Here is a 57,671-nt window from a genome sequence, read left to right on the forward strand (position 1 = left end):
AAATGGAGCTCAACGAAATCCGAAGATTTCATTGAACTCCATTCTTTATAAGAGACTTATGTCACAGCCCCTTTTTTAGTTTTGATCATTATCGGAATGTTTATGACCCGGTCTTTGATCACCGTTTTGGTTCCGATTATTCTTTAAAATATAACGTTGAATCAAATCTAAGACCTCAGTATTTTGTGGTAATGATGAATGTTGGGCTAATTTCCCAGTCACGGTAACTTGAGTATAATGCTCAACCGCGCCTTGATAAACATATTTACCTGCCAGGACACTACTTAACGGGACAATTCCATCTTCAATGTAATTTTCTGATCCCGCAACTGAATACACATCTAAGTCTTTTGGTAATTGGTCACGATATTTAACAAAGTCCTGCAACATTTCCGTTCGGCGACTGGTTGGTTCGGAGAAGTTATACGGCGATCCAATCGTCATGAGACGTTTGATCGTAATTTGATCTTCATCAAAATAGTGCTCTAAAAAGTAGGTATAAACTAGTCCCCCATTCGAGTGACCAATCCCTTTGAAATTATTAAAATCATAACGATTTTTCAACTGATTAAAAGCCTTATTAAACATTCTCGCCTGTTTTTTAATATTACTGTAGCCATCATGATTATTTTCAAAGCCAACCACTAAAAATGGCTCGTTATCGCCACGGCGAACCCGTCCGGAATAAGTAATATCACCATTATTGTAGACCTTTACCTTTAAAAGACTATGGCGTTTATGATCCATACTATTAATCTTTTTAACCATCCCATCAAACCGGTTAACCGTGGCACTACTACCGGGGATCATGATTACAGGTGACATCTTAGACTGTTGACGAGTCCGCAGCTGATGAATATTTTGGCACGACCATGCATAGGAAAGGCCAGTCAAAATTACGATTAAGATCACTAAGTAAATTAATAAGCGGCGGTGTTTTTTAGTGATTTTCATGTTGACTGTCCTCCCCTAGTTGTTGACGAGCACGCGCTTCAACCTTTTCAACCAGCTTGACAAATGGAATGTAAAGGATGACATCAACGATTAATAAAACCATCGTTACCGCAAATGCAACCCAATTACCGCCAGTCGCAATAAACGGTGTCAAAATCCCTGGCGTACCATTGGGTACTGGATAAACCAGTGGCGGAATCGCATGAATAAAAATGAAGCAGCTGCCCAGAATAATATTGACCACTGGTAAAACAACAAATGGCAATAAGTAAACCGGATTACAAAAGACCTGGGCACCAAATAAAATTGGCAAACCAATATTAAAAATGCCAGGAGCCATGCTCCACCGAGCAATTTGTCGATAATAGTGCGACCGACTACTCCAAAGGACTCCCAAAATTAACGCTAGTGTTAGGCCAACGCCACCAAAAACGGCAAATCCCATGTAAAGTGAAGACGGAGTAAATGGATATGGAATCCCCCATGGTGTTTTGTGGGTTAATGCATAACCCAGGTTAGCCGCCATCTCATTATTATAGACCTGTGAGGTAGCCGTTAATGGTTCCGCAAACCCGCACCACACTAAGACAGTATTAACCACTGATAAAATAATGTTTAAGAAGTAGTTGCTATTCCGATCCAGTGCTGAACTAATCCACTGGCTAACCATCCCATCCAGTCCAAACTGACGAACCAAGCCAAATAGAACATGTAAAATAAATGCACCGCCAACCAAAATTGTCATGGGTTTTAAATTAATTAGCACCGTGCGGATAACTTTAACGTTTGGTTCCGTAAAATCCATTAGTGCTTCTGAACGGCCAAAGCGGACAAAAACTCTTCCCACTAGATAACCAATGATTACCCCGATGATTAACCAAGCAGCTGTATAATAGCGAGTTTCAATGGCATCATTATTCCCTTGCACACTATGTACAAAGATCAAAGTATAACACACAATCGCAGTTACACCAGCAAGCGGATTTTCTTGGTGATAATACTTGGTTGTCATCCAAGCACTAATTAAACAAGCAAATGGTGCGGTCCAACCAACCGTTACTTTAGTCATACCCATAAACAAATTCCGTAAAAATTCTCGAAATGGCAACCATTGGGTAACATGAAGCACACTACCTAAAAAGCCGTTCGTAGAGAGCAGATTTTCATAAAGCAACCAGGAAAAACTCCCAATTAATATTAACGGAAATAATGTAATTAACGTGCGGTGCAAAATTTGAATGAAGGCCCGCCGTCGAAAACGCACCATCCACTCAATCCATCGTTCTTGATCGAACATTCAACCACTCCATTCACTCTGAAATTCGTTCTTTATTATAGGCTGATCAATAACGTTTGCATAGTACTACTGGCTACTCTGTCGTTCAATCAGTTTGGCCGGTAAAATCACCTGTGCTGCTGTCGACCGGTGTTCGATTAACCGTTGCACAATTAAACGAATTGCAAATTTGCCCATTTCAACGCTATTTGGCTGGACTGATGAAAGTCCTAATTCGATTGCTTGTGCAGAATTATCAAAACTGATTAGTTTGAGATCAGCTGGGACATGCGTTCCCGCCTCGTTCAATGCTGAAAACGCTCCTCTGGCTAGCTTATCGCTGGCCAAGATCATTGCGTCAATCGGTACCCCACTTGATAATAATTGACGCATTGCCTGATAGCCTTCTTGCTCAGTCCAACGAGTCTCATATACCCGTGGCCGTAGTTGATGAATTCGCATCCAGTTTTCGTAAGCAGTCGTTCGGTAATCTGGCTCTTCTGGCCCCTGAACACCTGTAATCCCCATTGGCGCAACCACTCCGCCCATAAATACTAAATGCTTATTCCCCCGCTGATACAGCAGGTCTAAAACTCGATTAGTCTCTTGCTGGTAATTATTACGAACCAGATCATAATTTTGATAATATCGATAATCGTCAATGATGACCAAATGTTGATTTTGAAAATATACTTGTTTTAAAAAACGCCTTGTGAAAGTTCCAATTACGATCACTGCACTATACTGGCGTAATTGTTGAAAATCAAAATGATCACGCGGAAATGATACCCAGGTATCTATTGCAAGCTGAAATTTAGTTGCCTCCTGACGAATTCCCTCATCAATCGTTTGAAAGTATAAGTCATCTTCATCTTGTTGAGTAAGTAAAACAATAATGTGGCTTTGCTGTAGAATCATCCCGGCAGTTCGTAGAATTTGTCCTTGGGAATGATATTTCATTTGCGCCGCAATTTGAAAAATTTTTTGCCGCGTCGCTTCCTTAACCTGAAATTTTGGATCCTGATTTAAAACCCGTGAGACGGTCGATGGTGAGACGTGAGCTAATCGCGCAATTTCTCGAATACTAGCCATTAAACTGCCTCCTTAAAGATGCTTACCCGATTATAACAAACTTTTTCACTAAACGTTTAGTTTGTTGGTATATCAATTCTCTTAAATGATAAACGTTTATCATTTTACAAAAAAATGAATTGTCAATATTACTGTAACCGTTTTATTATAGTCTCATCAAAACAAGGGGGTTATGAAATATGATTACTTTTGATTCAAAACAGCATGTTTTCCATCTTAAAAATAAAGATATTTCGTACATCTTTTCCATTGAAGAAGGGAAACTTTTAAGTCACCTTTACTTTGGACCTGCGCTTCGCCAATATCATGGCGAACGCAGATATCCACGGGTTGACCGCGGATTTTCAGGTAATTTGCCTGGTTCAACTGATCGAACCTTCTCTAAAGATGACTTATTACAGGAATATTCTGGCAATAATACTGGTGATTACCGCATTCCCGCTATCACAGTTAAAGGTCCAGATGGTGCTCAACTAACTGACTTTCGTTATCAATCTTACGAAATCCAAGCCGGAAAACCAGCCCTCAAGGGGTTGCCCGCTGCCTACGTTAATGATGACCACGAAGCGGAAACTTTGAACATCACCCTTCACGATGCTACCTTAGCGATTGACTTGATCTTAAGCTACACAATCTATCGTGATCGACCGGTCATTACGAGAAACGCGCGCTTGGTTAACTCTAGTCAACAACCGATTGAAATCCAAAAAATCGCTTCGCTGCAACTTGACCTACCAAAGGGCAGCGAAGAGCGTGAACTAGTTTATTTGCCTGGCCAATACGGTCATGAACGGCAAGTTAAACGGGCTAAAATCGAGCAAGGCATTTTTGAAATTTCCAGTCGCAGAAATTCAAGCTCACACCACATGAATCCATTTGCGGCAATTGTTGATTCATCAACCACTGAATTTCAAGGAAATGCTTTAGGGATTCTACTAGTTTACTCTGGTAATCATCAAATTCAAATCGAAAAAGATCAAATCGACCAACTCCGGATTCTCGCAGGAATTAATGAGTTCAATTTCAACTGGCGATTAGCACCAAATGAAGAATTTCAAACTCCAGAAGCGATTATGGCCTTTAGTGACCATGGCTTAAATGGAATGTCACAAACTTTTCACCATCTTTTAACCGAACGGGTCGCAAGAGGAAAATACAAGTATGCAGAACGACCAATCGTGATTAATAATTGGGAAGCCACTTTTTTTGATTTTGACGATCAAAAATTAGATCAAGTGGTAAAAGAGGCTGCCCCATTAGGGATCGAAATGTTTGTCTTAGATGATGGCTGGTTTGGTCACCGTAACGATGACAACTCCTCCCTTGGTGACTGGTTTGTGAACACGAAAAAAGTGAACCTTGCAAAAGTTGCCAAGCAAACTCACAAGCACGGCATGAAATTTGGTCTCTGGTTTGAACCAGAAATGATTTCGGTTGATTCGGAACTTTATCAAAAACATCCTGAATGGGTGCTACACGAACCCAACCGTGGAATGACGCTCTCCCGTAACCAATTGGTACTCGATTTTAGTCAACCAGCCGTCGTTGAAAATGTCTTCCAACAAATGTGTGCTGTTCTAGATAGTGCAGATATTAACTATATCAAGTGGGATTTCAACCGAAACCTCACAGAAGTTTTCTCAACTGCTTGGCCAGCAAATCAGCAAGGTTCCATTGCTCACCGCTACATTCTGGGATTATATCAACTCCTTGAAAAACTAACCACTCGCTATCCTGATATTCTGTTTGAAGGCTGTTCTGGCGGTGGTGGACGCTTTGATGCTGGGATTCTTTATTACATGCCACAAAGTTGGGCGTCTGATGATACCGATGCTGCTGACCGGATGAAGATTCAATATGGAACCTCGTTGGTTTTCCCAACTTCTGCAATTTCCGCACACGTTTCGGTTTCGCCAAACCAGCAAACTGGTCGCCAAATTGATTTTGCGACTCGTGGCGCAGTTGCAATGAGTGGGGTTTTCGGTTACGAATTAGATCTTGAAGACCTTACAGCTAAAGAAAAAGCAATGCTGAAAGAGCAGATTTCCTTTTATAAACAACACCGTCACCTCATCCAATACGGTGACTTCTACCGCTTAATCAGTCCATTTGATGGTAGTCCATGGGCCGCCTGGGAATTTGTTAGTCGCGACCGTGCAGAAGCACTTTTGTTCACTTTTAAGCGTGAGCATACCAATCGCTATGAAATTTTCAACACCAAGTTAGTTGGCCTTGATCCATACCGTAATTATCGAATGGATAACTCCAACCATATTTATGGCGGTGATGAGTTAATGCAATCTGGGCTGCTGAATGATCCAACAGTCAAAGGTGATTTTAAAGCTACCATCCACTATTTTAAAGAACTATAGGAGTGTAAATTATGAAAACTTGGAAAAATACAATTAGTTATGGTCTTGGAGCTTTTGGCCATGACGCCTTTTACGGAATTCTGAATACCTATATGCTAATGTTCATTACCAGCATTCTGTTTGCAGACGGTAGTAAGCATTATGCAGCCCGCATGATTGCAATTGTCACTGCCATTATTATGGTGATTCGTATTGTCGAATTAATTTTGGATCCGTTTATTGGTAGTTTAATTGATCAAACAGACTCCAAATGGGGGAAATATCGTCCATGGATCTTTGGCACCGGGTTAGCCCTAGGAATTGCTAGTCCATTTCTCTTTACAACCTTTGGCGGTCTTTCCACTAAGAACGGTACCCTCTACCTAATCCTTTTTACAATCTTTTTCTTCGTTCTTTACATTGTTTACGCCTTCAAGGACATTTCCTTTTGGGGACTGCTACCAGCAATGTCACTAAATTCGGACGATCGTGGAATTACCGCCACCGGGGCACGGGTCGGTTCGACAATTGGTGCCAACATCGTCAGCGTCTGCTACGCTAGTTTTCTCACTTTCTTCTCCGGATCGAAAACGTTTAATGCCCATGGCTGGTTCATGTTTGCACTTGTAATTGGAATTACCCAATTAATTGGCGCTTGCTTCGCTGCCTTTGGAACTTCGGAAAAGCAATCTGTGGTCACCAACCAAAATAAGGAAAAGATCACCGTTAAGCAGGTTTTCCATACTCTGGCACATAATGACCAACTCCTTTGGATGTCATTAGCTTACTTAATCGTTGGTCTCGGTAATTCAGCAACCAACAATTTGCTGCTGTACTATTTCCGTTATGTTTTGAATGCTCAATCATCATGGCAATATATTGGTTGGATTGGGATTGTTTCTGGCTTTATTTCGATTGTTTCTTATCCATTCATTGCCAAATTCCTGGGGCGACGTAAAATTATGATCTACTCATTATTGGTTGAAATGCTTGGGTTCATTATTTTTGCCTTTTCGAACAATGTTCCAATGACCTTACTCGGTGATGTCCTCTACACCCTTTCCAATCCCTTAGTCTTTATGGTATTGATTTTAACGATCGCTGATAGTGTTGAATATGGGCAATGGAAAACTGGTCACCGTTCAGAAGCAGCTACTTCCGCGGTTCGCCCAATGTTGGATAAATTTAATGGTGCCGTTGCTACCGGACTGACCGGATTAATTGCTGGAATCGTTGGCATGACTGGTAACGCCACTGCTGCAAACATTTCAGCTCAACATGTCTTAATTTTTAAAACATTCTGCTTCTACTTACCAATCCTTTGCATTATTGTTGGACTGCTCATCTTTATGTCCAAAGTTAAACTTGACGAAAAGATGCATGAAGAAATTGTTAACAAGATTGCTAATCATATTCAGGCCGAAGATAACAACAATTAAATTTCATAACTCCCTATCTTACTCATTAATTTAATTTGATGCTTCGGCCAAAAAGGCGCCTCACTGATGTGGGGCGCCTTTTGAATTACTTAGCATATTGCTGCAAATAGGACGACAAATACTTGGTCGTTAAACTAGCTGGATGTTGAACTAATGTTAACGGTTGACCGCTAGCAACGACTCGCCCGCCATGCTTGCCGCCGCGCGGTCCCAAGTCAAGCAGGTAATCCGCATTTGCGATTAAATTCAAGTCATGAGTAATCGTTACAATCGTTGCCCCGCGGTCCATTAGCTGCTGCATGACATTCACCAGCGTCTTCACATCTAGCGGATGTAAGCCAATGGTTGGTTCATCAAAAACAAAGAGGGTCGTCTTTTGATTATGGTTAAGGTGTTTAACTAACTTTAACCGTTGAGCTTCTCCTCCAGAAAGGCTGGGGGTACTCTCTCCTAAATGAAGGTAATCAAGGCCAACTTCCTGCAGCAATTGTAATTCTCGTTCAATTCGCGGGACGGTTTTAAAAATCGGCAAAGCCGCACGAACATCTAGCTTGAGTAAGTCGACAATGGAGTAACCATGCCACTTGACCTTTTGGACAGCTTGATTGTAACGTTCGCCATGGCATTCCGGGCAAACCTGTTGCATATCTGGCAAAAATTGAATGTCTAGCGTCACAACCCCGGCACCGCCACAGGTTGGACAGGCCCCTTGCTTATTATTATATGAAAAGTAAGCGGCCGTGTAATGATTTTGCTTTGCTAACGGCTGGGCTGCAAATAGCTTCCGCAGATTATCCATAATACTGGTGTACGTTGCTACAGTGGAACGTTGTGTTTTGCCAATCGGCGCAGCATCCACACTCACAACCTCTTTTAAAGGTGATTTCAGGCTTTTAACCTGGCGGGGTAATGGTTGATGATGCGCAACTGCCTTAATCGCTGGAACCAAGCTATCTAAAATCAAACTGGTTTTACCAGCACCAGAGAAGCCAGTAATGGCACTCAGTCGATTAACAGGAATCGTAGCATGAACATCCTTCAAGTTAAAATAATTTTGAACTTTCAAATCAATCTGTTGTGAGACTGGCTGACGATTAATTGATCGTGCAAATAAATCAGCCGTGCCATTTAGATATGGACCAATGTTAGAATTTTGATCATGAGCAATTTTTTCCGGGATGCCCTGAGCGATGACTTGACCACCAGCACTCCCTGAACCTGGCCCAATTTCGATAATCCAATCAGCAGCCTTAATAATGTCAACATTATGATCGACTACAACCAAAGAATTTCCCTGTTGGACAAGCTCACGAAAGACATTTAAAAGCCCCGCAACGTTGTCAGGGTGTAAGCCAATTGACGGTTCGTCCAAAATATATAACACGCCAGTAGTCGCCGTCCGCAAAGTTCGGGATAACTGAATCCGTTGTAATTCTCCAGTCGATAACGAATTCCCATTTCGGGAAAGGGTTAAATAATCAAGGCCAAGTTCCAATAATGGACGGAGATTATCATCAAATTCTTTAAATAGGCTCTGAGCCATTTTATTCATGTCCGCAGGTAGTTCTTTTAGCACTGCTTGGCGCCAGCCGCTTAGTTCACCAAGACTTAACTCACCCACTTGAGCGATGTTTAAACCGCCAGCTAATTGTTTTAATAATTCGGGCTTTAATCGCGTTCCATGGCAAACCGGGCAAGTGGAATAATGGAAAAATTCACTGATCCGTTTTTGCGCTCGTTCACTTTTACTTGACTGCGCAGAACGAATCACCGCTGCATGCGCATTCTCATACAGCGCGTTAAAATCGTGAAAAACCCGGCCCGTGCTCGAGCGAAAATCCATCTTAAATTTCTTTTCGGGTCCATTTAAGACAAAGTCTTTTTCCCGATCCGTTAAGTCCTTGTATGGCACATGAATCCGCACCCCAGCTTGTTCAGCAACGGTTGGCATAAAATTACGCCCCGGAAGGTGCCAAGAAGCAACGGCCCCTTCTGCTAAACTCAGGTTTTCGTCACCAATCAATTTGCGCTCATCAATTGCGCGCACCTGACCAGTACCATGGCACTTGGTACAAGCTCCCTGTGAATTAAACGCAAAGTCTTCCGCACTAAATGCATAAAATTCGACCCCGCATTCCGGACAAGTTAGTTTACCCATGTCATCGCCAGCCATACTCATCGCTTTCGCAATTTTTAAGCTTGGTGTTAGGCGATGACCGTTGGGGCAAACCGGCGAACCCAGTCGCGAGAAAATTAGCCGAATGACGTTAAAAATTTCACTCATTGTCCCAACTGTGGCCCGTTCTGATGGAATACTTGGGCGTTGTTTCAATGCTAAAGCAGACGGAATATGTTTAACACTAGTGACATCCGCCTGAGCGCCCAATTTAATCCGCCGTCTTGTATAGGTAGAAAGGGCTTCGAGATATCTTCGCGAACCCTCTTCGTAAAGAATCCCCATCGCTAAGGAACTTTTCCCAGACCCTGATAAGCCCGAAATTGCGACAAATTTATGCAGGGGAATATCCACGTTAATGTTTTTTAAATTATGAACACGGGCCCCGCGAACCTCAATTTTTGTTGGTAATTTAACCATTTCAAGGACTCCTTTCACAAATTAATCAATCTGCGACCGGCCTTTTTTCAGCCAACAAGTCAGCCCGCCGCCAATGATTGTCCAAACAAGACCAATTAGTGATAACCACGCCCCAATTTTTAATCCTGGAATATGGTATTTTAGAACGACATGGTGGGTACCATGAGGAAGTCGAATACCAACAAAGGCCTGATTAGTGCGCAACACATGCACTGGTCGCCCATTGACTGTCGCCGTCCAGCCGCTGGAATATGGAATGGATGACGTTAAAATCCCTGTCCTGTTAGTTGTAATTGTTCCGGAAACCCGGTTAGCACTAAACTGCAAGTGTTGTAAAGCATGGCGTTGAATCGTTCGGACCTGGTTTTGGTAATGATGACCAAGCTTCACTGCCGTGACTCGATACTTCAGTTGATAAGTCCCGAGCTTAGTAGGTTCAAATGTTAACTTCTGTGGAAACTTACCAGAATAGTAACCGACATTCAGCGTGCCGTTGGTCACTTTTTTGAAAAGCGATAGCGTACTTTGCTTGGGTTGGTTAATGGTTGCTGTTCCAAACCGACTCTTAAAATTCAGCTTAAAGCTGATGTCGGGTGACCCGCTTAAGACATGATAGCGCCAATATTTATACTGGTTAAAACGGTGATTAATGTATTGCCCTGGATTAACTGCCATTTGCTGAAGGTGCTCTTGCTCATATTTTAGCTGCTCCTTCATTGAAAACGGCGTGTATTTAATCTTCGTAAAGTCAATATGAAGTTCGCTTCCTTGCAGCTTTCGGCGCTTGCTAGCTTGCTGCATTGCGGGAAACTGGAGTTGATACGTTTCATCGCTATCAGTGTACTTTAAGCGGGCTGGGTTAACTTTGTTCAACCGATTAGAAACTAATATCGATTTTACGGCTTGAACCATTTGAGTTAAGTCAGCTGGTTGCATGCCAGTCACGTTATGCTGACTACCATTCACTAGCACCCCGCTAGCCAGTGCGCGCTCTTTAGCTGAAGCTGATAATTGTTGATAACGGTGCGGACTGATGTACGTGTCCTGCCAATATAAAAGCGGAAAAGCATTCTTGGTCCGATAACGAATGGTCTGGGTTGGCACCAAGTCCTGCTTTTTTTTCGCATCTGAAGGCTGACCAACATCATAATTAATAATCGGGTCCGTAGCTTGCTCCTGAGTATAGCCATACGGAATTTTAGTTGCATTATCACCATTACTTTGGACAAAAAGGTATTTAACCCCAAAGAAATTATTCATGACGGTCCGATCATCTGCCTGACGGATTGGAATATTCGGCGTATATTGGATATTTTGCAAAGTATTATTAAAATCAGCCAGGTAGCGATTCTGCAATGAATAGTATGAATCGATATTATTGAAACCAGACGTCAGGTCATTATCCCAGTTCACACCAGGCACGATTTTATTATTACTTACGGTTGAAACCCGAAAGAAAGATTGCTGATGGAGATGCTGCTCTAAACCGCCATAACGATTTTTCGTCATTACTTGGTATTCTCCACGATTTAACATTCGGCTAGAAAAACCACCATTGTATGGAAGAGCAGCGTAAATTGCATTAAATCCAGCATTCAAAACAATGATTACTAATAACCAATAATCTGGATGACGAACCCCATGCAAGTTTAAAATCCACAGCACCATCATTGAGCCGATCAAGAAGAAAACCGGCATAAACATCGCATCATCATTTTGAAAGAAATAAGTTGCTAACAAAATGACAAGATAAACCAATGTTGCCCAGTTCAGTACCCAAAGCTGATGTCTGCTCAGGTGCGGAGCATTTTCAAGTAAAATACAAATGGTCATCGCCAGTGGTAAGTAAATTAAAAGCGTCCAGCGGTTAGAAGCCGACATCATCCCATTAAAGAAAGCGCCAACCGCTGGAATTAACAACATCACAAAGGCGAGACCAAGGCTAATCGTTAACAACGGATATTTGCGCGGTTGACTATACAGGTAGACTAACGCAATGAAGCCAATGCTAACAATCCCCAACGCGGACCAAAACATAAAGTACCACTGCCCGCCATTAATTAATTGCTTTGGCAAAAAAAGGTAATAATAAAGCGGATAAGTTTTCAGCCCGTTGGCAAACTGTGATCCTGCCCGCGTGGAGTTCATCACTGCATTTAGTTCTGGAACCAGTAAAACTGCTGCCAATAAAATACTGGTTGCCGTGGCAAACGCTAATTTACCGATTACCAATGGGTAATTTAACTGCTTACGATAATGGGTAATCACCCGCAGCACGAAATAAGCAACAGCCCCGATTCCCAAAACATACGCTAAATAATAATTACTAACTAACATCCAAAAAAAGACCCCAACCAATGGCCAGGCAGAGCCATTTTGTAAAACCCGTTCAATTTGTACCACAATTAACGGGAAAAGAATAAACGGCGTGGTAAAGAATGGTTGAGCAATGCAAGCATAGAGGAGAAAAGCATTCACCATGTAGGCAACCGTTCCTCCTAAAATGACGTTGTCACGGAAATGAAAGTGTTGCGCAAAATAAATAAAAGCTAAACCAACACAGTACATTCGTAAAATTAAGATGATCTGATAGGCCATCGTCATCTTATGGGCTGGAAATAATAATGATACATAAGAGAAGACATCGCCCAATGTGTAATAAGAATAAACCTGGAAAGTATCTGTCCCCAAGCCCATTTGCCACGACCAGACTTGATGGGCATGAAATGGATGATGAAGAAACTCAAGCACTGCTTGACGATACTTAACCATCAAAGGCAAATGTTGATTTAACGCGTCACGATTTAAAATAAAAGTATGACCAAAAATCAAGTACGTGCCGAAAATGCAAGCGGCAATGATAATAAACAGTAAACTATATTTCAAATACAGTGTTTTGACGTCCCGCCGTTTAAACGAAAAATCCATTCTCTTACTCCGTTCCTAAAAAATAAAGGCGCTGGTAAGAAGACTCTCACCTGCGCCTATCAATCGGAAAGACAGGATTCGAACCTGCGACCCCCTGGTCCCAAACCAGGTGCTCTACCAAGCTGAGCTACTTTCCGAAAACTCGCTGCTGATTGCAACGAATTATATATTACCGTTGATTGTTTGATATGTCAACGACTTAATTAGCGTGAAGTGCGACCTTAATAATAGCAACCACAACAGCCACCGCAAATAAAACCACATTGGCCCCCATTAGCAGGCGGTCTTTACTACTGAGGTCCGTTGACCACAAAGCGCTCACGGTCCCAGCAAGGGCGAATAATACACCCAACAGGTTAATCATTTCTTGTTGCGCCCCACCTAAAAAGAGGACTGAATACAAAATAATTAACATGCCAATAAAACTTAAAACTAACGCAACTAGTCTTTTCATTCCTGATTAATCTCCCCACTAGTCCTTTTTTGAAAAATATTGCGCAGCATGAATTGCTTGCTGCCAACCTTGATAAAGCTTAGTAGCGTGCTGTGATGACATTGACGGAGTAAATTTAGAACCTAACTTGCTGAGCTTCTTCAATTCTTCTTGATCCGTCCAAAAATCAACCGCTAAACCAGCTAAAAAGCTAGCTCCTAGGGCGGTCGTTTCTTCAATTTGAGCACGCACAATCGGGGTTTGCAAAATATCAGCTTGAAACTGCATCATAAAATTGTTTCGTGATGCCCCGCCATCAACGGCTAACATCGTTAATGGTAAACCAGTATCAGCAACCATGGTGTCAACCACATCTTTCGTTTGATAGGCGATCGCTTCTAAGGTTGCACGAATAATCTGCTCACGGCTGGAACCACGGGTCAAGCCAAACATTGCTCCACGAACCTCTTGATCCCAATATGGAGCACCTAATCCAGTAAAAGCTGGAACTACATAAACTCCGCCAGTGGTTTTAGCATCAACTGCCATCTGCTCTGATTCACTGGCAGACTTAAAGAATCGTAAACCGTCCCGTAACCATTGGACTGCTGAACCCGCAACAAAGATACTCCCTTCCAGGGCGTAGCTAATTTGATTATTCAGTCCATATGCAATTGTGGTTAAAAGCCCATTATCGGATAGCGTCGGGTGCTCACCAGTATTCATAACCGTAAACGCACCGGTCCCATACGTATTTTTGACATCCCCCTTTTCAAAAGCCGCTTGGCCAAAAAGGGCTGCTTGCTGGTCACCCGCAATTCCCGCAATTGGAATTTGGACACCATAAAAATGGTAATCGCCAGTGTACCCAAAAATCGATGAGGAAGCTTGAACCTTTGGCAACATCTTTCGGGGAATGTCCAGCAATCGTAAAATATCATCATCCCAATCCAGGTGATGAATATTAAACAGCATGGTCCGACTAGCATTGGTTACATCTGTAGCATGGACCCGATGACTGGTTAAATTCCACAACAGCCAAGTATCAATCGTACCAAATAATAGGTCACCTTGCTCGGCCTTTTTCCGAGCACCAGGAACGTGGTCCAACAACCACTTAATTTTGGTGGCTGAGAAATATGAGTCAATGACTAATCCCGTCTTGCTATGAATTAAATCTGTATAGCCTTCCGCAGCCAGCCGTTCCGCGATGGGAGCGGTTTGCTTAGATTGCCAAACAATCGCGTGATGAATCGGTTTTCCGGTATGTTTATCCCAAATTACAGTGGTTTCCCGTTGGTTAGTAATCCCAATCGAAGCAATTTTGTATGGTTGAATTCCCGCCTTAATCATCACTTCAGAAATAACCTGTTGAACGGCATCCCAGATTTCCAAAGCATCATGCTCAACCCAACCCGGCTGAGGAAAGTACTGCGGAAATTCACGTTGGGCAATCGCAACTTCTTGCCCCGCATGGTTAAAAATAATGGCTCGGGTACTCGTTGTCCCTTCATCAATGGCCATCACATACTGTTGATCACTCATCATGTTATCCTTTCCAGTTTGCATTCATATGATTACATTTTACATCAAGCGTGACTGACAAGCGACACTCCTTACATATTTGTAAGTTAATTCTGCTTACTTAATTCCCGTCGAATCGTCGCCACGGTACCAATATTACCTGCTGTAAAAATTAAATGATCATTATAGTTAATCGTCGTCGCACCGGTCGGTACAATCCATTTATTACCCCGACGAATGCGACTAATTGTAATTTGATCGACAAATGGCAAATCCATCAATGGCCGATCTGTATACTTATGATTGCGCACCCGGACTTCAAACAAACCAGCCTCAGTACTGGTCAGCATTTGGTACACCGCTGGCGACTCAATTAACGAACGCATCACAGAGGCTTCAACATTAAATGGGTTAAACAATTCAGCCCCGGCATCAGCCAATGCGGCCAATTGTTGTTCGTCAGCGGTTGCGTTGACTTGAGCAACAATAACCCGGCCCACCTGATGCTGCTTGGCAATTTGCCCAAATTGACAATTTTTATCATCTCTTCTGAAACCAGTCACTAAAATATCCGTATCAAAAAATTGCCCCTGCTCAAGCGTTTTCTCGTTCAAATTTGGCAAATAGGTTAATTGATCAACTTGACTATTATAGGTCTGATAATTCTTTTCATCGTCCGTTACCATCCGAACATCAAACCAGTTGCGGCTTAACTGTTGGGCTACTGGAACGGTTAACACATTGGTTCCCAAGAACACAACTCGTTGCCGTATCAAATCCTCCCGATCGAGACGGTAACCAGAATTAAAGACAATCGGTGCTAAAATGCAGACAATCACCGCTGCCAAAATAAACGCATCAGATTGCGTGTCGGTTATCGTGTGCAAATTTCTGGCCACTTGCAATGATGGCAAGACCAACGTAATCGTCGTAACGGTTAAGAAACCACCCGCAAACGAATTGCGCCGGCCAAATCGTAAGTGATAAACCGGAAAAGTCCAAAACTTCGCCAGAATAAAGCACAAGACTAAAATTGGAATGAGCATCAACGCTTGTGAATTACTTAGTAATGTACGCAGATTAAGCTTAACGCCAGTCATAATGAAAAAGATTGGAATAAAAAAGCCATAGCCGATGGAAGTCAATTTATCACGTGTCGCTTCGCTTGGTTCCAGGAGCTTCATGACCATTCCTGCAAGAAAGGCACCTAGGATATTTTCTGCTCCCACGGTTTCCGCAATAATCACTAACGTAAAAATTAAGAAAAACGCTAACCGAATATCAAGTTGGGTCGTTGATTTTGTCACCTGATTGAACCAAATATAAGGCTGCTTAAACCGACGTAACAGAAAAATGGCCGCAATTAATAACAAGACAATTAGCCAAATTCGGCTACCATTGCCCCCATTAACTGAAGCATAAACCGTTAACGCAAACATGGGCACAACTTCACCAAGCACTGCTGTCAGGAGAATCGTTTGCCCCATTGGTCGGCTCAAAATCTCCTTTTCCTTGAGGGTCGCAATCACAACTCCCAAGGCAATCGTCGAAAATAGAATCACTGCTAAGAAGGTATTTTCAAAGATTCCCGTCATCCGTAAAAGCAACCCTAAAATTAATGAATTGATTAATGTTGCAACAAACGCGATGAACGCTAGCTTGACTGGCGACCACCGTTGTTTATCATTACCTGATCCTGGTAAGAACAGGTCAAAATCAATCTCCATTCCAGACAGGAACATTAAAAGAATCACACCCAATGATGATAACAAAGTTAAATCAGGTGTCACTTGAACAATATTAAAACAGCTTTTGCCAATAATAATGCCCATCACGATTTCGGCAACCGCAGTCGGCACGCCAGAAATTTTAAACCGCGCCATTAAAATTGGAATTAATAGTGCAGCTAGCATGACGATAAACATTGATAAACGAGCCATAAAACCCCTCTTTTCGATCTTGTATCCATTTTACAATCTTTCCGGTGTAAAATAAATTACTAGTAATCAATAATTTAAGGAGTTTACTATGAAAAAATTCTCAGCATGTACCAGTATTTTAGTTGGTAAAAAGGCTTCCTTAGACGGCACAATTATGATTGGCCGCAACGAAGACGCCAAGGCCGCCTGGCCTAAGCACTTTGTAATTCATCAACGTGGCGACCTGAACGAGGAATTCATTTCAAAAGAAACCAACGTTAAAATTCCACTCCCAACACCTAGTTTTAAATACAGTGCCACTCCCGAATGGACGAGTAAGGATGGGCTCTTTGAGGAAGACGGGATTAATGAGTATCACGTCGCGATGAGTGCCACGGAAAGTGCCTATTCTAACGACTTGGTGCTTAGCTACGACCCGTTAGTTAAGGAAGGACTGAATGAAGAAGCAATGATCACCGTCGTCCTCCCCTTTATTAAAAGCGCGCGTGAAGGCGTCCAACGACTTGGTAATCTGATTACCAAATATGGCACCGGCGAAACTAATGGGGTTCTTTTTGCAGACGATCACGAAGCTTGGTACTTTGAAAATGGTTCTGGTCATTATTGGGTGGCTCAACGAATTCCTGATGATAGTTATGCAGTCGTGGGCAATCAACTAGCGATTCAGGAAGTTGATTTTTTGGATCCAGATAACTTCATGTTTCATCCCGAGATTCAAGGATTTGTCAAAAAGCATCATTTAAATCCCCATCCGGGTACTTTCAACTTCCGCCAGATTTTTGGCACAGCTGACCGTTCAGACGCCATCTACAGCACACCACGGGTTTGGTATGGACATCAGATGTTCAACCCAAAGCGAGCAGCCAACGAAACTCCTGAATCGCAAAATCTGTCGTTCATTATGAAACCGGAACGGTTACTGAGTATTTTTGATGTGCAAAATTATCTCGGTTCGCATTATCAAGGAACCCAATTTGATCCAATTGACACTGGTAATCAACAAGATCGTCATCGGTATCGCCCCATTAGTTTAGCTAAAACTCAGGAATCTCACATTCTGCAAATGAATCGTCCAAACAGCAACGACATTCACTGGCTTGCAATGGGGGTCACCGTGGAAAGCTCATTTGTCCCATTTTTTGCCGATATTACCGATACCCCGACAGCCTACCAGCGTGGCCAGTTGCCGGCGCAACTAGATTCTGCTTACTGGATTTTCAAGCATACTGGAGTCCTCGTGGATGCGCAATTGCATGAATTTTTACCATTGCTAGAGGACTTACAAAAGCAAGTTAATCAGGAAGCCATCCGCTTTATCCAGCAAATTGATTCTTTAAGCCAGAGTAAAAACAGTAACTGGGCTCACAACCTAACCAAGCAGAATCTCGAGTTTGCGGAAAAGGTTTTACATCAGTATGAAGATTTATCATTAAAATTAATTACCCAGCTAACTGATTATAGTCAGCTGAACTTCAATACAGATGAAAACTTGTAATAACATAAAAAAGCACCGCGAAGTTCGCGGTGCTTTTCTCTACCAACTAGCCTTTTTCACGCCAGGAATTTGTCCCTTATGAGCTAAATCACGAAACGTTAACCGTGACATGCCAAACTTACGCATGTAAGCATGGGGACGCCCATCGTATTCATCACGATTACGTAACCGAACCGGACTGGAATTCCGTGGTAACTTAGAAAGTGCAATGTAGTCGCCACTTGCTTTTAATTCCCGTCGTTTAGCAGCATACTTTTTGACTAACGCACGTTGGTGAGCTAACTTAGCAATTTTTGACTTTTTAGCCATTGATCTATCGTCCTCCTTCGACAATGTAATTCTTTGTAAAATGGTGTAATTAGTTTAAACATTCTCTCGTCAATTTCGTAACTACCATTATCCCACATTTAAGGAATTTATCAATAGTTTTACTTACTTATTGTTATTTAAATGGTTAACATAATCACGGTACTCTGTCGCGTAATGGTATCTATGGTTTTGGGAATCCACTAATGGCTGATTGTGGGTATCAACCCGTCCAGTCCGTAATGTCCGATGATAAAGTTCCAGATATGGCAAACTAGACCGATCGGCAAGCCGTCCTTCAGCGTCCCGATCATAACCAACATGGCGGAAATTTAAACCAGCAATTCCCTGATCATCAACCTCCAGAATCAGGTAGTGAGCACGAGTATCCTTCTGGAGCCGATCCCAACCATTAAACGGTTCCCCAACAGAGCCAGGGTTTAAGACTTTGCGCTCATCACTGGCATAGCGCAGTAATTCATGATGAACATGGGCATAAATTGCCACGTCTGGCGTCGTTGAACTAAATAATTGATCAAAATTATCAGTATCTTTCGTTGGAAATAGTTCCTGACCCATATTTAAGTCCGGCAAATTATGTGAGATACCAAAGACTAATGAGCCCACTTGGACGGTTTGGTGAAGTGGCCACCCAGCAATTTCATCAATAATCCTTGGATCAATCCGTTCACCGACATACTGGGCCAGTCTGGCAAAATAAACGTGGGAAGGTTGCGCTAAATCCATCTTGCCACGCACACCGCGGACAACTAAATCATCCCAATTACCACGAACAATGACCGTCGGCGCCAGCTTTTTAAAAATGTCCCAAATGGTTTTAATCCCGGGACCCGGCATTAACAAATCCCCAATGAACCAGCTTTCATCAATTTGCTGGTTCATTGCATCTTGGTACATCGCTTGAAATGCATGGACGTTTCCATGGACATCCGAAAAAACTGCAATTCGTTTTCGCACTTTTACCACTCCACTCTTTCAATCTAGTTTTTACTTTACCATATTCTTTCTTGAAAATCTGGTATACTATGTTTTATACAATTTTTGAGGAGTGATGATTGAACTTATGGATACCACTGATTATCCTGAACCCCTGCCTAAGGGTTGGCATAAAACCTTTTACACGTTATGGATTGGTTGTTTCATTACTGGAATGGGCTATTCAATGACCATGCCGTTTATTTCCTTATTCATTAATGAATTGGGCACTTTCAACCGGTTCGAGTTAAACCTCTACTCAGGTTTAGCCTTTGCCATGACGTTCATTTCCCAAGCAATTGTGTCGCCGTATTGGGGAAATCTAGCCGATCAAAAGGGTCGAAAGTTAATGTGTTTACGGGCCTCAGGGGTAATGGCCTGCACGATTTTTGTGACTGGCCTGTCAACCAGCGTATGGATGATCATTGGTATGCGTTTCCTCCAAGGTGCGTTCTCTGGCTATATTAATAATGCAACCGCGTTGATGGCCAGTGAGACCCCTCACCGAAAATCTGGTTGGGTCATGTCAGCAATGATGACTGCCGGTGTTACAGGGAACTTAATTGGTCCGTTAATCGGTGGAGCGCTTTCCAGTCACTTTGGCTATCGGATTCCATTCTTTATTACTGGTGGGTTAATGTTTCTTGTTTTTATCGCTACATGGACGAACGCCAAGGAACATTTCGAACCAATTGATAAAGCAGCGATGAAACCAATGAGTCAGTTACTCCACATGATACCAAACGTGAAAATTATCATCGCCATGTTTATTACTACGATGATTGTCCAAGCGTCCGTTATGAGCATTGACCCAATTGTCAGTCTATACGTGAAAGAAATGATGCACGGAACCGGCGATATTGCCTTTGTTGCCGGAGTGGTGGCTGCCACTCCGGGGCTAGGTAACCTCCTTTCCGCATCCAAGGTCGGTCACATTATGGATGAGATTGGTCCCGAACGCGTCTTAATGATTGGCCTGGTAATTGCCACCCTCTTGTTCATACCAATGACACTAACCCATTCTCCATGGATGCTAGCTTTTTGGCGTTTTCTTCTGGGGATGACCAACGCAGGATTAATGCCAGCTGCTCAAACCATCTTGACTTTAGACGTTCCCGATGAGGCCTTTGGACGAATCTTTTCGTACAATCAGTCTTTCCAAGCTGCCGGCTCTGTCTTTGGAGCTCTATTGGGATCGATCATTTCAGGGATTTCAACCTACTCAATGGTTTTTGCCCTAACCGGATTCACCCTCTTCATTAATATTTGGATCGTCTTGATTACTCGCCAAAAGAAGCCCGTTTAAACTTAATTCATTAATAGCAAAAATCAGCTCTCCAGTGCTAAATTACACCGGAGAGCTGATTTGATTATTTCACGTAATTCTTAACCTGCCGTTGATCGAGAGTTGTTCCATGACGATTATTAATAAACAACGGTACTGTTTCCTCGTAAGTCTGGCTAAATTCGAGCCCATAATACTGAACTGGTGATAATGTTAGATTTTGTAACAATAGCCGAGTTTGTACAAGTAACCGTTGGAAACCTGTGATTTCAGAGTTTGGCGATAATCGTTCTTTTAAGAAGATAAACCGGAAATCACCAACTTTCCGTCCAGGAGTTGTCGTATACTTCTGGGGCTGCTGATCAATCACATTTTCTGCCATGAGTTCTTGGACGACCTGACGGAGGTAGAGATTAACACTGCTATCAATCTTAAAGCCTAAATACAGTTGCAGGTTGACCACGTTTCTGGTGCCCATCATATCAACCTTATAGTAACTGGTGTAAGGGTCGTCAGTCGTATTTACCGTAATAAACCAGTAAACTTTTGCCCGCTTCGGCGATTTGTCCAAAATGGAATATAGCGTTTCACGTTTCAACTGATGATTTTTATTAATCCGTGCCATCATAATCAGATTGCTGACGTATAAAGGCATTGTTTGGTCAGCGGACAACCTTTGCAATTGGTCCTTATAATCTTCCAAATTGAGGTACTTACTTTCATCATTCATTTCATCCCGTACTTGGTCACCGTAGTACCAACAAACCATTACCATTAAGATCAAGAACGTAATAATGACCGTTACAAATCCCCCATGGACAAACTTAGTTAAGCTAGAAAGCAAAAAGACAGTTTCAATCGTCGCAAAAACCACCAAAAAGAGTGTCGCAAAGAAACTTGACCAGCGATTCATTAAATATTGATGCAAAATTAAGGTCGTCATCAACATCGTGATTGTGATCGCTAAACCATAAGCCGCTTCCATATGGGCGGATGTTTGAAAGTAAAATAGGATTGCCGAAGTAATTACACACAGCAACCAATTAATCGGACTAATGTAAATTTGACCACGTGATAATGATGGATGACGAACTTTCAACCGTGGTAATAGTTTTAGGCCGATTGCTTCTTCAACGAGAGTAAATGAGCCAGTAATTAACGCTTGTGATGCAATAATTGCGGCAATTGTAGCAATCGCCACACCAAATAAATACACATGCCCTGGTAACATTTGATAAAACGGATTATAGCCATTCCCCTGTTCACCCAATTTACCCAGGTGATTGAGCAAAAATGATCCTTGACCCAGATAGTTTAATACCAATGAACCGCAAACCAGCGGCCAGGTCAGATAAATACTATTGCGACCAACATGGCCCATGTCAGAATACAATGCTTCAGCCCCAGTCGTAGCTAAAAAGACTGCCCCTAGAATAAAAATACCATCATGATTAGCAGGTGAAAACAGGAGGCGAACACCATAAACCGGTGACAATGCTTTGAGAATCATCGGCTGTTGAACTAAATTGGCAACCCCAAAAATCGCCAAAAAAAGAAACCAAATTAACATTAGCGGACCAAAAGTTTTTCCAATGGCGCTCGTTCCGAACCGTTGAACCATAAACAAAATCAATAAAATACCAAAAGTGATCCACACCACTTCAGTTTGATTATGGACCAAGACCGAAGAGCCAAGATTAATGCCCTTTAACCCTTCAATTGCAGTTGTTACCGTCACAGCCGGCGTTAATGTACCATCCGCAAGTAATGCCGCACCACCAATTAAAGCTGGCACAATTAACCAGCGAGCTTGATGACGAACCAAAGCATATAAGGCAAAAATACCGCCTTCACCATTATTATCTGCCCGCAAAGCAATGAGGACATACTTAACCGTGGTCATCAGCATTAAAGTCCAAAATACCAACGAAACTCCACCAATAATGTAATTTTCTGTTAGTGCTTGAGTGCCACCGGCATCATTAATTAACGCGTTCATTACATACAGTGGCGACGTGCCGATGTCACCGTAGACAATTCCAAGAGCTACTAACCCGCTTGCTAACAAACCTAGATTTTTGTTCTCCATTAATAATCATCCCTTTTCACGTGGATAAATTTAAAAGACTGAGTAACTACTCAGTCCCAAGTTGGTAACTATTTAATTGTTAACGAGGCCGTTTCCTGATGACCATTTTGCTGATGAATAATGACGTCATATTCACCAGCATAAGAAAACTCGATCGTTGAGTGCTTAGCGATATTATTAGTAACGATCTTCCCATATTGCTGATGGTGGACATGACCTTTAACCTCAACCGTTGTCGCTTTGGGAACCGTAAATTTAACTTTTACTGAACCATTCTGTAAATGTGGATTGGTCGGTGTCCAAGAAACTTTGGTTGGTTCTGTGGCATCTGACGAATGATGATCAGCTGTTGATGAATGGTGGCTAGTAGCGGCTTGCCGATCATGATGATGAACCACATTGGACACCTGATCCGTTACTTGGGACGTTAAACGATCAAACCCGATTGGATTAGTTGCTCCATAGGCGATTCCTGAAATACTAACAAAGAAACAGATAATTAACAACCAACTAAGCACAATCGTCAACTTTCCTGCATTGCCATATTTACCCGTTTTCCGGATACGATGGGCTCGACCAACTAACAACAAAATAAATAGCACAAAACACCCAATCGCAACACCATCTAAATACATTAACATCTCTTAAACCCCAAATTCGTAATTTCGATTTAATACTAGTTTAACGCATTTCTAAAATTTTACCATCAAAAAACTCATTCCACATCAAGAGAATGAGTTGATAACTATTTCTGTGTTTGGTTAATGTGACCATTTTCATCAGTTTTCGCAGCCGACTTTGCCTTTTGAATCTGAACCACGCGGAACTCGCTAACATATTCATTTTGCACTTCCGTCGGCGTAAACGAGAAATCACCGAGGCGAATTGGTCGATCGATCTTTAATGGGTATTCTTCTTCAAGAAAATACCCGGTCAAAGTGGCAACGTCTTTATCGTCAAACTGAGGAATATCAACTTTAAAGTATCGTTCAAAATCCGACAATGGCGTCTTCCCTGAAACTTTAAAGACTCGGTTACCCTTCTTATCAGTGCCTTGTTTTTCAATCATATCAGCAGAGACATGATCAATTTCCTCCCGGACGTTACCGAACATTTCTTCATAAATATCCTTATCAGTGACAATCCCGGAAGTCCCACCATATTCATCTTGAACCACCGCAATGGGAGCTTCTTTACGCATCATCTTGCGTAAGACATCAGTAAGAGACTCACCTTCGTAAACCACTGGAATCTTCCGGATGATTTCGCGAATTGATGACTGCGGATTAATTTGATTTTGCCGCATAATATCGTAACTAAAAATATAACCAATCACGTGGTCCTTATCATTATTTTGCACCACTGGATAACGGGTAAAGCGCTTTGTGAAGTAAAGGTGTGCTGCTTCTTCAATTGTAGCATTGCGATCAATTACTTCTAACTGTGTGCGGTCGATCATAATGTCCGCTGCCGTCTTGTCGTTCATTTCAAAAGCCCGTTGCATAAATGTAACGTCTTCTTTTTCCATTTCACCAGCCTTTTGCGACTGTTGAGACAAGGTTAAAATTTCATTTTGGGAATAAGTATCTTCTTCTGGATGAATACTAAAGCCAAGTGCCTTGGTAATTGATCCGGCAACAACTGCAAATAACCAAACAAACGGAAAGAAAATCCAGTGGAAGAATTGAATTGGATGAACAATCGCCAATAAGATTGGAACAGGACGATCAATCGCCATGTTCTTCGGTACCAGGTCGGTAAATACAGCATGGAAGAATGTAAAAATTAACACCCCGATGACCGGTGCTAAAGGAGTTAATAGTTCGGTTGGAATAAACTTCATCTTTAAGAGTAAATCGGTAATAAATTCATCACCAATCCACCCTAAAACTAGTGATGTAATAGTAACCCCAACCTGAGCCGTCGACAGGTATTCTGACATATTGCCTACCATGTGCTCAGCTTTTTTAACCACTTTGGTCTGCTTTAATTCTCTTAATTCACTGGGGCGGACCTTAACTACTGAGTATTCCAGTAACGTAAAAAGGGCCGCTAATAGCAAAATAACAACAATAATTAACAAACGTATCCAATAGGATTCCATATATTAATATTCACACCTTTTCGTAAATAATTTCTTTTTAATTATATCAAACTTTTCAGTCAACAGATCGTTCAGCTACAAACTGGATAAACTTTTCTACCGCTGGAGTTAGTTGCAGATTTTTACGCCAAGCTAGTAAATGACCAGTAGCGTGTTTCGGACTAAACGGTACAAAGGTTAATCGTTGATCATGGTATTGATCATAAACCCCTTTAATCCCTAAGTGATAGTACTTACCCGTCAACAGTAAATGCCGGCCATTTTCTGGTAAATTAATCTTTACTTTCCAATCTAACTTAGTGGGATCAAGGTGAAAATCGTCAACCAGATCATCACGAACCAAACTGCGTCGGCCGATAATCAAAGGTAACTGTGGCAAGTCCTGAGCGGTAATCGAACGTCGTTTTGCTAAACGATCATCCGCCCGCATAATGAGCCCCCACTGTTCACAAACCGGTAACTCAAAGTAATTATACTTAGTAGCTTCAATGGGTTGAATTAAGGCGATTAGATCACAAAGTCCTTGATCAAGCCGTCGACAGAGGGTATCGCCATCACCATCGAAAATATTAAAGCGTACGTCCGGATAACGAGCTTGAAAATCACTGACCGCCGTCATCATAAAGTTAGCCACGGCGCTTTCCACGATTCCAAGGTTAATCGTCCCCGATAGTTGATCTTTCGTATGAACCAGTTCACTCGTAGTTTGATCAAGAATGGCCAGAATGGTTGCCGCTCGTTGCTGAAATACAGCGCCGGCCTTATTAAGCCGCATTTGGCGTTTTTCTCGATCAAACAATTTAACGCCCAATTCACGCTCTAATTCAATAATTTGTCGTGATAATGTCGGTTGGGTAATATGCAAACTTTCCGCCGCCTGGGTTATGTTATTGCGTTTAGCAACCTCCAAAAAATATTTTAAAACACGAGTTTCCATTTAAGAAGCTCCACCTCCGCAGTTAATTATAACAAGTTATCCAGAAATTGTATTAACTCATAATTTATATAAGCATTATACATTGAAGAGAGAACTTTTTATAATAAAAACACCTAGTTTAAAGGAGGAAATTTAAAATGGCTCAAAATGAAAATAACGTTAAAAATGACCCGTTTGGCTTTGGCGATCAAAACATTGCCTTCGCCAAATATTTTACTGGAACTAGCTACCTGAACGGGTTGGTTTCCCCGGATGATAATATTGATGTTAATGTCTCAAACGTTAGTTTCACCCCGGGCTGCCGTAATAACTGGCATATCCATCATCATGGTTTTCAAATCTTATTAGTGACAGCTGGTGAAGGATGGTATCAAGAAGACGGCAAACCGGCCCAACTACTCCATCCCGGTGACGTGGTGGCGATTCATGAGGGCGTCAAGCATTGGCATGGTGCCACCAAAGATTCCTGGTTTTCACATATTGCAATTACCAAGGGAACTAGTGAATGGTTAAATCCAGTTACCGATGATTACTACAAGACGTTAAATTGATACTACCAACGAAAACTCATACAGCACAGTACATAAAAGGGCTTCAGAAGTCGGCTTTACCGAACACTGAAGCCTTTTTGTAATCACAACAGTCCTCATTCAGGGCTTGATGATTTCTTGTTTCCAATGATTAAGGTGGCGCTTGGTAATCACACAAAGACCGTCTAAACCCAGCTCGTGCATTTTTTCGGTGCACTGAATACTAACCGTGGGATCATTAGCTGCTTTAGCTTCACCCCAGTAATTGAGGTAACGTAAGGCGGCATAGAGATCTTCTCCCTCTGCTGTCAAACGATACTCAACATGTGGCGGAATTACTGGTAAACTTTTTCGTTCAACGATCCCTGTCGCCATCAATTCACGAAGCTGATCGGCAAGCACTTTTTGCGAAATACCTAATTGTTTTTGCAGTTCGCCAGTCCGCCAAGGATGGGCTGCTAATAAAAATACAATTACTGCTTTCCACTTACCACCAAGGATACTGAGCGCATATTCCGCTCCGGTATTAAATTTCTTTTCTATTGGCATATTTTTCTCCATTTTTTTATTTTAATTCGTCCCACCATTACCAATAAATCTTACCGATTGGTAACTAACTTACTACAAAGTGCTTACTTTTAATTAGTGAAGATTCTTTTATACTTTAATTGTAATCAAATTAAGGAGGAATTACTATGACTAAGCAAGTTTTAGTTCTTGGCGCCAGTGGCCACATCGCCCACTTTGCCATTCAATTTCTATTAAACGACCATAATGTTCATTTAACCCTATTTTCCCGACATCCGGATCAGCTAAAGCACTTTGATCCTAAACGGGTAACCGTAATGAACGGTAATACTTTAAAGCCGAGTGATCTTGACAAAGCAATGCAAAATATTGATATTGTTTACGCTAACTTAAGCAACCCGAACATTCAACAACAGGCTGAAAATATTGTGAAAGCAATGGATAATCACCAGATTAAAACACTGATATGGATCTCTTCTATCGGTATCTATAACGAAGTTCCTGGTAAGTTTGGCGAATGGAACAATCAGATGTTGCGACAAGGCGGTGATAGTAGTTATCTAGGTACTTATCGAGCTGCCGCTGACGTGATTGAACATTCTAACTTAAATTACACCATCATTCGCCCAGCTTGGCTAACCGACAAAGACGAAGTAGACTATGAAATCACTGAACGCCACGAACCTTTTAAAGGAACGGAAGTGTCCCGAAAGACAATTGGTTATGTAGTTGCCAAAATTGTCCAAAATCCGGCCCCATATGCCCATCGTTCCATGGGAATCGACAAGCCAGGAACAGATGGCGATAAACCAAGCTGGTACTAAAAATTGCCAAAGGAATGATAAGATCCGTTCTCATCACTAAAAAGCAGGCAAACGTAAGTCGTAAAATCCAAAATTGGTTTTCTCACGTTGACCTGCTTTTTAGTGTTTAATTTATTTTTAGTGTCGCTGCTTACGGATCAGACGACCCAGTCCCAACGCGGTTAACAGTCCCGCCAACCCTAGCAGGGCAATGCCTTGCTGTTGATTACTACCGGTTTGTGGTAGCTGAGCTGCCTTGCGATGAGCTACTGGTGAGTTAACCAGTTGTTGGTTATTAGAAATTTCTGCAGTTTGATTAATAACCGATTTCTGATCAGGTAATTGATGACCGGTCTGACTCCCAGTACTATGTCCAGTATGACCATTCTCAGCATTACCGGCTGGCGTACCGGCGTTAGGCGTGGCGGTGTAAGTAACCGTTGTTGTCCCCAGGTCAATTGGCTGATCACGATAGTCGTAATTATTGGGATCAATTGACTGACTAGCAACTTGCTCAATGTCTACCGTTTTATAACCCACTTCACCTGGCTGTTTGGATGGAACAGCTGCTAAAGTATTCGTTTGAGCCTGCCAGTCACCAGTAGAGATCACTTGACCACGCGCATTTTTAACAATTGTCCGGGTAAAAGTAATGGTCTGGCGGTACTTATTCGTCCCAGCCGGTGAACCATTAACTGGTTGGTAAGTTGTACCACCATCCTTGGTTCCTCGGTAAACCACTGTCCGCGTAAAGGTCAATGTTTCCTTATAACTGTTCTTTTGGTCATAGATCAAGTAAACATTTTCAACCGTGCCATCAGCAATATCGTTACTAATTGCTTCTTGTGGCGCATCATTACTTGTAATCGCCTGACCATTAGGCGTGTCATGGGTCGCTCTTTCAATCAACCATTGACCCGTTAATGATCCATTGGCAACGTCAATTTGGTCTTGCTGAACACGGTCAAAACTAGCTTGCTGACCACTAACCGTAACGTCTTGGCTACTGATCGGATCAACTTGCCAAACCATTTGCGGCTGGTCTGACTGATCAGGATCAACCACATAAATCGTCTTGCCATTCCGCTGGATGGTCTTGACATTAACCGGCTTACCATTAGCGTCAGCATAGTAAGACGTCGTATAGTAAACCGTTTGCGTTTGGGGACTTTGCAGCTGATCGTAATTGCCGTTATCAGCTACGAAATGAATGATTCGCTTGGCTGTTTTGGTATCCGTAACCTTCTTGGCAATTGGCAGGTAGTAGTAGTTAACTTCCTGGCCAAGAATACCGAAGATCCCTGAAGTACTGCGATCAACCCGATCAAATTCCATGCCGTCAAAACTTAATTGACGTGTTGTCCATTGACCATTGAGGTTACTGGTCTTACTGGTATCGCGCGGTTGGGTTGGGATGTCAGTTTCGACGGCCGCCCGAACTTCTCGTCCGGCATCCTTGATCCAGTCCGCGTAACCTGACTTCATCACCTCACCAGTCAGCTCATTAATGTAATTAACTTTGACATCCTTATTGGCAAGGAAAAAGTAATAAACATCGTTAGGGGTATAGGTAATTTCACCATCATACGTGTTAATGCCGCCCACATAAGCTGAACCGGTCTTCTTAATAAAATCGACTACTCCTTGGTTAGCAGTTGTGTAGTCATTCTGATCACCAATCGAGCCCCCATTTGGACCAATATGATTGTTAAGCGTATTTCCTAGTTCGGGATGGCTTAACGAATATTTTGCAACTACCGGATCAGTTACCTGGTAGTAGTAATCAACATAAACTGGATTGGAATCTAATTTACCATTCTTTAACTGGTAAGTCTGAGTTACCATGCCAGCAGTGTTGTTAGAGTGTCGGCCGGTATACTTAAAACCCGGAATATTTGGCTGATAATTTGCCTGCTCTGCTAAACCTGGCAAGTTAAGTTTTGCAACCGGGTTAGTATTATAGGTATCACCCTTGAACTCACCTGTTGGGTCAATGCTGATGGCAACTTGGTCGGTAGGAATATGCAACTGCGTAATCGGCTTGCCCGTTGCTTCATCAATATATCGAATGATGACTGGTGAAAGCCGTGCATATTCTAAAACAATCGTCTGTGGCTGACTGGACTCATCGTTGGCATTAATCTGGATATTTTTGATTTTTGATAAATCACCAACAAACTGATAGCCATTGATCTGTGGGATAAAGTTGCTGATGGGATCATTTTTAATTAAATCGCCAAATTTTTGGCCTGCCTTATCAGCCTCAAATTCAACATTCCGATACCCCTGGTAGGATTGATCGTAACGAACATCAGTAGCCGTCAGGGCCTTACCAGTTAGTGCATCCTTAAACTCCAACCGAACTTTAATATTCTGACTTGAAACATTAATCGTCAGGTTGCTGGTGTCAGCTCCCGTTTCAGTCATTTTGCCAGAATCTAGTAAGTGTGCTAACTCAGCTTTTTCAAGGACGGTCTTTCCCCCGTGGGCAAGGTCATTGAAAAAATAATCATCAATGTGAAAAGGCCCAGGCAAATGGATACCATATTGACTTAGATCAATTTTTGGAAAAACCAGGGTCGCCGGAGTGACCATATGACCATCAATGACCGCTGCCCAATGATTACTATAGATAACCTGTCCGGTGACCATATCATAAGCAGCGGTCTGGTAGAGGACTGGAACCTTAGTATGGGTACCCTCAGTTTCTGGTTGCTGGATAATGGTCTTCGTGGTCCCATCACTCAAGTGGAGAATTACTGTTCGGGTAAAGCGATGAGCGAGTTTATCTTTGTCTAACCCTGCTGGTAAAGTAGCCGGAAGCGGTCGCCACGCATTAAAAGCGATCCCGTTAACTTTACCATAACCCCAGCCGTTACCGTTTGGATCGCCATAAAATAGTTGGTACTGATGTTGGCACGCAACCTGATAAGTTTGTTGGTTCAATGCCAGATCAAGAGCGTGTAATTCAGGTTTATTCAAGAAACCTTTATAAGCGGTATTATAGAATTTTAAGGAGTCAGAAGTCGGCTTGTATCCCCTCTGCAAGGTCGACGTGTAAAAGTCTGCTACTTCATTGTACTTGTCATCACCTTGTTGACCAGTGAAGGTCTTACTAGCAATTTCTTGGTTATTTTGATCCTGATCAACGAATTTAACGGTGAACGAAATTTGCTTAGCAGCAGGAACCGACGTGCTAGCAGGGACATTGTTTGTCGGTGCAACCGCTGACCGCCCTCCGTCAACGTTGTTCTGCGGTTCGACAGCTGAAGCCTGCAGACTAGTTGTACCGGTAGTGTCAGCAGGATGTCCCTGCTCAACAGAGGCGGTGTTGCCTGCAGGCTTAACATCGGCGTGAGCAGCAACGCTACCACCAAGGATCACGGTAGTACCAAGTAAAACCGAGGCAACGCCGACGCTTAGCTTTCGCAAGCCATAGTGCTGCTTTGCACTGTTGTTTTGCTGTGTTTTCAAATGATTATTTTTTTTGGAAACCATTAATCTGCTCCTTGATAATTATTTAATGTTCAAAAATTATAACATAATTATCAATTGTTAAAAACATCAAATTAGCTATATTTAAAAAATAATATTTTATTAATGATCTCGGGATTTAATCATTAGTTTTTGCTAGCCAAAAATAAAAGACCTGCTAGTTACATAACAACTAACAAGCCCAGCTTAATTATTTTTCACCATGATTATGCGTCAACATTTCGTAGACATAACTAATCTCTTGCGGACGATAAACCCCGTGCAAGGTCCCAACCCTGGTAAAACCATGTTTGGTAATCAAGTGCTGCATCGCATGGTTATCTTCATGGGTATCAATTCGAATTGATTCAATTTCTGGTCGATCCGTTTTAATATGGTCAATTACCGCCATAAATAACTTGGAAGCATAACCTTGTCCAGCGTGGTCTGAGTGAATTGCGACCCGATGGATTGTTAAATAGGCTTCAGTTTCTTTCAACCATTGGCCATCTAATTGATCGTACGCATGATCTGGTGATGGTAAAATTGTAAATGTGCCAACCGTTTCATCATCATCGGAATGAACAAGGTAAGCAAAACCATTTTGAACGTCTTCCTTAACGTGTTGTGGATTAGGGTAATCACCTTGCCATTGATCAATCCCCTTTTCGGCCAACTGATTTCGACCGTCCTTTAAAATTTCAACAACACGTTCGTAATCTGTTAATTGTGCTTTTTCAATGTGCATAATGCAACCCTCTTTCCTAGTTATTAATTCACAGAAAATTATTTTACACAAAAAACAATTAAATCTCAAATCTCTAACTAAAAGTAACTAAGTTATTATATAATCGTCATCAAACCGCAAAAGGAGTGAATAAAATGTCAAAAGCAATACGTGGCGGTTTAATTACCGTAATTATTATCATTGCTGGAATTGTCGGCTTCGCTTGGCATCAACAACAAAAAGCAGCTCGCTTTGTTCAATCGAATACGCCGACCCTTTTCTTCCACGGGGGTGGCAGCAGCTATCATGCCGAGGAACACATGGTTAATGCTGCTAAGAAAGCTGGCGTTACTAAAACCGTCATTCGCGCCAATGTTGATAAGAACGGTGACGTCACCCTCCGCGGAGCAATGCACAAGAACTCGATTAATCCAATTGTTGAAGTCAATTATGAAGACAACCGGCAACTAAACTTTGTTAAACACGGTGTTTGGGCCACTAACGTGGTTAAAGCCTTACAAAAGCAATATGGCATTCAAAACATGAATATGGTTGGTCATTCATTAGGGAACATTTCAATTATTTATTATATGCTCGACAATGCCCAAAATAAGTCAATGCCGAAGCTCAGGAAGCAGGTTGACATGGCAGGCCATTTTGACGGCCTCAATTTTGCTAGTCTTCCGAATGACATTCGTGAACCACAAGGGTTAAAGTTAGGTAAAAATGGCAAGCCCAATCAGATGAACCAGACTTATCAACAAATGACACAATTGCGAACTACTTATCCCCAAAACCAGGTTCGAGTACTTAACATTATTGGTAACATTGGTGGTCAAACGGATGGAACCGTTAGCAACGCTTCTTCACTAAGTCTGAAATATCTAGTCGCGGATCGTGCCAAATCTTACCAGGTGAAAATCTTCCACGGCAAGCTAGCACGTCACAGTAAGCTCCACAGTAATCCAGCGGTTGATAAAGTTCTCATTAACTTTCTCTGGAGGAAATAAAATGACTTTAACCTTATACCAACTCTACAAATTGATGCTCATGAAGATGGGGCCCACTGGTTGGTGGCCAGCAGAGTCCAAAAATGAAATTATCTGTGAAGCGATTCTGATTCAAAACACTAACTCGACCAATGCTGAACAGGCAGCTGATAATTTACGACAAAAAACTGCTTTCAATGGTCAAACGTTATTGCAGATTTCTACACCCGAACTTGAGAATTTAATTCGGCCAGCAGGTTTCTTTAAGAATAAAAGTAGAGCCATCCAAGGTTTCTTTACTTGGTACCAGTCATTTGACTTTCAGTCCGAAGCAGTTATCAAAAAATATGGTCAGGGTCTTCGCCAAGAACTACTTAGTTTGCGCGGAATCGGTAATGAAACCGCTGATGTTTTCCTCACCTACGTTTTTGATCAGCCAACTTTTATTGCTGATAAGTACGCGCGGACCCTCTTCACCCACTTAGGAATTACCGGGCTTGCCAAGTATGAAGATCTAGCAAAACAATGTCAGTTGGATAGCAATTTTTCAGTTAGCGATGCACAAGAATTTCATGGTTTAATTGACGAATTTGGTAAACAGTATTTTCGTCGCCAGGATCGGTTTACGGACAGTTTTTTGCATGGTGAACAACTAACTTTGCATCCATCAGACGTTATTGAAAATCATTCATTGTGAGTTATCGATTAATCTCGAGCAATCCGCAGTTATGTAATCAAGATTCTTATATCGAAAGGCTTGCCAATCTGGAAGAGATGATTTACCCTTAATGCTAACTGGAATAAGAGAGGAAAGTTAAACATGGAACCAGCAGCACAGCTTGATGCTGTGAAACATTATACAATTCAGAAATTAGGAATGGACCATACCGGTCATGGTTTGGATCACATTCGACGAGTAGTTAAGATGACACAACGCCTGGCCAATGACGAACAGGTAGATGAGTTTATTGCTACTGCAGCCGCTTATTTACACGATACCATTGATGAAAAACTCGTAATGAGTGTCAAAGAAGCCCAAGAAGAGCTCCGGGAATTCTTGCGAAAAATTGACTTTACCCAACAGCAAATTCACGAAATTATGGCAATCATTACTCAAATGTCGTTTGCTGATACATTGGATGGCAATCGACCGCATCTGTCACCTGAAGGGCAAGTTGTGCAGGACGCCGACTGGCTTGACGCAATTGGTGGGATTGGTATTGTCCGTGCAATTTACTTTGGCGGTAAACACAGTGAACGGATTTATGATCCTGACGTAGCGCCACGCGAAACCATGAGTCGAGATGACTACCGCGATCTGCAGCATGAAACGATCATTAACCATTTTTACGAAAAACTATTAAAAATTAAGCCAATGTTAAACACTAAGGCGGCGCAAAAAATTGCGGAACATCGTCAACAAGTGATGATTGACTTCCTCAAAGAATTCAAGGATGAATGGAATTCACTTCGTTAAAGTAATCGGGAGTAAACGATCAAATCGTTTACTCCCGATTTAGTTTATCAATCAACTTGTTCAGTATAATGACGTAACCATAACGTTAACGGTGGCACTAACAAACAATCCAGCAAACCATTTAACAAAGCCGCCGGAAGTCCCATCTCTAAAATCAAAGTAAAATCATTCCATTTGCTAGTTACTACTAACGCTTGAATAAAGATAACCAAGAGCATCCCTAACAACTGGCAAAAACCAGCAATCAGACCAAAGTTAATTGCTTGTGTATGATTCATATGAATTGAAAGCGGTGTTTGCCAACGTAAAATTAACGAAACCACCAGTAAGCCAATTATAATTGGCACAACCGTTAGCCAATTATGGAAATTCAGTAAAATCAAGGTTATCGCAACGACCAGCATTGTCAGATAACTCTGTAAAAGATTCAGGCCTAAAGCCATGACAATCACAACCACACCAACAACCTGGATGATCACCGTTCCTGTCGGCAATGGATAACGCCACTGAACAAAACTCAAAAGAATGGCTAAGATAGTTAATCCAAACCACCAAACCCACTTTTTCATTATAACGGCTTCTTTCTCGTGTCCTGCATCCAACCAAGTGCCAAGGCCCCCTGGCCCAGATGAACACCAATTACTGGTCCGAAATATGAAAGCTCAAAATTAATCTCTGGATGTTTAGCTTGCAAGTCATCTAACCACTTTTGGCCAGCTTCTTCAGCTGCGGCATGGAAAACATAAGCCCGAACTGGATAATCGGTCTTTGCTAGTGCTGCATCAAAAATTTGTTCAACGCGCAACTTGGCTTTTTTCATTGAACGGACTTTTTCAAAAGCTTCAATCGCATGGTTAGGGTTGTCAAAAGACAGCAATGGCTTGATTCGCAAGATTGAACCCACAAAAGCCGAAGCATTAGAAAGTCGCCCGCCACGGACCAAGTTTTGTAAATCATCAACTACAAAGTCGTCATGAATCGTCGAGCGTAGCTTTGATAATTTATCAACAATCGTGTTAACATCTTTGCCTGATGCCGCGAGTTTTGAGGCTTCAATCGCCAATTCTCCCATCAATTTAACCGTAATTTGTGAGTCAAAGGGAACAATTTGGATGGTATCCTTCATTTGTGTCGCAAGAAGTTGAATGTTGTTTAGAAAGCCTGAAATACTTTTAGCGAGGTGAATACTAATGACTGCATCATAACCATCATCTGCGAGCTTTTGGTAAACCTCCATCATCTCACCGATGGGCGGTTGGGATGTGCTCGGAAAAGTCTTTGAAGTTTTCAGTTCTCGATAAAAATCATCCGTCGTAATGTCGACTCCTTCTTGGTAATCTTTCCCATCGATTGTAAATGGGATCGGAACGACATGGATATGATAATCCGCAACTTCTTTTGCGGTTAAGTAAGCTGTACTATCGGTAACAACCGCAATTTTCATTGTTATTTCCTCCAAATGTTTATTGTTCAGAATAAACTCTTTTATTTAAATTAGTGCTTTAGTTTTAAAACTCAATAATAATAAAAAAATACCATATCTTGCTTGATATAACAATCACTATTTAGCTTACCGTGTTTTACGGAATTCGTCAAAACAGGTATAATGGCAAATAAACGTTTTTTAAGGAGGAGTTATTAAATGGCTTTTGACGGTTTTTTTACCCACGCAATGGTCAATGAATTGAATCAGTTGTTACAAACTGGACGAGTGATGCGTGTTAACCAACCATATCCGGCTGAAATGGTGATGGTCGTCCGTGCTCACCGTCATAATTATTCTTTACTGATTTCTGCTAATCCATCTTATCCACGGATTCAACTGACTAAAATCCCTTATCAAAACCCAGCCGTACCAAGTAATTTTGCAATGACGATGCGCAAATACTTGGAAGGAGCCGTTATTGAATCAATTGAGCAAATCGATAACGATCGTATCGTGAAAATCACTTTCTCCAATCGCGATGAACTTGGCGATAACCAAAAACTGGTTATTTATATTGAAATCATGGCTCGCCATAGTAACGTTTCCTTGGTAAGCGAACCAAGCGGGAAAATCAAAGAAACCATCAAGCACGTTGGCTCTGACCAAAATCGGGTGCGAGTTCTCCTGCCTGGCGCACCATTTGTCATGCCTCCTAAGCAAAACCGAACCAATCCATACTTACCAAACCAAAAGTATTCTGATTTGGTTCGTGAGCATTCTGACAACCTAGATCATTTGGCTAAATCATTGCAACAAGTTTATCAAGGCCTCGCCCCTGAAACTGCTCATGAATTTGCAGCCGAATTACTGGCTGCAGATAACTTACCCACTGCATATGAACAATTTCTGGATCGATTTAATCATCCGGTGCCAACGATTTTAACAAAGGCCAATGGAAAAAAATCATTCATGGCTTTTCCACCAATTGATCGAGCTAGCCAATCACTGCAAAAGTTTGCCACCCTGAGTGAAATGCTGGATGCTTTTTATGCCCAAAAAGCCCAAACTGATCGGACCAAAGAATTAGCCGGCCAGGTTTTAAAAGTGGTTAAAAACGAACTGAAGAAGGATCGCCGAAAGGTTAAAAAGCTCCACCATCAGCTAACGGAAGCCGCAGATGCTGACTATTACCGAATTCGGGGAGAAATTTTAACGACCTTCATGAGTCAAGTGAAAACGGGCATGACCACAATTGATTTACCAAACTTTTATAATAATAATCAGCCGCTTCATATTAAACTAGCACCGGAACTTTCACCTTCGAAAAACGCACAAAAGTACTTTACAAAATACGATAAGTTGAAGGCATCCGTTGCATATGTAAATGAACAGTTAAGGCTCACCCAAAAGGAAATTGATTACTTTGATAATATCCTAAGTCAGATTGAAATCGCTTCGCCAGCTGACGTTCAGGACATCAAAATCGAATTACAAGAACAAGGCTACATTAAACAACGCAATAAAGGTAAAAAGAAACGCAAAGTGCGTGCTAGCAAGCCGGAAACTTTCCATACTTCTGAGGGCACAACCGTGTTAGTCGGTAAAAATAACCTCCAAAATGATCGTTTGAGTTTCAAAACCGCCAACAAGAATGAGTTTTGGCTTCACGTTAAGGATATGCCTGGCTCACATGTCATTATCCGTAGTACGACTCCGTCTGACGATACGATTCACGAAGCCGCGCAGCTCGCAGCTTATTTCTCCAAGGGACGAGAGTCTGATCATGTACCGGTTGATTACCTTCGTGTTAAACAATTGCATAAACCCAATGGCGCTAAACCGGGTTTTGTTACTTTCCGGGGGCAAAAGACGCTTAGTGTCACACCAAAGTTGTTAAATCATTAATAACATAAAGGAGTAGAGGTCAATCCACCTCTACTCCTTTATGTTTTGCATGATAGCTGATGGTCCTATTCGATAAACTGCATCTCAGCACCCATCACTTTTAACGCCGTTGGCTGTTCATTGATTTGTAATGCCTTAAATGGGAACAGTGCCCGGTAAACGGCCGTGCGCTGATGATCAGGTTGCTTTTCCATAGACTGTTGTAATAACTTTCCACTAAACTTATTAACCGCCAGCCGTGCAATCACTGCTGACAAATCCAACTGTAAGACTTTCGAAAGAAATGCAATATCTGTAGCCGGCAACGCTCTAACCATTTCCACCCTATAGCTACCAAACGGATCCGAGTCAATCAACACTTGGTAGAGACCCGGCGTGGTTAAATTTCGAACTGCCTGTTCACCAAGTTTCATCACGTTTTTAACTCCTGTTGGTGATAAAGTGGTTGGATAGCGTTTGGCAATCGTCCGATAATTTAATTGGTCATCCGCTTGTAATGCGGCTGTCATTCCGAGTGGGTACACATATTGCCCATCAAACAATGCGTTATACTCCAGCAATGGTTCGTTGCTAACCACATCTTCCAGTTGATCTTCTGTAGGAATTGCTTGAAGTCCAATCGTTTCCGGCAACTGTTTTTGTAAACGTTCATAAAGCTCCCCTTCATTGGAAGCAATCATTACTTTCCCTGGTTTTTCAATTCTTACAATATCCATGACCGTCTCAATCGTTAATGGCTCAATATATCGCTTATCAGCAAAGAGCCCAGACATTGTTGGTGAGCTTGGATTGTCATTAATCAACACTATTCGTAACCCATGGGACCGTAGTTCATTCATCACCCTGCTGACGACATAATCGTTGGCATTACCATTCCCTAAGCGTCGTGGACCACTTCCTACTACTAAGATGGTCTGGCTGGCATCATCTTGACTTTCGTTTTCCAATTCGAACGTTGAAAAAAAGGCGTGGGAATGCTGGTCAAACTCACCAGCAGAAGGATCAACCTCTTTAAAAGTCCGATTAATATGATGCTGATCACGCATTTTATAAACGTGCTCGGCATCAGTGTTCCACAACTCAGCAATTTTAGCGTCACTAAAGCCCCAATACTTAGCCTCCTTTAGTACTGCTGGGCTTGATTTAAGCTGTTGAATTTCCTGTTGAATTTTGAGTAACCGATTAAGCTGTGCCAAATAATATCGATCAATTTTGGTCAGTTCAGCTAATTCCTTTTCTGAATAACCACGACGAATTGCCTCAACCAAGGAGTAGAGTGCGTCACCATGGGGATGGATTAGTAACTGGTCTAATTGATCATCACTAATATTTTGCATCAGTTTAGCCTGGCCGTTGTGCCAACCAAATTGATAATCAGCAATTGCCTTCAAGATGGCCTCAATTAGACTTCGCCCAATTCCAATGGTACTGCCAACCGATTTTTTTTGCGTCCCCAATTTTTGGTTATTCACAGATAATTGACTAAATGGAAAAATCGGCATGCGAACCGCAGTTCGGTCCATCACCGGCTCAGTGACTGCTGTATGCTTCATTAAGCCATGGTCTAATCTGATATTTCTAAGCAATTCTCCAGCATATAAATGGCCAACCACCCGACTAACCGGATACCCAGTCGCCATTTCAACAAATGTACTAATGCGATCAAAATATGGACTATCTTTAATGACGTAGTAACGATTTTGATGAGCATCAAAGGCAAATTGCACGTGGTTAACTCCAACAATCCGCAACTTCCGGGTAATTGCAAACGCGGTGTTCCGCATATCTTGAATATTGCGATCTAATAGCGTTTGAGCTGGCAAGACCGTCATCGAATCGCCAGCGTGAATCCCAATAGGATCAATGTCTTCAGCCATCCCCAAAGACATCATGTTGCCTGAGGCATCACGCATTACTAAGACTTCAATTTCCTTAAGTCCCGCTAAACTTTGTTGAACCATTACCTGGCCGCTTCGTGACATTTGAATACCTCGGCTAACCGCTTTTCGCAGTTCTTCACCGTCTTGAACAATTCGTCGCATTCGTAAAGACTTAGGAAAAACTGCCCGTACGACCACCGGAAACCCAACTTCCTGAGCAATTTCCAAAGCTGCCTGGTAATTATCAACTGTCGCAATCTTTTTGGTTGGCGCATGAAGACGGCGTAAGGTCTGGTTAAGTAGTACCGGGTTATTAACCTGACGAACCGTTGATTCAGGAATTCCCGCAATTTGGATGTCCCTTTCCGTCAAAATACCAGATTCACTTACCGTCTGAAGCAGCTCAAACGCTCGACGACCACCCAGCGTTGGTACAATCAATTGCGGGTGACTTCGATTAATAACTTCAATAATACTTTGCGCTGTTAAAGGAAGAATATACCGCTCGGTAATGGACTTGTGCGTATCCAACGAAGTTGAGAATGGGTTATCATCAATCAAGCTGGTTTTAAAACCAGCTTTTTGAAGTGTTCTCCCCACTTCAAGAGTTGCGTAATCCAGTTCGCCCCCTTGTTGTAAATCATCACTCCCAGCACCAATAATTAAGGCTTTCGGCTGATCATTAGTCAACTTTTTCATCTCCTCGTTGATTCATGAAATCCATGAATTCATCAAATAACGGATCAGTTTCATCAGGACCGGGCGCTCCATCTGGAAAGAACTGAACCGAAAAAGCTGGGTAATTCCGATGACGCAGTCCCTGAACGCTATTATCTAGAAGATCCACATAGGTAATAAACAGTTTTTGCCGATCCACACTTTCTCGCTGCACTTCAAATCCAGCACTTTGGCTGGCATACACAATTTGATCAGTAATGATCTCTTTAATGGGATGGTTCATACCGTGATGTTCAACTAACCGTCGCTTGACAGTGGCACCATTGGCCATTGCAAACAGTTCATGACCTAAGCCGATTGCAAAGACCGGGACTTGTTGTTGGACCTCTTGAATCATTGTTAGCACTGATTTCTTTAGACTATGGGGATCCCCAGGACCGCTAGAGAATACCACGCCGTCTGGGTCTAAACGCAAAATCTCTTCGGCAGTTGATGTATATGGCAAAACGGTGACGTTGCATTTGCGTCGCGAAAGCTCCCGCAAAACTCCGTTTTTCAGTCCAAAGTCAACCACAACAACTGTCTTCCCGACATCGGGGTTGGGGTACGGTTTCGGGGTTGCAACTTGCGCCACCTGTTGATTTGTTAAAACTGTGGCATGCAACTGATCAAAAGCATGATCATCCGGGACGGGGACAATACTACCCCGAATCGGTTCCGTTGCTGAACGAAGCTTACGAACTAACGCCCGCGTATCCACGTTAGTGATTCCCGGAATATTCATTTGTTTTAGATAATGACTCAGACTTTGACGATGCTGATCATCAAAAGCAGCCAGGTCACGAACAATCACTCCCTTAGCTGATGGGACAATGGACTCATAAATATTACGGTTAATCGGTACGTTACCGACGTTTGGTTGGGTGAAAACAATAATCTGATTATCGTAAATCGGGTTCGTTATGATTTCCTGATAGCCAGTCATACTCGTACTAAAAACGACTTCACCAAAAGTGACTGCTGGAGAGCCAAAGCTATCCCCCGCATATACTGACCCATCCTCCAGAATTAAATAACGAGCTGTCATGATCCTCTCACCTTCTGTTAATCATTACTTTGTTATTGTACACCATTGGCTACTTCGTCTTTGGTAAATCTGTTTGATCCAAATGAGCAAGCATTTGTGAAAACCAGTCCGGCAATGGTGCTTCAAATTGCATTTCTTTTCCTGTTACCGGATGTTTAAACCCCAGTAATCGCGCATGAAGGTATTGCCCATTTCCCTTCAGTGTTTTCCGCGGACCATATAATGGATCACCAGCAAGCGGATGACCGATATACTTCATATGAACCCGAATTTGATGAGTTCGACCAGTTTCCAATCGACAGGAAACTAATGTGTAATGTAAGTAGCGTTTAAGAACCTTAAAATGAGTGACCGCTTTTCGACCATCTGCCACGACCGCTTGCTTTTTTCGATCTTTCAGCGACCGGCCAAGCGGAGCGTCAATCGTTCCTTGATCCTCTTTAATGACGCCATGAACTAATGCCACATACTCTCGCTGATTGGTCTTTGCTTTCAGCTGTGCCGCTAGAGAACGGTGAGCCCGATCATTTTTCGCCACCATTAGTAATCCAGAGGTATCCTTGTCAATCCGATGGACAATCCCCGGACGATATTCACCATTAATATGTGATAGCGGACAATGGTATAACAAGGCATTTACTAGTGTATGATTGGGATGTCCTGCTGCCGGATGAACCACCATTCCTTGCGGTTTATTAACCACAATGACATCATCATCCTCGTAAACAATGTCTAACGGAATCTTTTCAGGCGCCAAGTCAATTGTTTGCGGTTGTTCAGGAAGTATTTGTACTTGATCGCCGGCTTGAAGCTGGTGTTTGGGCTTCACCAGGCTGCCATTGACCGTCACGTGGCCATCTTCAATCCACTTTTTGATTTGTGACCGTGAAACATCGCTTATGGCGTTGGCTAATTGTTTATCAATTCGCCCAACCTGTTGATCATTAATTATTAACTGAATTGGTTGATTTTGCATCATGACCCCCTTCGTCCTTCTCCAAGAGTACGATCATCACTAAAATGATCACACCAACCGTTAAGCAGACATCCGCAACATTGAATACCGGAAAATTAATCGGGATGAGCTCAAACATATCTACAACATATCCGAACCGCAAACGATCTACAAAATTACCAATGGTTCCTGCAAAAATGAGACTCAAACTAGTTTCAACTAACTGATGGCCGCGAAAACGATGCATCAAGTAAATTAAAATTATAATTGCTAAGGTACTAACAATTGCAAAAAACCATTGTTTACCTTCTAAAAGTGACCATGCGGCCCCATCATTTCTTAAATTCGTTAAATCAATCAATCCTGGAATTAATGTACGAATTTGGTTATGAGCAATATTATTTGCTACCCACCACTTTAATAATTGATCAGCTCCAATGAGAATCAAAATTAATCCGCAATATGGAAGCCAAGAATTCCTATTCTTCATTGTCTTTGATCACCCCATTAACACGCAAAAGATGCTGGATGGATTGTAGCGAACGTTGAGTAAACGAAAACGTCATGACTTCGCCTTGGACCGTAATTGTCATCGTATGCTTGGTAAACAATGGTTGACGAATTTCTTTAGTTGGGATCGTTAAATATTCTTTCACCAGAAGACGGTTAAACACCATCTTACTTGGCGAAATTACTACAGTTCGTCGAAAAATTTGCAACCCTGCGACAATTAAAAAAGCCGCAATAAAAGTCGCTGTAATCCATTGAAAATGGGTAATCTCAAATGCGATAATAATACCAATAACTAAAATAATCAGTGTCCAGCTCCAATCAATGATGGCCGTCGTTAGATCTGGCTGGTAAAAATAACGTTTTTGTTCTTCCATTTCATTCTCCTTCAATCGTGAGGTTTTAAAATGATTCAATTATTTACAGATGCGGCAACTAAATACAATCCAGGACCAACTGGTCTCGGTGCCGTAATATTAGTAAAGCAACAACAAATTCAACTCACTGGGCACGTCCCAACTGCCAGCAATCATACCGGCGAATTTTTGGCTGCACAATTAGGCTTTCAATACCTCGCCAATCATTATTCGGCTGACGAAGTGGTCATTTTTCATACCGACAGTCGATTGCTTAGTGATGCTATCGGTAAACACTATAGCAAGCACTATGCAACACAACTGAATGCTTTAGAAGCATTAATGAACCACTTTACTACCGTCGTTACCCGGTGGATTCCCGAAAAGCAAAATCATGGTGCCCATCATCTAGCTAATCAAGCTCTCCACCAAATTGAATAACCATGTTTTAGTATAACAAAAAGCATTCTTAATAAGGACCAGTTTCTTTATTTTTTCAGATTCTTAGCGAACTAAGCTCCAGAGTAGTATTCACCACTATTCTGGAGCTTGTTTATTGTTCTTGAAGAGCCACTAATTTAGCATAATAACCGTTTTTTTGCATTAACTGTTGATGATTGCCTCGTTCAATAATCTTGCCACCTTTCAGAACAAGAATCTGATCAGCATCCTGAATCGTCGATAAACGGTGGGCAATCGCAATCGTCGTTTGTTTAGAACTCATCTTGGCTAAGCTAGTCGTAATCAGCTTCTCAGTTTGCGAATCAATATTAGCAGTTGCTTCATCCATAATCAAAATTTCAGGGCGACGATACATCGTTCGCGCAAAAGAAATTAACTGCCGTTGACCAACCGAAAGCTGTCCGCCACCTTCAGCAAGGTGAGTTTGATAACCGCTTGGCAGCTGTTCAATAAACGAAGCCGCATTGACTAATTTGGCTGCTTGCTGAACAGCGGATTTCTTCTCTGGTGCAAACATCGTAATATTATGGGCAATCGTTCCATAAAACATCACTGGTTCTTGTACCACGAGGCCTAGTTTCTTGCGGAGTTCCGCAATAGGATAATCATGAATGTCATGTCCATCAATAAGGATTTTTCCTTGATCAAATTCATAAAACCGCATCAGGAGATTAATAATGGTACTTTTGCCACTACCGGTATGACCGACTATTGCCACCTTCTGACCTGGATGAACAACAAATGAAATATCTTTTAGAACCGGTCGATTAGCTTGATACCCAAAGGTAACATGACGAAACTCGATTTTTCCAGCACTAATCTCCAAGTGTTGTGGTTGCTGTTGTGGTTGCTGAGTTGGTTGGTCCATCAACTTAAAAATTCGTTGGGCAGCCACAATGCCCTCCTGAAAGGTAGCTAAATTTTCCATCACGCTAGTTAATGGGTTAAAAAAGTTTTGCTGATAAGCAATAAAGGCGTAAACTACTCCAGCCGCAACAGATAGTCGGATACTTTGCCAACCAAAGTAGCTCAAGGTCGCAGTTTCAGCCAAAATAAACATTAAACTTACAACTGGGTATAGCAGAAAAGAATCAAAAATGATTAACTTGCTTCGAAAACGAAAATATTTAAAATTTCTTTCGGCAAATTCTTGGCTGAGCCGCTTTTGCTGACCGAATTGCTGAATGATTTCAATTCCGCTCAGGGCTTCGTTTAAACGGGCATTAATGTTACTAAGCGTTGCGCGGACACGATGATATACCGGAACACTGACTCGTTGGTATAGAATAACCAGACCAATAACCACCACTAGTAACCCAACAGTTAGCCACGCCAAGGGTTGACTCACCAGCATCATTGCTACAAATGCCGATACCAAGCCAGCAACCGCAACAATCAAATTAAGAATTAAGTTCCAAAAATTGTATAAGGTCTTGGTATCGTTGGTCACTCGCGATACAATTTCGCCCACGGGGGTTTGATCATAATAGACCATCCCCATCCGATGCAATTTTTCGAACAGTTGGAGGCGAGTTCGCTCTAGGGTTGCTTCCGAACCAATCGCGAAACTATACGCTTGCCCAAACTGCATTAGTGCTTTCACAACCGTAACCATGAAATAAGCTGTAACAAAGCCGACCACAATCTGTACGGTTGCTATAGACTGCCGTAAATAGTGATCAATAAAGTACTGAATCATCCGCGGCAGCATTAAATTTAAGACACTTACCATAATTGCCATTATGATCGCTAAAATAAATTGCCTCCAAAACGGTCGGGCGGCTTTAAATAACCGTTTTAAGACTTGTCGCTGGGAAAGGTACCTACTCATTTAAATCCGCCTCCAATCTTTGGTGCCGTTCTTGAACCGCTAGAGTTTCCTTAAACCAACCTGTTTCAGCCGACAATTGTTGCGGCGTCCCCTGCTGAACGATTGTGCCGTTTTCCATCACCAGAACCCAATCGGCATGCTGAACGGTACTTAAACGACTCGTCACCATAATCACTGACTGATCACGATGTTGCTGAAGATTACGTTCAATCAGCATTGCTGTCTGCGCATCGACCGCAGAAAGCGGATCATCAAGGATTAACAGAGGTGTCCCTTTCAGTAATGCACGACCGATTGCGACCCGCTGCTTTTGGCCACCAGACAACGACATTCCCTGCTGGCCAACCTGAGTCTCATACTGGCGTGGCATATGTTCGATATCATCCGCAATTGCCGCTTCGGTTGCAGAACTATGCACCTGATCAATGGTGGCCTGAGGATTAGCAAAACGTAAATTATCCTGAATGCTGGTGGAAAATAAAAAATTAGTTTGGGGAACATAACTCAACTGAGCTAAATAACGATTATGAGGTAATTGACGAATCTCTTGATGGTCCAACATAATTTCCCCCGTATAATTATCAAAATCACGAACCAGCAACCGTAACAACGTTGACTTACCACTGCCCGTTGGTCCGACAATCCCAACCATTTCACCAGGCTTAACACGGAAGTGAATGTTTTGCAAAACGGGCTTTCCATGTGGCTGATATGCAAACTCCTCCAGATCTACTTTCAAAAGACGCGGAACGGCAATTTGCCCATTAGCGTTCCCTAGTTGCCAGTGGTTTTCTTCCGCCAACAGGTGATCAATTCGGTCATAACTGGCTCGACCACGTTCAAGCGTGTTAAAAAGGGTTCCGATTGCAAACAATGGCCAAACCAGTTCGCCTAAATAAGTCATCATCGTCACAATTTGTCCAATCGTCAATTGATGGTGAATAACCATTAAACCACCTTCCCCAATCGCAATCACATAGGCAAGTCCCATAATTAAGGTCGTGGCCGGATTAAAGAGGGCGTCCCAAAAATACGCTCGCCGATTGGTCCGGTAAGTGCGATCAACATACTTGGCAAAATCCAGTTGATCAGCTTGTTCATCTCCAAGTGCTTTCAGGACCCGCATTCCACTAATACTTTCCTGAGTCTTGTTATTCAAATTACCAAAAGCTGCTTGAGCTTTTCCATAGGCCTCATGAATCTTATTTCCCAAACGATTAGCTAAAATAACGAGAAGCGGTAACGGTAGCAAAGTTAACACTGTTAACCGCCAACTAACAAACAGCCCCATCGCAATAATCATTGAACCACCTGTAATCAACGAATCCGCTAAGGTGAGAATGCCGTAACTCGCAACTTCACGGACCGCTTCCACATCATTCGTTGCGTGGGCCATTAAATCACCGATCCGCCATTTTTGGTAAAAAGTCGGATCCATGCTCAAGTAATGATTAAATAATCGACCTCGTAATTGACGCTCTAAAACATAAGAACTGCCATAAATTAGTTTTTGCCAAACAAAACGCAGTAAATACTGACAAGCTGCGGTAACTAACATCACTAACACCATCAGTGTTAACCATTGTCCAGTGATGCGGTGATCACTAATGGCATCTACAACTTTCCCGATAACTCGTGCCGGAATAACATTACAAATTGCCACTAACACTAGCGCGAGAACACCACCAAAGTACTGTTTCCACTGTTGTCTAAAAAACCACCTGAGTTGCTGAAATATTTTCATGAATTTCTCCCCAATGCTGAAAAAATACTAAAGAGGCCAGGAGTTAACTCAGCCTCTTCAGTATTCATAAAATACGTCAACGTTTTTAACGCTTTTGCCACTCTGCAATTCCCCGTGCCAGACGGTCCAGACCATCGAGTACCCGTTTATCAGAGCAAGCCACATTCATCCGTAAGAAATGCTGACCATCACCACCATAGATGGCACCAGCAGATAGAATTAAGCCAGTCCGTTTACGAATAAATGCTGCCAGCGTTGCCGAATCATTAGTTAGTCGACTAATGTCTAGCCAAATTAAGTAAGTTGCTTCCCCTGGCACAACTGTGACACGGTCAGCTAACCGTTCTTTGACAAAGTTCCAGACTATTTGTCGATTTTTCTGAATTGCTTTTAGAACATCATCTAACCATGGTCCACCAGCTTGATAGGCTGCAATAGTTCCAGGAATGGCCATTAAGTTTGGCTCAGCGAGTTCTTCGCTATTCAAACCGCGACTGACTTGGGCTCGTAGATTATCATTTGGTACAATCACCGTTGCAGCATGGAGTGCAGCAACATTAAAGGTCTTGCTTGGGGAAACGGCTACTTCCAAATTTTGAATTAAATCTTCGGGTAAACTAAACATTGGAACATATCCGGAATCATTAAAGGTAAAATCACCATGAATTTCATCGCTAAAAATCATCACATGGTATTGACGACATAATTTTGCCAAACGAATCAGTTGCTTGCGCGTCCAAATAATGCCCATTGGATTATGGGGGTTACAAAGGATCATTAAATTAGTTAAAGGGTCTGCTAATTTGGCTTCGAGATCCACCCAGTCAATCGCATAGGAATGCTCGTTGGCGCTGTAGACTAAATCACTGGATAGCACATGACGACCACTATTAATGATTGAATTATAGAAGATATTATAGACAGGTGCTTGTACGAGGACATTATCACCAATCGAAGTTAATCGCCGAACCGCTGAAGAAATAGCCGGCACCACTCCAGTGGTAAAAATCATCCAATTAGTTTGCGGACGACTGCCATGACGAGTGGCATACCAATTTGCCACCGCTGCGAAATATTCATCTGGAATGTCTTCATAGCCAAAGGCACCTAATTGTAATTTGTCCTGCATTGCTTTGATAATTGCCGGACTGGTTTTAAAATCCATATCAGCAATTGTCATTGGTAATTCGTCCTGTTTAACATCCCATTTAACTGAGTTTGTGTTCCGCCGATCAACGGTTGCTGGGTAATTACTCATTATTATCACTCCTGTTTATCTTGAATAATGGTCGTCTTTGAATGATCAATTTCAGGATCATCCAGAATGACCTTACCAACTGAAGGAACGTGAATCCGACCGCTGATGGGGTTCTTAATACTCATTACGGACGTTGTAATGTCAGCGTCAATGTTTCGACAATATTCAAATGCCAAATCAGTCCTGAGGACTTTACAGTTGACGAGTTTGATACCGTCTAAGTAACAAAGTCCCTGATTGCTTTCAATCGTGCAGTTAATTAACGTTAAATTCTTGGTATTCCAAGCTAAATATTCACCACTGATTTTAGAATCATAAATCGTCACATTTTCACAATTCCAAAACGCATCTTTCGAAACAAAGCGGGAGTTGTGGACCTCAATATTTTTAGCGCCATCGAAACAATAGTTACCAATTAAGTCGAGGTTATCAATTCGAATGTTCGAACTATTCATCCCGAAGTAGTCACCACGTGCTTGAACATTACTGAGTTTGACATCATCACAAGTCCACAACGTTTCATCAGCGTCCGAAAAGTAAACGTTGGTCAACTGAACGCCATGACAACGACGGAACAGCTTAGGGGCCTGCAAATCAGAATCGTTGATCTTAATATCATTTGTATACCAAATTCCAGATCGAGACATTGTTTCAAAGATTGTATCAGTTACTTCAATATGTTTTGAATACCACAGTGGATATTTCCAAGTGAAAACCACTCCAGATAACTTTAAATCATGCGTCTCCTTTAAGGGCGATTCACCCTTACCAAAGGTCGTATCAATAATTTGGGCATCATGTTCTTTAAATAATGGCCGTTCACCATCAAAATAGCCTTCTTGAATCTGTTTCATTATTTGCGTCTCCAAACTGAATAATTCTTCTTTTTTGTAAGTGTTTAGAATAAGTATATTACGATCTCCATATTATGTGAAATTCATATTTGAAATAGTTATTGATACATTTTGACTATGGTTCCCGTTCGTTTTAGGATTAGCTTAGTAATAAATCAGGAGGAGCGCATATGCAATACATCCAAATCAAAGGTGAAAAACTATCCGCAATTGGAATCGGTAGTGCTGCGTTGAGCCGTAATCTCAAAGGCGAACAGCAAGCAATTCAGTTTGGACTTGCCAACGGGATTAACGTAATTGATACAGCAGAGAGTTATGGCAATAGCGAAGTAATCATTGGTGATGCATTGTCTGGGATCCCACGTGACCAATATTTTCTGATTTCCAAATTTCTTCCTGGAAACGCTACTCCGCACCGATTACGGCAAAGCCTGAAAAGAAGTCTTCAGCGTCTCCAAACCGATTATCTGGACCTTTACCTGCTTCACTGGCGAGCCAACGCCGACCTTGCAACAACGGTTGCAGAACTAGAAGCGTTGCAAAAGACCGGATATATTCGACATTGGGGTGTTTCCAACTTCGATCTAAATGACATGCAAGACTTAATGAAAGTGCCAAATGGTAACCACGTCTTTGCCAATGAAGATTTGTATAACCTCACAAGTCGCGGTGTCGAATACGACCTTCTTCCTTGGCAGACTGATCACCAGATCGGTTTTCTGAGTTACTCACCTTTTCACGCGGTCGGATGGAATTTTATTCGTCCCCATCAGGTGGTTCAGAATATCGCTAGTGAACATGAAGCAACACCATATCAAATTATGCTGGCATGGATCTTGCGTAATCACAACGTTTTGCCACTGCCAAAGGCTGGCAAAGTTAGTCATGTTCAAGATAATATCGAAGCGTTACAAATCAAACTGACACTAGCTGATTGCCAGCAACTCGATCAAGTTTATCCGGCACCAACGCAACCGGAACCGTTAGATAAGATATAGAAAAAGCTGGGAGCACCCAGCTTTTTTAATGTTCATCTTTTGACTTTCACTCCACATTGTACTCACTTAACGATTCACCAATCATTTTGTTTAACGTTTTTCCTTCATAAGATGGCCAACCATTGATGTCAATTACCTTACCATCCAAAACTTGATCATGGATTAAAACTTCAACTGTACCGTAATATTCCTTTGAGTCTTTTTAAAGTTTTAATCATTATACTTTTAGCGTATCTTTTTTCCCCAGTACTGGAATAAATCTGTCCGCAGTGCCCCATTATATAGTTTCCGCCGTTTGGTTGCCTGTGCGCCATAGTAATGTTCAAACTCTAAGTCGGCCGTCAAAATATATTTACTCCACGACGTAAGCGGACGGTACAACTCACCCATCTGCCGGTACAACTCGTGGACCGTTTCCTTATCACTCAGTCGTTCACCATACGGAGGATTAGCAACAATAACACCATTGATTTGATCAGTGTGCCAGTCCTTAACCGCTAACTGTTTGAACGTGATGTCATGGGTCAATCCCGCTGCTTGACAGTTCCGCTGCGCAATTTCAACCATCTTTTGGTCAATATCATAGCCACGAATATCTAGTTCAACATCATAGTCAGCTTTTGAATCTGCTTCATCCCGCACATCATCAGCTAAACCATCAGGCATTAAATTGGTCCAACTTTCACAAGCAAACGACCGATTTACACCCGGTGCAATATTGTGACCAATCAAAGCAGCTTCGATCGGAATCGTTCCTGAACCACACACTGGATCAACAAATGGATTGTCAGTAAACCAGTGAGCTAGTAAAACTAATGCTGCAGCCATATTTTCTTTTAGCGGAGCACCACCTTTATCTCGACGGTATCCTCGCTTAAAAAGGCTTTCCCCAGTCGTATCTAACGTTAATAATACATGATCTTTATTAATCGCCACTTCAAGCGGATACAAATTACCGGTTTCTGGTAGCTTCGTTCGTCGATGATAAACCACCATCATTTTTTCAGCAATCGCCTTTTTTACAATTGCTTGCACACTAGGAACATTATGCAGTTGTGAACGGTGGCTTTTACCTTCGACTGGAAATTCAGCATCCAACGGTAAAAATTGTTCCCATGCTAACGCCTTCGTTTGTTCAAATAGATCATCGAAACTAGTTGCATCAAACTCACCTACAATAATCTTTATTCGGTCGGCAGTGCGCAACCATAGATTAGTAGTTATGATATCACGGATGGTTCCTGTAAAACGCACTCGCCCATTTTCAACTCTGGTTTCATAACCTAGGCGACGTAATTCTTTACCAACCAGGGCTTCAATCCCGGAAGCCGCAGTTGCAATTAATTGATATTCTTGCACAATCATTACCTCATTTATTTTTAGTCAGAGTTTTTAGATAGTTAACAATCATTCCCCACATTTTTTCATGTTGATGATTAAAGAAACGCGGTGGTTTCTCTGGATCAAAGTATTTTAAGTCAGTCGTTTCTGAAGGTTTCGGTACATAATGATGCTGATCTGCTAATTCGACCAAGTAAAAAGTATTTACCGGTTGGGCAAGGTCACCATTCGGGTATTGATAAATATCCTGATCCAAAATTCCCAACAATTTCACTGGTTCGATTACCATGCCAGCATCCTCTTTAAATTCTCGAATCAGTGTTTGACGAAAACTTTCCCCAAACTCCATATAACCACCAGGGAATCCCCAATTTCCGGTATCCGCCCGCGCTTGTAATAGAATCTGTTGCTGAGTATTTAATAAGGCACCCGAAGCTGAAGTCATAATTAATGGTAATTTGCCAACTCGGGCCCGTAAATCTTTAATATATGCCATGTGATCTCCTTTTCCACAATTCCGGCAAGTTAATCTGTGCGGTTATAGGATCTTCTAAACTCGCTTTGATGATTGCTGAGCCAACTGCTAACTGATCTTCAGCTACGTGAGCCCATGGGAAAGCTGCCCATTCTTGCGGTGCAGCCAAATGATGAACAATTAGATTACTAAATTGTGAACGTAACCGACTTGAGAGATCAAGTGGTGATTGGGTCGTTAAAATTAATGCTAAATTAGCCTTTCGTCCTTCCCGGGCAATTTGAAAAATCCCGTTGTCTGCTAGTTGATCTTCAGCTGGCAAATAACGATGAGCTTCATCAATTACAATTTTCACTGGTAAATGATGATCATTCCGTAAGCGATAAACTAATATTTGCTTTAATAGCTGTGAGATAACTATTTGTTGAACTGCTTCAAACTGCTTCAAAACTGATAAATCAATTACCAGCGTCTGGTGATCAACGGGTTGACTCAAAAACATCTGAATAACATAGTTTAATTCCACAAGTGGACCGCTAGCTGAATGACCAGTTCCAAAAAGCGCCTGAAAAGCCGGTAACGAGATTTGCTCTCGTAACCGGGTCAACCACGGCCAATCCTCTTGAATTCGCTGACGATGATATTCTTGACCAAGGACCTGATAATTCGCTCGTTGATCGGCATACGGAACAACCAGCTCCTCAATCATCTGAGCGGGCAGCAAATCAACGGGATAAGAAGCTGTCCAACGTTCTAATTGGTTAATTTGCTGTTGATACTTATCAATTGGATAGTTAATTTTTTTAAAGACCTGAGCAGTGCCATGGAGGTTTTGCATGATCCGTAAAGAGTTCATCGCCTGTTTGGCTAATTGACAAAACGATTGCGGTAATCCGGTAATGTTCAGTAATGCTGGCGCACTAAATTGACCAGCATCTAAATACGCATTTCCTCCCAAACGGTAAACAACAACATTTGGTAACTGTGTATACTCACCAGTTGGATCAAAAACGATTGCCGTACTAGTTGCGCGCTGCAACTGACTAAGGAGTGACAAAGTGGTCGTTGTCTTTCCACTTCCAGTCTGACCAGTGATTAATAAATGACCATTCGTTAATTCGTGCACAGTGGGTACCACTGTGGAACTATTAGTTGTCCAAGCAAAGCTCTTCATTCAGTCCTCCTCCAAGATTTCTCGAATAAATCCATTATGAACGAAAAGAGCCAGAATGACAAACTGTCCTTTCTGACTCTTCATTTTTTTAAATTAACGAACCCGCTCAAAAGTTGTGTTTTTACGGTCAACACCTTGACCGGCATTTGCAATTTGGTAAGTAAAACTTCCTGCATACATCTTTTTTCCTAAGACCAACACTCGGTTATACTGCCATCGTGAATTTTTACCCGACTGAGTTTTAGATAACGTCAAATGGCTACCCTTAGCAAGATATTGCCAAGTGCCATTTTTACTTTCCTGATCATACACATCTTGAAAATTATGATCACTGGAATTTGCCTTAATGGCCTGCGCTCTATTAGCCGTTACCACAACCTGGTCTGTATTCTTAGAAAACGCCATGTATAACTTATGATTGCCATTGACACTGGTATATTGGTAAACATGTCCTGGAACCGTTGTTGCAACCCGATGGGTGCCAAATAAGTATCCACCAATTAGGATAACCACAATCGCAAGTAAAACACTAATGGTAATCTTCTTTTTCCGCGTCCACATTCCCATTAGTCGTCATCCTCGTCACTATCATCCTGTGCATCAACTGGTTGATTATCATTATCCTGACCTTGGCTGCTCGAGTCATCGTGGTCACTTGATGATTTTTCAGAATCCTTCTTTGTGTAAATAGTAACTTCGCCATCTTTGTAATCAACCACAACATCCTTTTGATCATCATCAAGATGCTGCTTGATTAGCCGTTCCGCTTTCTTAAACTTACCATTGGCAACAGCCTTGTTAATAGCTACAGCATCATCATCCAAATCAACAGTCTTCAGATCATCTGCATCGTCATTATCATACTTGCTAAAGTTCAAATCATCATCATTATCACTAGCAGCATCGCTCAATTTATCAGCTAGCGCTTCCGCATCTTGCGGTGTTTTTGAAGAACTAGATGATTGACGATGACACTTTGTTGAACCGCTTGTGGCATTAGTATCATGGTTACCTTCGTCAAAGTTACTATCACTAGCACCCGATTGAGCATCACTAGATTCATTATTCGTCGTGGTATTTACGCTGTTGTCATTATTAACTGTGACCTTTGGACTAACCGCAAACTTCACATTTTTAGGTCCATTGTTAATCGTTGTCTTAGAAATTACCACTTGGTTCGGATCACCCACCACGTGATAATTTGCAGGAACATTCCCATTGCGGTTTAAGATTAAAGTTTGTCCAGCATAAATGAGATTAATGTCTTGAATATGATTATCATAGGCCAATTTAGCAACTGAAATTCCAGTCGCTGCTGAAATTCCTGATAGCGTATCCCCCCATTGAACAATGTATTTAGTTCCATTGAGGTCATTCTTATTAATATGTTGCATTGCCATATTATTCGAAATTTGTTGGGGCGTATTCGCTACCCAGTTGGTAATGTCTGCTTGTTCTTCAATGCTTCCATTGGTTGTGTCAGCCATTACCAACGGTGCCATAACCGTTGAACTAGCCAACACCACGCTCATCAATAAAGCAGAAAGCTGCTTTTTACTGTTCATTACTTAATTTTCCTCCCTAAAGTAATCAAACTATTGCATTTTTAGTTTACTGCTCGTAGCAAAGAGTTTCAATAATTTTTTTAATATTGATGCGTACAAAAAAAGCCCGGCGAACCGGGCACCTGAAATTGCAAACTTCTGTAGGCCATGTTTTGTCAAAGTATAACCGTCAGGCACTAAATTATACAGTGGTAATCATCTATCTCAGCGTCATCGACGCTCCCCTGGAATCACTTCAATTCGTTATCCAAAGCTCCCCGACCGTAGTTTGGGTTTACCGCTTGAGGGGTTTACCGCGTTCCATCAAAATTGTTTCCAACTCTGCTTCGTCACTGTGGCACTTTTCAGGAATACTAGGGCATAGCCAAAGCCGTAGCCGCTTTTTCCGCCGTCACCGAAAATCGGTGCCCCGCCTTATCGTTTCAGCGAGCACAAACACTACGAGCATCGCAGCTCGTGCGAGCATGGACCTTCCTAACACAACAATTGCTGTGCTCGATTACCCAAAGTTTACAAATATTCATCAGATTGAATACGGATTTAAATTAGAGCAGGTGTGAGTCATCATCGCCGTTATTTAGTTGCGAACCAAACACCCGACGTTCCAAGTTGGATAGTCGTTTTAGGATATCCATATTAGTAGCATTTGAAACTGGTTGACTATTTGTTGGTGCACTAGCGCCAATTGATGAACCAACTTCAACTTGACGATTCAATTCATCAACCTTTGCCTTCAGACGTTCATTTTCGTCTTGCAAAGATTCCACAGTCTTATTAAAAGTATCATAATCTTTGATGACGTCATCTAAAAATGAATCAACATCATCAACATCATACCCTTTACCAATGCTCTTTTCTTTAAATTGCTTATGCAAAATATCTTGTGGCGTAAACTTAATGTTATCCAACCTAAACACCTCAATCTATAAATAATCCGACAACACAGTATTTTACCGAAAAAACGGTTTAATTTCAAGATTCAAGTACAATAATCTTAAAAATCTAGCCAAAAATTAATAATCTGCCGATGCTTGTTCCGCTAATTCCTGTGCCTTATCTTGTAATTCATCAAAATCAATTGTCATCACTTCATAATTATGTTTTTGCTGAAACTTGATGGCGGCCTGATAGTCCCAAAATGGTTTGCTAGTTTGCTCGCTTTCCGTTTCTCGGTCAACATCAAAAACGGTCAACAATTCATCCGTGTGCTTGAGCATAAAGTCCTGATAATTTCTTAACTGTTGCGGAGAATGGTAAGGTTGATTACTTACTAAGGCATGAAAATCAACCTGATTTAAAGCCACGGCAAGTTTCTCCTGATTTTCTTCCTTCCAGCGAGCGGCAACTTGTGCGTACGGTTCCATAATTGACGTTTTCAGTTGTGGATATTGCTTCTTTAAGCTTTGCGCCACTTCCAATCCCCAACGTTCTACTCCCATTTGTGGTCCGCTAATCACCCAAAATTGGTCAGAATGATTGTTGAGTCGGTCAATCAGAGCATTTTTTAAGACATTTTTAATTACCTTAATTTTCGGATCATTGTCTTGAAAAACACCTAATTCATAGGCTCGATAACCAGTTAACCATACTCGATACACCATGATTCCTCCATATAATGAATAACAATTCAATGCAATATTTATTTCTCTGGTATAATAGCACGTAGTCAAGGGAGGAGCCATAATGAGTATTCACTATCCTAGTGGACAAGGACCCAAACTTTACCATACTCAACCGGTGAATAATTTACCCACTCCGCACCAGTCTTCATATGGTCGTCGGGGAATGTCCTTGGAAAAAGAAATTAACGAAAGTAATCAATATTATCGTGCAACGAATCAAGCAGTGATTCATAAGAAGCCAACACCAATTCAATTAGTAAAGGTTGACTATCCCAAACGAAGTGCCGCGGTAATTAAAGAAGCCTACTTCAGACGCCCATCGACAACAGACTATAACGGTGTTTACAAAGGCTATTATATTGATTTTGATGCAAAGGAAACTCGTAACAAACGATCATTTCCATTAAAAAATTTCCATCAACATCAAATTGATCACCTAATGGCATGCGTCAAGCAAGGCGGAATTTGTTTTGCTTTTATTAAATTTACCAGCTTGGATTTGTTATACTTGTTACCGGCAACCAAACTATTTGCCTATTGGCAAGACCAACAAAATGGTGGTAAAGGCTCAATTGCTCTTGCTACCATTAAAAAAGATGGGATTCCCGTTCAATATGGGTTGAATCCACGACTGCAGTACTTACCGGCCGTAGATCGTTTAATTACCATCTATAATAAAGGAGAAAAGCATGAATAATGACGAATTTCCTAGCCGTCGTCAAAATGATGAGCTGGAGGAAAATGCAGACCGTGGTCCGCTGATTAAAAAGATCCTGTTATGGGCCTTGGGGATCATCGTATTACTAATTATTGCTGGTGCTGCCCTCTTCTTCTACTGGGCCTCGAGCGCACCAAAGATTAGTCGAAATGAACTAGCCAGTCAATCGACAACCACAATTTATGATGCCAACAATAAAGTGATTTCTCGGTTAGGTGCTCAAAAACGTCAGTACGCTAAATCTGATGAGATCCCAGCAACTCTAAAACACGCAGTGGTTTCAATCGAAGACCGCCGTTTTTATAAAAATCATGGTGTTGATCCAACCCGAATTTTCGGTGCTGCGCTTAACAATGTCTTTCATCGTTCTGACGGAACTCAAGGAGGCAGTACCCTAACTCAACAATTAGTTAAGTTATCGGTGTTCTCAACCGCTGCTTCTGATCGGACATTTAAGCGAAAAGCTCAGGAAGCTTGGCTAGCGATTAATGTCGATCGTAATTTTTCAAAAAATGAAATCCTGAAGTTTTACATCAACAAAGTGTACATGGGCAATGGT

General features: G+C 41.8%; 49 protein-coding genes, 1 tRNA gene and 1 other RNA gene (1 of these 51 running past the window's edge). 14 read left to right on the forward strand and 37 right to left on the reverse strand.

Annotation, left to right across the window (positions count from 1 at the left end; translation table 11 throughout):
• Positions 1-75: 75 nt before the first annotated feature.
• The 3 genes from Q0C76_RS00005 to Q0C76_RS00015 form a co-directional block, all read right to left on the reverse strand.
• Positions 76-954, reverse strand: coding sequence for an alpha/beta hydrolase (locus tag Q0C76_RS00005; protein ID WP_295727995.1), 879 nt, complete (start codon positions 952-954; stop codon positions 76-78).
• The gene (locus Q0C76_RS00010; protein ID WP_295727998.1) at positions 941-2,251 is read right to left on the reverse strand and encodes a PTS transporter subunit EIIC; all 1,311 of its coding nucleotides are present in this window, start codon (positions 2,249-2,251) and stop codon (positions 941-943) included. The genes Q0C76_RS00005 and Q0C76_RS00010 overlap by 14 nt, the downstream gene beginning before the upstream one ends.
• 66 nt (positions 2,252-2,317) lie before the next feature.
• Positions 2,318-3,322 (reverse strand): LacI family DNA-binding transcriptional regulator, encoded by a 1,005-nt coding sequence (locus Q0C76_RS00015; protein ID WP_295728001.1) that lies wholly within the window; start codon positions 3,320-3,322, stop codon positions 2,318-2,320.
• Between the two features lie 179 nt (positions 3,323-3,501).
• Here Q0C76_RS00015 and Q0C76_RS00020 point away from each other — a divergent pair, with 179 nt between their 5' ends.
• Entirely contained in the window at positions 3,502-5,694 is a 2,193-nt protein-coding gene (locus Q0C76_RS00020; RefSeq protein ID WP_295728004.1) for an alpha-galactosidase, read from the forward strand.
• Positions 5,695-5,705: 11 nt separating this feature from the next.
• Positions 5,706-7,112 carry a glycoside-pentoside-hexuronide (GPH):cation symporter gene (locus Q0C76_RS00025; protein WP_295728007.1) on the forward strand — a complete coding sequence of 469 codons (1,407 nt, stop codon included), beginning with the start codon at positions 5,706-5,708 and terminating at the stop codon, positions 7,110-7,112.
• Positions 7,113-7,197: 85 nt separating this feature from the next.
• On the opposite strand, the gene Q0C76_RS00030 is transcribed toward Q0C76_RS00025, so the two are convergent.
• The 6 genes from Q0C76_RS00030 to Q0C76_RS00055 form a co-directional block, all read right to left on the reverse strand.
• The gene (locus Q0C76_RS00030; protein WP_295728009.1) at positions 7,198-9,708 is read right to left on the reverse strand and encodes an excinuclease ABC subunit UvrA; all 2,511 of its coding nucleotides are present in this window, start codon (positions 9,706-9,708) and stop codon (positions 7,198-7,200) included.
• A 21-nt stretch (positions 9,709-9,729) separates the two neighbouring features.
• Positions 9,730-12,636 carry a YfhO family protein gene (locus tag Q0C76_RS00035; protein ID WP_295728011.1) on the reverse strand — a complete coding sequence of 969 codons (2,907 nt, stop codon included), beginning with the start codon at positions 12,634-12,636 and terminating at the stop codon, positions 9,730-9,732.
• Between the two features lie 63 nt (positions 12,637-12,699).
• Positions 12,700-12,773 (reverse strand) — tRNA-Pro (locus tag Q0C76_RS00040).
• A 62-nt stretch (positions 12,774-12,835) separates the two neighbouring features.
• Positions 12,836-13,090: a hypothetical protein gene (locus Q0C76_RS00045; RefSeq protein ID WP_295728013.1), complete on the reverse strand. Its 255-nt coding sequence runs from the start codon at positions 13,088-13,090 to the stop codon at positions 12,836-12,838.
• Between the two features lie 18 nt (positions 13,091-13,108).
• Positions 13,109-14,614: a glycerol kinase GlpK gene (glpK, locus tag Q0C76_RS00050; RefSeq protein ID WP_295728669.1), complete on the reverse strand. Its 1,506-nt coding sequence runs from the start codon at positions 14,612-14,614 to the stop codon at positions 13,109-13,111.
• An 86-nt stretch (positions 14,615-14,700) separates the two neighbouring features.
• Complete coding sequence (locus tag Q0C76_RS00055) at positions 14,701-16,533, reverse strand: cation:proton antiporter family protein (RefSeq protein ID WP_295728015.1); 1,833 nt, start codon at positions 16,531-16,533, stop codon at positions 14,701-14,703.
• A gap of 88 nt (positions 16,534-16,621) precedes the next feature.
• Between Q0C76_RS00055 and Q0C76_RS00060 the strand changes: the two genes are divergently transcribed.
• Positions 16,622-18,028 carry a C69 family dipeptidase gene (locus tag Q0C76_RS00060; protein WP_295728017.1) on the forward strand — a complete coding sequence of 469 codons (1,407 nt, stop codon included), beginning with the start codon at positions 16,622-16,624 and terminating at the stop codon, positions 18,026-18,028.
• 39 nt (positions 18,029-18,067) lie between these two features.
• Here Q0C76_RS00060 and rpsN read toward each other — a convergent pair whose 3' ends face one another.
• Positions 18,068-18,337, reverse strand: a complete 270-nt coding sequence (gene rpsN / locus Q0C76_RS00065) for a 30S ribosomal protein S14 (RefSeq protein ID WP_295728019.1) — start codon at positions 18,335-18,337, stop codon at positions 18,068-18,070.
• A 123-nt stretch (positions 18,338-18,460) separates the two neighbouring features.
• A complete protein-coding gene (locus Q0C76_RS00070) occupies positions 18,461-19,312 on the reverse strand; it encodes a metallophosphoesterase (RefSeq protein ID WP_295728021.1) in 852 nt (283 codons plus the stop codon).
• Between the two features lie 106 nt (positions 19,313-19,418).
• On the opposite strand from Q0C76_RS00070, the gene Q0C76_RS00075 reads away from it, so the two are divergent.
• Positions 19,419-20,636, forward strand: a complete 1,218-nt coding sequence (locus Q0C76_RS00075) for an MFS transporter (RefSeq protein ID WP_295728024.1) — start codon at positions 19,419-19,421, stop codon at positions 20,634-20,636.
• 64 nt (positions 20,637-20,700) lie between these two features.
• Here Q0C76_RS00075 and Q0C76_RS00080 read toward each other — a convergent pair whose 3' ends face one another.
• The 4 genes from Q0C76_RS00080 to Q0C76_RS00095 form a co-directional block, all read right to left on the reverse strand.
• Complete coding sequence (locus Q0C76_RS00080; RefSeq protein WP_295728027.1) at positions 20,701-22,704, reverse strand: KUP/HAK/KT family potassium transporter; 2,004 nt, start codon at positions 22,702-22,704, stop codon at positions 20,701-20,703.
• A gap of 68 nt (positions 22,705-22,772) precedes the next feature.
• Positions 22,773-23,345 (reverse strand): hypothetical protein, encoded by a 573-nt coding sequence (locus tag Q0C76_RS00085; RefSeq protein WP_295728030.1) that lies wholly within the window; start codon positions 23,343-23,345, stop codon positions 22,773-22,775.
• 104 nt (positions 23,346-23,449) lie between these two features.
• Positions 23,450-24,808: a hemolysin family protein gene (locus tag Q0C76_RS00090; protein WP_295728032.1), complete on the reverse strand. Its 1,359-nt coding sequence runs from the start codon at positions 24,806-24,808 to the stop codon at positions 23,450-23,452.
• A 55-nt stretch (positions 24,809-24,863) separates the two neighbouring features.
• Positions 24,864-25,745, reverse strand: a complete 882-nt coding sequence (locus Q0C76_RS00095; protein ID WP_295728034.1) for a LysR family transcriptional regulator — start codon at positions 25,743-25,745, stop codon at positions 24,864-24,866.
• A 137-nt stretch (positions 25,746-25,882) separates the two neighbouring features.
• Here Q0C76_RS00095 and Q0C76_RS00100 point away from each other — a divergent pair, with 137 nt between their 5' ends.
• Complete coding sequence (locus tag Q0C76_RS00100) at positions 25,883-26,296, forward strand: cupin domain-containing protein (protein WP_295728038.1); 414 nt, start codon at positions 25,883-25,885, stop codon at positions 26,294-26,296.
• Positions 26,297-26,395: 99 nt separating this feature from the next.
• Here Q0C76_RS00100 and Q0C76_RS00105 read toward each other — a convergent pair whose 3' ends face one another.
• Positions 26,396-26,836, reverse strand: a complete 441-nt coding sequence (locus tag Q0C76_RS00105) for a helix-turn-helix domain-containing protein (protein ID WP_295728041.1) — start codon at positions 26,834-26,836, stop codon at positions 26,396-26,398.
• Between the two features lie 134 nt (positions 26,837-26,970).
• Between Q0C76_RS00105 and Q0C76_RS00110 the strand changes: the two genes are divergently transcribed.
• On the forward strand, positions 26,971-27,627 hold the full coding sequence (locus Q0C76_RS00110; RefSeq protein WP_295728044.1) for an SDR family oxidoreductase: 657 nt from the start codon (positions 26,971-26,973) through the stop codon (positions 27,625-27,627).
• 117 nt (positions 27,628-27,744) lie between these two features.
• On the opposite strand, the gene Q0C76_RS00115 is transcribed toward Q0C76_RS00110, so the two are convergent.
• Together Q0C76_RS00115 and Q0C76_RS00120 are read right to left on the reverse strand one after the other, a co-directional pair.
• Positions 27,745-31,104: a YSIRK-type signal peptide-containing protein gene (locus tag Q0C76_RS00115; RefSeq protein ID WP_295728046.1), complete on the reverse strand. Its 3,360-nt coding sequence runs from the start codon at positions 31,102-31,104 to the stop codon at positions 27,745-27,747.
• A gap of 187 nt (positions 31,105-31,291) precedes the next feature.
• On the reverse strand, positions 31,292-31,828 hold the full coding sequence (locus Q0C76_RS00120; protein ID WP_295728048.1) for a GNAT family N-acetyltransferase: 537 nt from the start codon (positions 31,826-31,828) through the stop codon (positions 31,292-31,294).
• Between the two features lie 134 nt (positions 31,829-31,962).
• On the opposite strand from Q0C76_RS00120, the gene Q0C76_RS00125 reads away from it, so the two are divergent.
• The 3 genes from Q0C76_RS00125 to Q0C76_RS00135 all read left to right on the forward strand — a co-directional run bounded on the left by Q0C76_RS00125 (position 31,963) and on the right by Q0C76_RS00135 (position 34,273).
• Positions 31,963-32,817, forward strand: coding sequence for an alpha/beta hydrolase (locus Q0C76_RS00125; protein ID WP_295728050.1), 855 nt, complete (start codon positions 31,963-31,965; stop codon positions 32,815-32,817).
• 1 nt (position 32,818) lies between these two features.
• Positions 32,819-33,493, forward strand: a complete 675-nt coding sequence (locus Q0C76_RS00130) for an endonuclease III domain-containing protein (RefSeq protein WP_295728053.1) — start codon at positions 32,819-32,821, stop codon at positions 33,491-33,493.
• Positions 33,494-33,616: 123 nt separating this feature from the next.
• Entirely contained in the window at positions 33,617-34,273 is a 657-nt protein-coding gene (locus tag Q0C76_RS00135) for an HD domain-containing protein (RefSeq protein WP_295728055.1), read from the forward strand.
• Positions 34,274-34,320: 47 nt separating this feature from the next.
• Here the strand turns inward: Q0C76_RS00135 and Q0C76_RS00140 are convergent, their stop codons facing one another.
• Together Q0C76_RS00140 and Q0C76_RS00145 are read right to left on the reverse strand one after the other, a co-directional pair.
• On the reverse strand, positions 34,321-34,842 hold the full coding sequence (locus Q0C76_RS00140; protein ID WP_295728058.1) for a hypothetical protein: 522 nt from the start codon (positions 34,840-34,842) through the stop codon (positions 34,321-34,323).
• Positions 34,842-35,717: a DegV family protein gene (locus tag Q0C76_RS00145; protein ID WP_295728061.1), complete on the reverse strand. Its 876-nt coding sequence runs from the start codon at positions 35,715-35,717 to the stop codon at positions 34,842-34,844. The genes Q0C76_RS00140 and Q0C76_RS00145 overlap by 1 nt, the downstream gene beginning before the upstream one ends.
• Positions 35,718-35,915: 198 nt before the next feature.
• On the opposite strand from Q0C76_RS00145, the gene Q0C76_RS00150 reads away from it, so the two are divergent.
• Positions 35,916-37,604: an NFACT RNA binding domain-containing protein gene (locus Q0C76_RS00150; protein ID WP_295728064.1), complete on the forward strand. Its 1,689-nt coding sequence runs from the start codon at positions 35,916-35,918 to the stop codon at positions 37,602-37,604.
• A 65-nt stretch (positions 37,605-37,669) separates the two neighbouring features.
• Here Q0C76_RS00150 and Q0C76_RS00155 read toward each other — a convergent pair whose 3' ends face one another.
• Genes Q0C76_RS00155 through Q0C76_RS00175 form a run of 5 tightly spaced genes read right to left on the reverse strand, consistent with a single transcriptional unit; the run spans position 37,670 to position 43,091 of the window.
• Positions 37,670-40,174, reverse strand: a complete 2,505-nt coding sequence (locus Q0C76_RS00155; protein ID WP_295728067.1) for an ATP-grasp domain-containing protein — start codon at positions 40,172-40,174, stop codon at positions 37,670-37,672.
• Complete coding sequence (locus Q0C76_RS00160; RefSeq protein WP_295728070.1) at positions 40,167-41,249, reverse strand: carbamoyl phosphate synthase small subunit; 1,083 nt, start codon at positions 41,247-41,249, stop codon at positions 40,167-40,169. Before Q0C76_RS00160 ends, Q0C76_RS00155 begins: the two co-directional genes overlap by 8 nt.
• Positions 41,250-41,298: 49 nt before the next feature.
• Complete coding sequence (locus Q0C76_RS00165; RefSeq protein WP_295728073.1) at positions 41,299-42,225, reverse strand: RluA family pseudouridine synthase; 927 nt, start codon at positions 42,223-42,225, stop codon at positions 41,299-41,301.
• Positions 42,194-42,694 (reverse strand): signal peptidase II, encoded by a 501-nt coding sequence (gene lspA, locus Q0C76_RS00170; protein WP_295728076.1) that lies wholly within the window; start codon positions 42,692-42,694, stop codon positions 42,194-42,196. The genes Q0C76_RS00165 and lspA overlap by 32 nt, the downstream gene beginning before the upstream one ends.
• A complete protein-coding gene (locus Q0C76_RS00175; protein ID WP_295728079.1) occupies positions 42,684-43,091 on the reverse strand; it encodes an EbsA family protein in 408 nt (135 codons plus the stop codon). The genes lspA and Q0C76_RS00175 overlap by 11 nt, the downstream gene beginning before the upstream one ends.
• A 30-nt stretch (positions 43,092-43,121) precedes the next feature.
• Between Q0C76_RS00175 and Q0C76_RS00180 the strand changes: the two genes are divergently transcribed.
• On the forward strand, positions 43,122-43,511 hold the full coding sequence (locus Q0C76_RS00180; RefSeq protein ID WP_295728081.1) for a ribonuclease HI family protein: 390 nt from the start codon (positions 43,122-43,124) through the stop codon (positions 43,509-43,511).
• Positions 43,512-43,623: 112 nt separating this feature from the next.
• Here Q0C76_RS00180 and Q0C76_RS00185 read toward each other — a convergent pair whose 3' ends face one another.
• The 4 genes from Q0C76_RS00185 to Q0C76_RS00200 form a co-directional block, all read right to left on the reverse strand.
• A complete protein-coding gene (locus tag Q0C76_RS00185) occupies positions 43,624-45,363 on the reverse strand; it encodes an ABC transporter ATP-binding protein (RefSeq protein WP_295728083.1) in 1,740 nt (579 codons plus the stop codon).
• Positions 45,356-47,107, reverse strand: a complete 1,752-nt coding sequence (locus Q0C76_RS00190) for an ABC transporter ATP-binding protein (protein ID WP_295728084.1) — start codon at positions 47,105-47,107, stop codon at positions 45,356-45,358. Before Q0C76_RS00190 ends, Q0C76_RS00185 begins: the two co-directional genes overlap by 8 nt.
• An 85-nt stretch (positions 47,108-47,192) precedes the next feature.
• Positions 47,193-48,365, reverse strand: coding sequence for a MalY/PatB family protein (locus Q0C76_RS00195; RefSeq protein ID WP_295728086.1), 1,173 nt, complete (start codon positions 48,363-48,365; stop codon positions 47,193-47,195).
• Positions 48,366-48,370: 5 nt separating this feature from the next.
• On the reverse strand, positions 48,371-49,219 hold the full coding sequence (locus tag Q0C76_RS00200; protein WP_295728088.1) for a DUF3737 family protein: 849 nt from the start codon (positions 49,217-49,219) through the stop codon (positions 48,371-48,373).
• Positions 49,220-49,389: 170 nt separating this feature from the next.
• Between Q0C76_RS00200 and Q0C76_RS00205 the strand changes: the two genes are divergently transcribed.
• Positions 49,390-50,217, forward strand: coding sequence for an aldo/keto reductase (locus Q0C76_RS00205; protein WP_295728091.1), 828 nt, complete (start codon positions 49,390-49,392; stop codon positions 50,215-50,217).
• Positions 50,218-50,442: 225 nt separating this feature from the next.
• On the opposite strand, the gene Q0C76_RS00210 is transcribed toward Q0C76_RS00205, so the two are convergent.
• The 8 genes from Q0C76_RS00210 to Q0C76_RS00245 form a co-directional block, all read right to left on the reverse strand.
• Entirely contained in the window at positions 50,443-51,576 is a 1,134-nt protein-coding gene (locus Q0C76_RS00210; RefSeq protein WP_295728093.1) for a class I SAM-dependent RNA methyltransferase, read from the reverse strand.
• A gap of 10 nt (positions 51,577-51,586) precedes the next feature.
• Positions 51,587-52,054 (reverse strand): NUDIX hydrolase, encoded by a 468-nt coding sequence (locus Q0C76_RS00215; RefSeq protein ID WP_295728096.1) that lies wholly within the window; start codon positions 52,052-52,054, stop codon positions 51,587-51,589.
• The gene (locus Q0C76_RS00220) at positions 52,041-53,207 is read right to left on the reverse strand and encodes an ATP-binding protein (protein ID WP_295728099.1); all 1,167 of its coding nucleotides are present in this window, start codon (positions 53,205-53,207) and stop codon (positions 52,041-52,043) included. The genes Q0C76_RS00215 and Q0C76_RS00220 overlap by 14 nt, the downstream gene beginning before the upstream one ends.
• Positions 53,208-53,300: 93 nt before the next feature.
• Positions 53,301-53,774, reverse strand: coding sequence for a hypothetical protein (locus Q0C76_RS00225; protein WP_295728102.1), 474 nt, complete (start codon positions 53,772-53,774; stop codon positions 53,301-53,303).
• A complete protein-coding gene (locus Q0C76_RS00230; RefSeq protein ID WP_295728105.1) occupies positions 53,774-54,772 on the reverse strand; it encodes a LysM domain-containing protein in 999 nt (332 codons plus the stop codon). Before Q0C76_RS00230 ends, Q0C76_RS00225 begins: the two co-directional genes overlap by 1 nt.
• Positions 54,773-54,908: 136 nt before the next feature.
• Positions 54,909-55,283, reverse strand: an RNA gene (gene rnpB, locus Q0C76_RS00235) — RNase P RNA component class B.
• A 34-nt stretch (positions 55,284-55,317) separates the two neighbouring features.
• On the reverse strand, positions 55,318-55,680 hold the full coding sequence (gene gpsB, locus Q0C76_RS00240; RefSeq protein WP_295728107.1) for a cell division regulator GpsB: 363 nt from the start codon (positions 55,678-55,680) through the stop codon (positions 55,318-55,320).
• A 105-nt stretch (positions 55,681-55,785) separates the two neighbouring features.
• Entirely contained in the window at positions 55,786-56,370 is a 585-nt protein-coding gene (locus Q0C76_RS00245; protein ID WP_295728672.1) for a DUF1273 domain-containing protein, read from the reverse strand.
• An 85-nt stretch (positions 56,371-56,455) separates the two neighbouring features.
• On the opposite strand from Q0C76_RS00245, the gene recU reads away from it, so the two are divergent.
• A complete protein-coding gene (gene recU / locus Q0C76_RS00250; protein WP_295728109.1) occupies positions 56,456-57,091 on the forward strand; it encodes a Holliday junction resolvase RecU in 636 nt (211 codons plus the stop codon).
• Positions 57,084-57,671: the beginning of a transglycosylase domain-containing protein gene (locus Q0C76_RS00255; protein WP_295728111.1), read on the forward strand. The gene runs 1,647 nt beyond the window's last position; only the first 588 of its 2,235 coding nucleotides appear in the window; the start codon lies at positions 57,084-57,086; the stop codon falls past the right edge of the window. Before recU ends, Q0C76_RS00255 begins: the two co-directional genes overlap by 8 nt.

Origin of the sequence: uncultured Limosilactobacillus sp., assembly GCF_934202705.1 — a bacterium.
GTDB lineage: Bacteria > Bacillota > Bacilli > Lactobacillales > Lactobacillaceae > Limosilactobacillus.

Bases quoted from the DNA above. Each gene is read 5' to 3' on its own strand.
- Q0C76_RS00005 (WP_295727995.1), bottom strand. From the start codon at position 954: ATGAAAATCACTAAAAAACACCGCCGCTTATTAATTTACTTAGTGATC.
- Q0C76_RS00010 (WP_295727998.1), bottom strand. From the start codon at position 2,251: ATGTTCGATCAAGAACGATGGATTGAGTGGATGGTGCGTTTTCGACGG.
- Q0C76_RS00015 (WP_295728001.1), bottom strand. From the start codon at position 3,322: ATGGCTAGTATTCGAGAAATTGCGCGATTAGCTCACGTCTCACCATCG.
- Q0C76_RS00020 (WP_295728004.1), top strand. From the start codon at position 3,502: ATGATTACTTTTGATTCAAAACAGCATGTTTTCCATCTTAAAAATAAA.
- Q0C76_RS00025 (WP_295728007.1), top strand. From the start codon at position 5,706: ATGAAAACTTGGAAAAATACAATTAGTTATGGTCTTGGAGCTTTTGGC.
- Q0C76_RS00030 (WP_295728009.1), bottom strand. From the start codon at position 9,708: ATGGTTAAATTACCAACAAAAATTGAGGTTCGCGGGGCCCGTGTTCAT.
- Q0C76_RS00035 (WP_295728011.1), bottom strand. From the start codon at position 12,636: ATGGATTTTTCGTTTAAACGGCGGGACGTCAAAACACTGTATTTGAAA.
- Q0C76_RS00045 (WP_295728013.1), bottom strand. From the start codon at position 13,090: ATGAAAAGACTAGTTGCGTTAGTTTTAAGTTTTATTGGCATGTTAATT.
- glpK (WP_295728669.1), bottom strand. From the start codon at position 14,614: ATGAGTGATCAACAGTATGTGATGGCCATTGATGAAGGGACAACGAGT.
- Q0C76_RS00055 (WP_295728015.1), bottom strand. From the start codon at position 16,533: ATGGCTCGTTTATCAATGTTTATCGTCATGCTAGCTGCACTATTAATT.
- Q0C76_RS00060 (WP_295728017.1), top strand. From the start codon at position 16,622: ATGAAAAAATTCTCAGCATGTACCAGTATTTTAGTTGGTAAAAAGGCT.
- rpsN (WP_295728019.1), bottom strand. From the start codon at position 18,337: ATGGCTAAAAAGTCAAAAATTGCTAAGTTAGCTCACCAACGTGCGTTA.
- Q0C76_RS00075 (WP_295728024.1), top strand. From the start codon at position 19,419: ATGGATACCACTGATTATCCTGAACCCCTGCCTAAGGGTTGGCATAAA.
- Q0C76_RS00080 (WP_295728027.1), bottom strand. From the start codon at position 22,704: ATGGAGAACAAAAATCTAGGTTTGTTAGCAAGCGGGTTAGTAGCTCTT.
- Q0C76_RS00085 (WP_295728030.1), bottom strand. From the start codon at position 23,345: ATGTTAATGTATTTAGATGGTGTTGCGATTGGGTGTTTTGTGCTATTT.
- Q0C76_RS00090 (WP_295728032.1), bottom strand. From the start codon at position 24,808: ATGGAATCCTATTGGATACGTTTGTTAATTATTGTTGTTATTTTGCTA.
- Q0C76_RS00095 (WP_295728034.1), bottom strand. From the start codon at position 25,745: ATGGAAACTCGTGTTTTAAAATATTTTTTGGAGGTTGCTAAACGCAAT.
- Q0C76_RS00100 (WP_295728038.1), top strand. From the start codon at position 25,883: ATGGCTCAAAATGAAAATAACGTTAAAAATGACCCGTTTGGCTTTGGC.
- Q0C76_RS00105 (WP_295728041.1), bottom strand. From the start codon at position 26,836: ATGGAGAAAAATATGCCAATAGAAAAGAAATTTAATACCGGAGCGGAA.
- Q0C76_RS00110 (WP_295728044.1), top strand. From the start codon at position 26,971: ATGACTAAGCAAGTTTTAGTTCTTGGCGCCAGTGGCCACATCGCCCAC.
- Q0C76_RS00115 (WP_295728046.1), bottom strand. From the start codon at position 31,104: ATGGTTTCCAAAAAAAATAATCATTTGAAAACACAGCAAAACAACAGT.
- Q0C76_RS00120 (WP_295728048.1), bottom strand. From the start codon at position 31,828: ATGCACATTGAAAAAGCACAATTAACAGATTACGAACGTGTTGTTGAA.
- Q0C76_RS00125 (WP_295728050.1), top strand. From the start codon at position 31,963: ATGTCAAAAGCAATACGTGGCGGTTTAATTACCGTAATTATTATCATT.
- Q0C76_RS00130 (WP_295728053.1), top strand. From the start codon at position 32,819: ATGACTTTAACCTTATACCAACTCTACAAATTGATGCTCATGAAGATG.
- Q0C76_RS00135 (WP_295728055.1), top strand. From the start codon at position 33,617: ATGGAACCAGCAGCACAGCTTGATGCTGTGAAACATTATACAATTCAG.
- Q0C76_RS00140 (WP_295728058.1), bottom strand. From the start codon at position 34,842: ATGAAAAAGTGGGTTTGGTGGTTTGGATTAACTATCTTAGCCATTCTT.
- Q0C76_RS00145 (WP_295728061.1), bottom strand. From the start codon at position 35,717: ATGAAAATTGCGGTTGTTACCGATAGTACAGCTTACTTAACCGCAAAA.
- Q0C76_RS00150 (WP_295728064.1), top strand. From the start codon at position 35,916: ATGGCTTTTGACGGTTTTTTTACCCACGCAATGGTCAATGAATTGAAT.
- Q0C76_RS00160 (WP_295728070.1), bottom strand. From the start codon at position 41,249: ATGACAGCTCGTTATTTAATTCTGGAGGATGGGTCAGTATATGCGGGG.
- Q0C76_RS00165 (WP_295728073.1), bottom strand. From the start codon at position 42,225: ATGCAAAATCAACCAATTCAGTTAATAATTAATGATCAACAGGTTGGG.
- lspA (WP_295728076.1), bottom strand. From the start codon at position 42,694: ATGAAGAATAGGAATTCTTGGCTTCCATATTGCGGATTAATTTTGATT.
- Q0C76_RS00175 (WP_295728079.1), bottom strand. From the start codon at position 43,091: ATGGAAGAACAAAAACGTTATTTTTACCAGCCAGATCTAACGACGGCC.
- Q0C76_RS00180 (WP_295728081.1), top strand. From the start codon at position 43,122: ATGATTCAATTATTTACAGATGCGGCAACTAAATACAATCCAGGACCA.
- Q0C76_RS00185 (WP_295728083.1), bottom strand. From the start codon at position 45,363: ATGAGTAGGTACCTTTCCCAGCGACAAGTCTTAAAACGGTTATTTAAA.
- Q0C76_RS00190 (WP_295728084.1), bottom strand. From the start codon at position 47,107: ATGAAAATATTTCAGCAACTCAGGTGGTTTTTTAGACAACAGTGGAAA.
- Q0C76_RS00195 (WP_295728086.1), bottom strand. From the start codon at position 48,365: ATGAGTAATTACCCAGCAACCGTTGATCGGCGGAACACAAACTCAGTT.
- Q0C76_RS00200 (WP_295728088.1), bottom strand. From the start codon at position 49,219: ATGAAACAGATTCAAGAAGGCTATTTTGATGGTGAACGGCCATTATTT.
- Q0C76_RS00205 (WP_295728091.1), top strand. From the start codon at position 49,390: ATGCAATACATCCAAATCAAAGGTGAAAAACTATCCGCAATTGGAATC.
- Q0C76_RS00215 (WP_295728096.1), bottom strand. From the start codon at position 52,054: ATGGCATATATTAAAGATTTACGGGCCCGAGTTGGCAAATTACCATTA.
- Q0C76_RS00220 (WP_295728099.1), bottom strand. From the start codon at position 53,207: ATGAAGAGCTTTGCTTGGACAACTAATAGTTCCACAGTGGTACCCACT.
- Q0C76_RS00225 (WP_295728102.1), bottom strand. From the start codon at position 53,774: ATGGGAATGTGGACGCGGAAAAAGAAGATTACCATTAGTGTTTTACTT.
- Q0C76_RS00230 (WP_295728105.1), bottom strand. From the start codon at position 54,772: ATGAACAGTAAAAAGCAGCTTTCTGCTTTATTGATGAGCGTGGTGTTG.
- recU (WP_295728109.1), top strand. From the start codon at position 56,456: ATGAGTATTCACTATCCTAGTGGACAAGGACCCAAACTTTACCATACT.